Annotated in this window: 41 protein-coding genes, 4 tRNA genes, 6 rRNA genes, 1 other RNA gene and 9 pseudogenes (2 of these 61 cut by a window edge); 40 read left to right on the forward strand and 21 right to left on the reverse strand. The window is 45.2% G+C overall.

The genetic code is table 11. From position 1 onward, the window contains the following. Nucleotides 1-801, reverse strand: the 5' portion of a protein-coding gene (locus GKO28_RS08530; RefSeq protein WP_182075985.1) for a M48 family metallopeptidase. It extends 66 nt beyond the left edge of the window; only the first 801 of its 867 coding nucleotides appear in the window; the start codon lies at nucleotides 799-801; the stop codon falls past the left edge of the window. An 18-nt stretch (nucleotides 802-819) separates the two neighbouring features. After that, entirely contained in the window at nucleotides 820-984 is a 165-nt protein-coding gene (locus tag GKO28_RS08535) for a rubredoxin (RefSeq protein ID WP_203564036.1), read from the reverse strand. Between the two features lie 63 nt (nucleotides 985-1,047). Between GKO28_RS08535 and GKO28_RS08540 the strand changes: the two genes are divergently transcribed. The 3 genes from GKO28_RS08540 (at nucleotide 1,048) to GKO28_RS08550 (ending at nucleotide 3,159) form a co-directional block, all read left to right on the forward strand. Next, complete coding sequence (locus GKO28_RS08540) at nucleotides 1,048-1,923, forward strand: hydroxymethylpyrimidine/phosphomethylpyrimidine kinase (RefSeq protein WP_182077437.1); 876 nt, start codon at nucleotides 1,048-1,050, stop codon at nucleotides 1,921-1,923. Between the two features lie 97 nt (nucleotides 1,924-2,020). Further along, nucleotides 2,021-2,599 (forward strand): chloramphenicol phosphotransferase CPT family protein, encoded by a 579-nt coding sequence (locus tag GKO28_RS08545; RefSeq protein ID WP_182075986.1) that lies wholly within the window; start codon nucleotides 2,021-2,023, stop codon nucleotides 2,597-2,599. Nucleotides 2,600-2,658: 59 nt separating this feature from the next. Next, on the forward strand, nucleotides 2,659-3,159 hold the full coding sequence (locus tag GKO28_RS08550) for a DUF1993 family protein (protein WP_182075987.1): 501 nt from the start codon (nucleotides 2,659-2,661) through the stop codon (nucleotides 3,157-3,159). Between the two features lie 44 nt (nucleotides 3,160-3,203). On the opposite strand, the gene GKO28_RS08555 is transcribed toward GKO28_RS08550, so the two are convergent. The 3 genes and pseudogenes from GKO28_RS08555 to parC form a co-directional block, all read right to left on the reverse strand. Further along, the gene (locus GKO28_RS08555) at nucleotides 3,204-3,380 is read right to left on the reverse strand and encodes a hypothetical protein (RefSeq protein WP_203564037.1); all 177 of its coding nucleotides are present in this window, start codon (nucleotides 3,378-3,380) and stop codon (nucleotides 3,204-3,206) included. 117 nt (nucleotides 3,381-3,497) lie between these two features. Beyond that, on the reverse strand, nucleotides 3,498-4,049 hold the full coding sequence (locus tag GKO28_RS08560) for a D-alanyl-D-alanine carboxypeptidase family protein (RefSeq protein WP_247646442.1): 552 nt from the start codon (nucleotides 4,047-4,049) through the stop codon (nucleotides 3,498-3,500). Next, nucleotides 4,050-6,342 (reverse strand): annotated as a pseudogene (gene parC / locus GKO28_RS08565) (DNA topoisomerase IV subunit A). Nucleotides 6,343-6,577: 235 nt separating this feature from the next. Here parC and GKO28_RS08570 point away from each other — a divergent pair. Continuing rightward, entirely contained in the window at nucleotides 6,578-9,112 is a 2,535-nt protein-coding gene (locus GKO28_RS08570; protein ID WP_182075989.1) for an EAL domain-containing protein, read from the forward strand. 117 nt (nucleotides 9,113-9,229) lie between these two features. Here the strand turns inward: GKO28_RS08570 and GKO28_RS08575 are convergent, their stop codons facing one another. From GKO28_RS08575 to GKO28_RS08590, 4 genes and pseudogenes are all read right to left on the reverse strand, one after another. Then, entirely contained in the window at nucleotides 9,230-10,204 is a 975-nt protein-coding gene (locus tag GKO28_RS08575; protein WP_182075990.1) for a M14 family metallocarboxypeptidase, read from the reverse strand. Nucleotides 10,205-10,366: 162 nt separating this feature from the next. Continuing rightward, nucleotides 10,367-11,571: pseudogene (locus GKO28_RS08580) on the reverse strand (branched-chain amino acid ABC transporter substrate-binding protein). 141 nt (nucleotides 11,572-11,712) lie between these two features. Continuing rightward, on the reverse strand, nucleotides 11,713-12,783 hold the full coding sequence (locus GKO28_RS08585; protein ID WP_182075991.1) for an SGNH/GDSL hydrolase family protein: 1,071 nt from the start codon (nucleotides 12,781-12,783) through the stop codon (nucleotides 11,713-11,715). A 153-nt stretch (nucleotides 12,784-12,936) separates the two neighbouring features. Then, complete coding sequence (locus tag GKO28_RS08590) at nucleotides 12,937-13,770, reverse strand: transporter substrate-binding domain-containing protein (protein ID WP_182075992.1); 834 nt, start codon at nucleotides 13,768-13,770, stop codon at nucleotides 12,937-12,939. A gap of 222 nt (nucleotides 13,771-13,992) precedes the next feature. Here GKO28_RS08590 and GKO28_RS21320 point away from each other — a divergent pair, with 222 nt between their 5' ends. After that, nucleotides 13,993-15,069 carry a methyl-accepting chemotaxis protein gene (locus GKO28_RS21320; protein ID WP_182075993.1) on the forward strand — a complete coding sequence of 359 codons (1,077 nt, stop codon included), beginning with the start codon at nucleotides 13,993-13,995 and terminating at the stop codon, nucleotides 15,067-15,069. Between the two features lie 188 nt (nucleotides 15,070-15,257). Here GKO28_RS21320 and parE read toward each other — a convergent pair. Both parE and GKO28_RS08605 read right to left on the reverse strand, forming a co-directional pair. Beyond that, nucleotides 15,258-17,233 (reverse strand): annotated as a pseudogene (gene parE / locus GKO28_RS08600) (DNA topoisomerase IV subunit B). Between the two features lie 294 nt (nucleotides 17,234-17,527). Further along, nucleotides 17,528-19,023: pseudogene (locus tag GKO28_RS08605) on the reverse strand (YifB family Mg chelatase-like AAA ATPase). A gap of 57 nt (nucleotides 19,024-19,080) precedes the next feature. Between GKO28_RS08605 and GKO28_RS08610 the strand changes: the two are divergent. Genes GKO28_RS08610 through GKO28_RS08620 form a run of 3 tightly spaced genes read left to right on the forward strand, consistent with a single transcriptional unit; the run spans nucleotide 19,081 to nucleotide 21,255 of the window. Further along, the gene (locus GKO28_RS08610) at nucleotides 19,081-20,076 is read left to right on the forward strand and encodes a sensor histidine kinase (RefSeq protein ID WP_182075994.1); all 996 of its coding nucleotides are present in this window, start codon (nucleotides 19,081-19,083) and stop codon (nucleotides 20,074-20,076) included. Between the two features lie 2 nt (nucleotides 20,077-20,078). Next, nucleotides 20,079-20,849 (forward strand): LytTR family DNA-binding domain-containing protein, encoded by a 771-nt coding sequence (locus tag GKO28_RS08615; RefSeq protein ID WP_182075995.1) that lies wholly within the window; start codon nucleotides 20,079-20,081, stop codon nucleotides 20,847-20,849. Then, nucleotides 20,839-21,255 carry a DUF2721 domain-containing protein gene (locus tag GKO28_RS08620; RefSeq protein ID WP_247646443.1) on the forward strand — a complete coding sequence of 139 codons (417 nt, stop codon included), beginning with the start codon at nucleotides 20,839-20,841 and terminating at the stop codon, nucleotides 21,253-21,255. The genes GKO28_RS08615 and GKO28_RS08620 overlap by 11 nt, the downstream gene beginning before the upstream one ends. Nucleotides 21,256-21,284: 29 nt before the next feature. Here the strand turns inward: GKO28_RS08620 and GKO28_RS08625 are convergent, their stop codons facing one another. From GKO28_RS08625 to GKO28_RS08635, 3 genes are all read right to left on the reverse strand, one after another. After that, entirely contained in the window at nucleotides 21,285-21,686 is a 402-nt protein-coding gene (locus GKO28_RS08625; protein WP_173532774.1) for a diacylglycerol kinase, read from the reverse strand. Next, nucleotides 21,670-22,407: a BPSS1780 family membrane protein gene (locus tag GKO28_RS08630; protein ID WP_182075996.1), complete on the reverse strand. Its 738-nt coding sequence runs from the start codon at nucleotides 22,405-22,407 to the stop codon at nucleotides 21,670-21,672. Before GKO28_RS08630 ends, GKO28_RS08625 begins: the two co-directional genes overlap by 17 nt. A gap of 144 nt (nucleotides 22,408-22,551) precedes the next feature. Then, nucleotides 22,552-23,742 (reverse strand): acetate/propionate family kinase, encoded by a 1,191-nt coding sequence (locus tag GKO28_RS08635; RefSeq protein WP_182075997.1) that lies wholly within the window; start codon nucleotides 23,740-23,742, stop codon nucleotides 22,552-22,554. 741 nt (nucleotides 23,743-24,483) lie between these two features. Between GKO28_RS08635 and GKO28_RS08640 the strand changes: the two genes are divergently transcribed. The 24 genes and pseudogenes from GKO28_RS08640 to GKO28_RS08745 form a co-directional block, all read left to right on the forward strand. Then, nucleotides 24,484-24,969 carry a biotin/lipoyl-containing protein gene (locus GKO28_RS08640; RefSeq protein WP_182075998.1) on the forward strand — a complete coding sequence of 162 codons (486 nt, stop codon included), beginning with the start codon at nucleotides 24,484-24,486 and terminating at the stop codon, nucleotides 24,967-24,969. A gap of 457 nt (nucleotides 24,970-25,426) precedes the next feature. Next, the gene (locus tag GKO28_RS08645; RefSeq protein ID WP_203564039.1) at nucleotides 25,427-25,843 is read left to right on the forward strand and encodes a hypothetical protein; all 417 of its coding nucleotides are present in this window, start codon (nucleotides 25,427-25,429) and stop codon (nucleotides 25,841-25,843) included. 7 nt (nucleotides 25,844-25,850) lie between these two features. Continuing rightward, complete coding sequence (locus GKO28_RS08650; RefSeq protein WP_203564040.1) at nucleotides 25,851-26,333, forward strand: hypothetical protein; 483 nt, start codon at nucleotides 25,851-25,853, stop codon at nucleotides 26,331-26,333. 239 nt (nucleotides 26,334-26,572) lie between these two features. Continuing rightward, nucleotides 26,573-26,773, forward strand: a complete 201-nt coding sequence (locus GKO28_RS08655; RefSeq protein ID WP_182075999.1) for a hypothetical protein — start codon at nucleotides 26,573-26,575, stop codon at nucleotides 26,771-26,773. Continuing rightward, nucleotides 26,770-27,066 carry a cell division protein ZapA gene (locus tag GKO28_RS08660; RefSeq protein ID WP_182076000.1) on the forward strand — a complete coding sequence of 99 codons (297 nt, stop codon included), beginning with the start codon at nucleotides 26,770-26,772 and terminating at the stop codon, nucleotides 27,064-27,066. The genes GKO28_RS08655 and GKO28_RS08660 overlap by 4 nt, the downstream gene beginning before the upstream one ends. Before the next feature lie 36 nt (nucleotides 27,067-27,102). Beyond that, a non-coding RNA gene (gene ssrS, locus GKO28_RS08665) (6S RNA) lies at nucleotides 27,103-27,283 on the forward strand. Between the two features lie 9 nt (nucleotides 27,284-27,292). Next, a complete protein-coding gene (locus GKO28_RS08670) occupies nucleotides 27,293-27,886 on the forward strand; it encodes a 5-formyltetrahydrofolate cyclo-ligase (protein WP_182076001.1) in 594 nt (197 codons plus the stop codon). Nucleotides 27,887-27,994: 108 nt separating this feature from the next. Next, the gene (locus GKO28_RS08675; RefSeq protein ID WP_182076002.1) at nucleotides 27,995-28,270 is read left to right on the forward strand and encodes an HPr family phosphocarrier protein; all 276 of its coding nucleotides are present in this window, start codon (nucleotides 27,995-27,997) and stop codon (nucleotides 28,268-28,270) included. A 366-nt stretch (nucleotides 28,271-28,636) separates the two neighbouring features. Continuing rightward, on the forward strand, nucleotides 28,637-29,083 hold the full coding sequence (locus GKO28_RS08680) for a PTS glucose transporter subunit IIA (protein ID WP_203564041.1): 447 nt from the start codon (nucleotides 28,637-28,639) through the stop codon (nucleotides 29,081-29,083). After that, entirely contained in the window at nucleotides 29,070-30,578 is a 1,509-nt protein-coding gene (locus GKO28_RS08685; RefSeq protein ID WP_203564042.1) for an HPr family phosphocarrier protein, read from the forward strand. The genes GKO28_RS08680 and GKO28_RS08685 overlap by 14 nt, the downstream gene beginning before the upstream one ends. An 11-nt stretch (nucleotides 30,579-30,589) precedes the next feature. Beyond that, the gene (locus GKO28_RS21325) at nucleotides 30,590-31,102 is read left to right on the forward strand and encodes a putative PEP-binding protein (RefSeq protein ID WP_203564043.1); all 513 of its coding nucleotides are present in this window, start codon (nucleotides 30,590-30,592) and stop codon (nucleotides 31,100-31,102) included. A 93-nt stretch (nucleotides 31,103-31,195) separates the two neighbouring features. Further along, nucleotides 31,196-31,519, forward strand: a complete 324-nt coding sequence (locus GKO28_RS08695) for a PTS transporter subunit EIIB (protein WP_182076003.1) — start codon at nucleotides 31,196-31,198, stop codon at nucleotides 31,517-31,519. A 259-nt stretch (nucleotides 31,520-31,778) separates the two neighbouring features. Beyond that, nucleotides 31,779-32,441, forward strand: coding sequence for a PTS transporter subunit EIIC (locus tag GKO28_RS21330; protein ID WP_282099261.1), 663 nt, complete (start codon nucleotides 31,779-31,781; stop codon nucleotides 32,439-32,441). After that, the gene (locus GKO28_RS21335; protein ID WP_282099262.1) at nucleotides 32,422-33,507 is read left to right on the forward strand and encodes a glucose PTS transporter subunit EIIB; all 1,086 of its coding nucleotides are present in this window, start codon (nucleotides 32,422-32,424) and stop codon (nucleotides 33,505-33,507) included. The genes GKO28_RS21330 and GKO28_RS21335 overlap by 20 nt, the downstream gene beginning before the upstream one ends. Nucleotides 33,508-33,879: 372 nt before the next feature. Then, complete coding sequence (locus GKO28_RS08705) at nucleotides 33,880-35,241, forward strand: phosphomannomutase/phosphoglucomutase (RefSeq protein WP_182077439.1); 1,362 nt, start codon at nucleotides 33,880-33,882, stop codon at nucleotides 35,239-35,241. Nucleotides 35,242-35,249: 8 nt separating this feature from the next. Next, a complete protein-coding gene (locus GKO28_RS19635; protein WP_307838970.1) occupies nucleotides 35,250-35,609 on the forward strand; it encodes a hypothetical protein in 360 nt (119 codons plus the stop codon). Further along, nucleotides 35,563-36,087 (forward strand): carboxylating nicotinate-nucleotide diphosphorylase, encoded by a 525-nt coding sequence (nadC, locus tag GKO28_RS19640; RefSeq protein ID WP_247646444.1) that lies wholly within the window; start codon nucleotides 35,563-35,565, stop codon nucleotides 36,085-36,087. The genes GKO28_RS19635 and nadC overlap by 47 nt, the downstream gene beginning before the upstream one ends. Nucleotides 36,088-36,238: 151 nt before the next feature. After that, nucleotides 36,239-36,445, forward strand: coding sequence for a hypothetical protein (locus GKO28_RS08715; RefSeq protein ID WP_182076004.1), 207 nt, complete (start codon nucleotides 36,239-36,241; stop codon nucleotides 36,443-36,445). Between the two features lie 40 nt (nucleotides 36,446-36,485). Next, nucleotides 36,486-38,023: ribosomal RNA gene (locus GKO28_RS08720) — 16S ribosomal RNA — on the forward strand. Between the two features lie 128 nt (nucleotides 38,024-38,151). After that, a tRNA-Ile gene (locus tag GKO28_RS08725) sits at nucleotides 38,152-38,228 on the forward strand. Nucleotides 38,229-38,235: 7 nt separating this feature from the next. Further along, nucleotides 38,236-38,311, forward strand: a tRNA-Ala gene (locus tag GKO28_RS08730). A gap of 360 nt (nucleotides 38,312-38,671) precedes the next feature. Next, nucleotides 38,672-41,567 (forward strand): 23S ribosomal RNA (locus GKO28_RS08735). A 255-nt stretch (nucleotides 41,568-41,822) separates the two neighbouring features. Beyond that, nucleotides 41,823-41,936, forward strand: a 5S ribosomal RNA gene (gene rrf, locus GKO28_RS08740). The 16S, 23S and 5S rRNA genes sit together here with 2 tRNA genes alongside, the layout of an rRNA operon. A 158-nt stretch (nucleotides 41,937-42,094) precedes the next feature. Next, nucleotides 42,095-42,217: pseudogene (locus tag GKO28_RS08745) on the forward strand (integrase core domain-containing protein); the annotation flags it as partial. Between the two features lie 109 nt (nucleotides 42,218-42,326). Here the strand turns inward: GKO28_RS08745 and GKO28_RS08750 are convergent. After that, nucleotides 42,327-42,685 (reverse strand): annotated as a pseudogene (locus GKO28_RS08750) (transposase); the annotation flags it as partial. Nucleotides 42,686-42,786: 101 nt separating this feature from the next. Here GKO28_RS08750 and GKO28_RS19645 point away from each other — a divergent pair. Further along, nucleotides 42,787-44,359 (forward strand): annotated as a pseudogene (locus GKO28_RS19645) (IS3 family transposase). Between the two features lie 38 nt (nucleotides 44,360-44,397). Here GKO28_RS19645 and GKO28_RS08760 read toward each other — a convergent pair. From GKO28_RS08760 to GKO28_RS08770, 3 genes and pseudogenes are all read right to left on the reverse strand, one after another. Then, nucleotides 44,398-45,000: pseudogene (locus tag GKO28_RS08760) on the reverse strand (IS66 family transposase zinc-finger binding domain-containing protein); the annotation flags it as partial. Nucleotides 45,001-45,111: 111 nt separating this feature from the next. Beyond that, nucleotides 45,112-45,516, reverse strand: a complete 405-nt coding sequence (tnpB, locus tag GKO28_RS08765) for an IS66 family insertion sequence element accessory protein TnpB (protein ID WP_203564044.1) — start codon at nucleotides 45,514-45,516, stop codon at nucleotides 45,112-45,114. Nucleotides 45,517-45,855: 339 nt separating this feature from the next. Next, nucleotides 45,856-46,111 (reverse strand): annotated as a pseudogene (locus tag GKO28_RS08770) (transposase); the annotation flags it as partial. Nucleotides 46,112-46,537: 426 nt separating this feature from the next. On the opposite strand from GKO28_RS08770, the gene GKO28_RS08775 reads away from it, so the two are divergent. From GKO28_RS08775 to GKO28_RS08805, 7 genes are all read left to right on the forward strand, one after another. After that, nucleotides 46,538-48,070, forward strand: a 16S ribosomal RNA gene (locus GKO28_RS08775). 128 nt (nucleotides 48,071-48,198) lie between these two features. Continuing rightward, a tRNA-Ile gene (locus GKO28_RS08780) sits at nucleotides 48,199-48,275 on the forward strand. A 7-nt stretch (nucleotides 48,276-48,282) separates the two neighbouring features. Beyond that, nucleotides 48,283-48,358, forward strand: a tRNA-Ala gene (locus tag GKO28_RS08785). A gap of 361 nt (nucleotides 48,359-48,719) precedes the next feature. After that, a 23S ribosomal RNA gene (locus GKO28_RS08790) occupies nucleotides 48,720-51,612 on the forward strand. A gap of 255 nt (nucleotides 51,613-51,867) precedes the next feature. Beyond that, nucleotides 51,868-51,981 (forward strand): 5S ribosomal RNA (gene rrf / locus GKO28_RS08795). Between the two features lie 162 nt (nucleotides 51,982-52,143). Next, a complete protein-coding gene (aceK, locus tag GKO28_RS08800) occupies nucleotides 52,144-53,901 on the forward strand; it encodes a bifunctional isocitrate dehydrogenase kinase/phosphatase (RefSeq protein WP_182076006.1) in 1,758 nt (585 codons plus the stop codon). Between the two features lie 129 nt (nucleotides 53,902-54,030). Beyond that, entirely contained in the window at nucleotides 54,031-55,038 is a 1,008-nt protein-coding gene (locus tag GKO28_RS08805; RefSeq protein ID WP_182076007.1) for a succinylglutamate desuccinylase/aspartoacylase family protein, read from the forward strand. A gap of 50 nt (nucleotides 55,039-55,088) precedes the next feature. Here the strand turns inward: GKO28_RS08805 and GKO28_RS08810 are convergent, their stop codons facing one another. The 3 genes from GKO28_RS08810 to GKO28_RS08820 all read right to left on the reverse strand — a co-directional run. Further along, nucleotides 55,089-55,469, reverse strand: coding sequence for a hypothetical protein (locus tag GKO28_RS08810; RefSeq protein WP_182076008.1), 381 nt, complete (start codon nucleotides 55,467-55,469; stop codon nucleotides 55,089-55,091). Between the two features lie 267 nt (nucleotides 55,470-55,736). After that, a complete protein-coding gene (locus GKO28_RS08815) occupies nucleotides 55,737-56,846 on the reverse strand; it encodes a GGDEF domain-containing protein (protein WP_182076009.1) in 1,110 nt (369 codons plus the stop codon). Nucleotides 56,847-56,964: 118 nt separating this feature from the next. After that, a protein-coding gene (locus GKO28_RS08820; protein WP_182076010.1) for a TSUP family transporter crosses the window boundary here: on the reverse strand, nucleotides 56,965-57,671 show its 3' portion. It continues 55 nt past the right edge of the window; only the last 707 of its 762 coding nucleotides appear in the window; its start codon lies beyond the right edge, outside the window — the gene reads right to left on this strand; its stop codon occupies nucleotides 56,965-56,967.

Genomic DNA, 57,671 nt, shown 5'->3' on the forward strand with positions numbered 1-57,671 from the left:
CACCGGGATTTTGGCTTGTAATTCGGCAATCCGCGTATTGCTCGAAGGATGGGTCGACATAAATTCCAGCCCTTTACCTGTGCCTTGCGCGGCCATTTTCTGCCATAAACTCACTGCGGCATTGGGCTGAAACCCGGCACGCGCGGCCAGCTCTAAGCCCATGGCATCAGCTTCGCTTTCATTGGTTCGGCTATTGGGTAATGAGTAACTCACATCCACCAGCGTATTTAAACCGCTGCCAGCAAGATCTTGGTAGGCATCATATTTACCGCCGGTGACGATAGAAAACAGCTGCATACCACCTTGTAAAGCAATGCTTTTGCCGTATTCTTCGCTCATTTTTTCACGGCCATGTTCGCGCAAGGCATGGGCGATTTCGTGGCCCATGATTTGCGCGATTTCATCATCGGTGAGTTTTAAGCGTTCAATAATGCCGGTGTAAAACATGATTTTACCGCCAGACATGCAATAGGCATTGAGCTCAGGGCTTTTTTCTACATTCACTTCCCATTGCCACTGCAAAGCATCGGGACGAAACACCGCCGTTTGCGGAATGAGTCGCTGAGCAATATCGCGCACTCGCCGCACAGTAGGGTCATTACTCGCTAAAAGCTTGCCTTGCGATGCTGATTTTTTAATGGTTTCGGCATAGCTAGCGGCCGACATTTGATCAACTTGCTGACTAGACAGCAGCATGCTTTGTTTACGCGTAGCGCCAACTGCACCAGCGTGGGTGGTACTTACTTGCTGACAGGCCGTTAACATCGAGGCCATGGCTAAACTTAGGATTAAACGTTTCATCGGCCTGCTCCAGCAAAATTAGATTTGCACCATTTCAAAATCATCTTTACGTGCACCGCAATCTGGACAAGTCCAATTCATTGGCACGTCCTCCCACTTCGTTCCCGCTGGAATACCGTCCTCTGGCCGGCCTTCAGCTTCATCGTAAATAAACGCACAGATTAGGCACATATATTTTTTCATTGCGATAAGTCACTCAGAGTGGTTTAGAATTCTAATTTTACCGAACAAAGATAATCTGTGCTTATGAATCCAACGCCACCCACTGTACTAGTTTTTGCTGCGAATGATCCTTCTGGTGGTGCGGGTTTAATGGCCGATGTATTGACCCTTGCCTCGCTGGGTTGCCACACCTTACCAATTATTACCGCCATCACGGTGCAAGACAGCGCTGGCGTGCAAGAATTTCATGCCGTCGATTCTGAAATCGTTGATGAACAAGCGCGCTTTATTTTAGAAGACATCAAAATTGATGTGATTAAAGTCGGCATGGTCGGCAGCGTGGAAAATTTAGCGGTAATTGCTGAAATCGCCTCAGACTATCCGGATATTCCTTTAATTTTAGAGCCGGTATTTAGCATGGGGCGCGGCGAGGAATTATCCAATGAAGAGTTAATTAGTGCGATGCGCGAATTGCTGTTGCCACACACGCATTTGGTAACACCAAACAATACCGAAGCGCGATTACTGGCTTCCGATGATCCCGACGAACAAGAAGAAATGCCACTCGATGCTGCTGCACAACGTATTTTGGAATGTGGTTGCGAGTATGTGTTAATCGCGGGAACGCATGAAAAAACACCAAAAGTGGTCAACACCCTGTATAGCCGCTTAGGCCGAGTGCGTACTGATCAATGGCCACGCTTACCCGGCAGCTACCATGGTGCCGGTGCCACATTGGCCTCAGCGATTGCCGGCGCTCTTGCCAACGGAGCCGAAATCGGTGAAGCGGTAAAAGACGCGCAAGACTTCACTTCGCAAGCGCTATCGGCAGCATTTCGCCCGGGAATGGGGCAATTTGTTCCCGATAGAATGTTCTGGGCGCGCCCTACTGACGAAGAAGCAACCGCTGAAATCGAAGCGGCAATCCGTAAAGAATTAGAGCCACCCACCCAGTCATAGCATGATGTTTCACGTGAAACATCGCGGTATCAACGTGCTCAGCCCGAAATAACATCTCCGTCGCTGGCGCATGTTTATACCGCCTCTTGGATTATTTATGCCACTTCCCCAAGTCATTGTTTTAAACGGCAGCAGCAGCTCTGGTAAAACGGCCGTCGCCAAATTATTACAAGAAATGTTGCCCCAGCAATATCTCAATTTCAGCATCGATAGTGTGCTCTATGCTTTACCAGCCAGCGATTTGCTCAAGATGCAAACCGGCGTTGAAATAACTCGCGCCGGTTACGATTGGCCGAGTTTAGTTCGTGGCTATCATTATTGCTTACCGGCCTTGCTGCAAGCGGGTTGCCGACTATTAGTGGATCATGCTTGGTGTGAGCGCGGCGAGAAGCGCGAGTTGCTCACCGAACTGGCAGGTTATTCAGTGGCTTTAGTTGGCGTGTATTGTAATTCAGAGGTGGCAATGGCACGTGAGCAAGCACGTCAAGATCGGGCGATTGGCTTGGTTGCTTGGCAAAGTGCCCGCGTTCATCAAGATATGCAATACGATTTGAATATTGATACGACAGGTATATCGCCACAAGTTGCAGCTGAAAAGCTATGTAACGACATACTCAAGCATGGTGCATGGACGGGAGCAATCGAAACGCTAGAACACTTGAATATGCTGAACTAAAGCACGATGATAGTAAGGGTCAACTCAGTCTTTCCATTTTACCAACGTAAGGAAGTGCCATGTTCGACTACTACCAGCTCACCGTGCCTGTTTACAATCGTGCACTCAACCAACTCGCTCATCTCTTGGACAAGGCCGCAGAATTTGCTGCACATAAAAAAATCAGTGATGAAACTATGCTCGGCCTGCGTCTTGCACCCGATATGTTTAATCTAACCAAGCAAGTGCAAATCGTTTGTGATAACGCCAAATACTGCATTGCTCGCCTCTCTGGCGTGACCGCTCCGGTGCATGAAGATGATGAAAAAACCTTTGCCGACTTGCAACGGCGGATTGTTGCCACTCAAGAATTTATTGAATCGGTATCAGAACACGATTTTAAAGACGCCGCCGGCAAAACGATTACCTTGTCTTTTTTGCCTGATCATCCAATGAGTGCAGATTTTTATTTGCTCTCGTTTGTGCAGCCGAATTTTTATTTCCACCTGACCACCGCTTATGCCATTTTACGCAGCAATGGCGTCGACATTGGCAAGCAAGACTATATGGGTCAAGTTTAAACATCGCCCACAAAAAAACAGCACGGCTAGCCGTGCTGTTTTTTTTATGCATTTTCTAGCAATGCTAACTGTAGTAATTGCTGACGCAGTGCTTCGATCGATTCAAGACAGCCCGCTTGAGCAATCTCTTGCTCACCCTCTGCGCCGATTTTATATAAACCGTAGCGCAGCAATTGTGGCTGTTGCGTCGTGCTCCAGACGGGGTGAATAGCGTAAGTCATGATCTTCATCACTTTGAGCGCGACGGCAAGAGGCCGTTGATCTATTGCTCTTAGCTTTAATATCGTTGAGATTGAGCAAAACTGAACTACCACTGGTCAGTAAAATGCTGCACCGCATCACTTGGTTGTGTTTTTTTCCTCCCAGCACCAATGCCAAGGCTCATACACATAGCCATAACGATTGTCGCGTGGAAAAGACAAACTAAAACCAAACTCAGCTGCGTGCGAATTTAACCAAGCAAATGCCGGCGTATTTTCAAATTCTTCTGTCACCACAGGGCCACCCGGCGTAAAAATATCCACCGCCCTACCTGTGTGATGCTCGCTACACCCCGGTGGCGCGAGCACCTGTAAGACCTCGTCGATCAGCACGCCAGCAATCAACTTGCTTTGGATTAACTCCACCTGCCGTGTGCTAGCTCGATAGGCCGATGCAATGTGTAAATCAACACCATCTTGCCAAGCCGCCCGCTGCATTCTCTCCCATGCAGCAGCTGCCGCAGGAATCAATTGCCAGACTCGTCCATCGTCACTCACCGCCACATCGATTAATTCTGTGGCCTCGGTAAACAAGGTCAAATGCCGGCTTTGCAATAATTCAAAAGGTATGCCCAGCTCTGCCCAAGCGACGGCTAGCTCTGGCGTCATACCTGATGGATATGCTTTCATTTAAAATCCAGGTAGTTTAAATGCAGTGCTAATCGGCTTGCCTTTTTTGGCACGCTTACCAATATACGGCGCCATTTCGTTCTCATTTAAAATCCACTCTTGCGCCTTACCCGCGCGCCCAGTGTAATTGATGGTTAACGTTAAACCGTCGCAAATGGTAATGGCATTGAGTTGATCTTTTGCATCGAGCGCCATGGTAATCACACCACGGCCACCGCCAGTGAGCTGCTTAAATTCGCTATACGCAAATAAGTGCAATTTACCTGCTGTAGATAAGCAAGCGACTAACGATGTTTCACGTGGAACAAAAGTCGACACCCGCAGCAGCGTCTCACTCTCTTCCAAACTCAAAAATGCTTTACCGGCTTTTTGTCGACTGAGTAAATTATCAAACAAACAGCTAAAGCCATAGCCACTCGAGTTAGCCAACACCACCCAATCGCCTAATTTAGCCGCCAGCATTTGGGTAATCCGCGTTTTAGCCACCAAATCAACCAAAGTGGTGACTGGCACCCCATCACCACGCCCGCCCGGCACCACCGAGGCTTGAATCGAATACACCCGACCATCGCTGCCAAACAGTGCAATCTGATCAATCGTGCGACATTCAATCGCTGCCAATTGGCTGTCACCATCTTTAAAGCTCAGGCTTTGCAAATCAAGGCCATGCCCTTGGCGAGCACGTAACCAGCCTTTTTCTGACAAGATAATCGTGACCGGCTCATCCACTACGGCCACTTCAGCAACCGCGCGTTCGGCGTGTTCAATTAAAGTGCGACGTGGATCGGCGTATTTCTTTTTGTCGGCTTCGATTTCTTTGATAATTTGTTTTTGCATTGCAGCCGGATTAGCCAACAAGTTTTCTAGCTCGGTTTTTTCCGCCCGCAGCGCAGACAATTCTTGCTCAATCTTAATCCCTTCCAGTCGCGCCAATTGGCGCAAGCGAATCTCAAGAATGTCTTCAGCTTGGCGTTCCGACAAATTAAACGCCGCCATCAGCGCTGATTTGGGCTCGTCCGAATGGCGGATGAATGCGAATCACTTCATCAATATTGAGCAGAACCAGCAAGCGCCCTTCCAAAATATGGATGCGATCATCCACTTGGCCCAAACGATGCTGGCAACGACGCGTTACCGTAACAAAGCGAAAATCAATCCACTCGGCGATTAAATCACGTAGCGTTTTTTGCCCAGGTCGACCATCACGGCCAATGGTAACGATATTGATCGATAAACTACTTTCTAACGAGGTATGCGCTAGCAACAAATTCATCAAATCATCAGAGCTTTGCCGTGATGATTTTGGCTCGAATACCAAGCGAACCGATTTATCTTTTCCTGATTCATCGCGAACACGATCCAGCACGCTCAAAATCAATTGCTTAGTTTGCACTTGATCTTGGCTAAGCGCTTTTTTGCCTTTTTTGACTTTGGGATTCGTGAGTTCTTCGATTTCTTCTAATACTTTTTGGCTCGACGTACCTTGTGGTAATTCAGTTACCACCATTTGCCATTGCCCACGCGCCAGATCTTCTTTTTCCCATCGAGCACGGACTTTCAAACTGCCTCGGCCATTTTCATACGCGCTGGCGATGTCTTTATGCGAAGAAATAATCTGCCCGCCACCCGGTAAATCGGGGCCTTGGATATACGTCAGTAACTCAGCAGTCGATAATTTAGGATTACGAATCAGCGCAATACTCGCGTCAGCCACTTCGCCTAAATTATGCGATGGCATTTCAGTGGCCATCCCCACCGCAATGCCCGATGCGCCATTCAGCAGCAACATCGGCAATCGCGCAGGCAATAAAACCGGCTCTTGAAAAGCGCCATCATAATTTGGCGTGAAATCGGTGGTGCCTTTATCCAGCTCACCGAGCAGCAGATCAGCCACTGGCGTTAAACGCGCCTCGGTATAACGATAAGCCGCAGCGCCGTCACCGTCACGTGAACCAAAATTGCCATGACCATCAATCAAGGGATAGCGCAGCGAGAAATCTTGGGCAATACGCACCAAAGCGTCATACGCCGACTGGTCACCGTGGGGATGATATTTACCCAACACATCACCGACAATCCGCGCCGATTTCATCGGTTTGGCCGTCGCCATTAAACCTAGCTCGTGCATCGCGTATAAAATCCGCCGCTGCACGGGTTTTTGGCCATCTTCAATTTGCGGCAAGGCGCGGCTTTTCACCACGCTCATGGCGTATTCAAGATAACTTTTTTCGGCATACAGTCCTAGCTGTACTGATTCACCATCATCAGGTACAGCAGAAACTTGAGTAGCAATAAAACGCGCAGCGCCGCCTTGATTGGGTTTCAAGGGCGTTGTAGGCATTTCTACGGGGTCGAGTAAATCATCAGACATGGATCAGGCCAAAGTGAATCTAGCCTCGTATTCTATCTGCCTGTATGGCTAGGTTCAAAGCGCTAACGACAAACAACAAAAGATATATTGAACTCAGGGTATTTGTAAGAATACTGTTATAGTGTGCAAGGCCCATTTTTATCCGCTCGAGCACGAATTGCAAACCAAGATATCATTACGATTTGCCGTGAGTTTTACCTTTGCCGCCTTACTCATTTTGGCGCTATTGCTCAGTAGTTGGCTGCAATTTCAAAACCAAAATAAGGCCATTGAAAACCTAGCTGAAAAAATTATGGCCGAACAAGCCAATGAAGTACGCCATCAATTGCTGGATTTTTTAACCGCGCCAATTTTAAATAATCAAATTCTCAATAATCTATCTGAAATAAAAACCATCAGTGCCGAAACGGATTTAAGCGCACTAAATCAACCTTTGATTAATACCTATACCCAAGTGCTAGGGAATAAATCGGCACTGAGTCTAATTGGTTTTGGTAGCGTTAGTGGACAATTTATCGCCCTAATGCGAGACCAACAAATCACTCGCCTGCTACTAAAAGATCAAAGAACTCAAAACCAACTTCAGCTATACCCAAATTCCGAAATCAGTGCCGAGAGTCAAACCATCCCCGGCTACGACCCTAGAGAGCGGCCGTGGTATCAAGCAGCGATCCATAGCGGTCAAGCCAGCTGGTCTGATGTCTACGCCACATACAATCGAGAGCAATCGGCCACCTTGTCGTATTCCAGCCCGGTGTATAACCAAGCGAATCAGCTCATCGGGGTGTTAATGAGCGATATTAATATCGATCATTTCAACCAGTTTTTGCTTGAACAAACCCAGCCAGGTCATGGTGCAGTGTTTATCGTTGACCAGCAACAACGCTTAGTGACGCACTCCTCGCCACGTAGCGTAATGACCGCCAATGCAGACCCACAATCTGCCGCACAGCGTACATTTGCCAAAGACAGTGAGCAAGCCCAAATCCGTGCCGCAAGTGCCTTACTCAATCAAGGGCCCAATTTGCGTACACATTTTCAATTACGCGGTGAGCGTATTTATTTTCAATCAATTTCACTGAATAATCAGCCCGGCATTGATTGGCGGATTATTGTTTTAATTCCCGAAAAAGACCTGATTGGCAATCTAAAACAAAATCAACGCAATACCGTGCTGGTCATCTTATTGATTGGGCTGGCAGTGGCCATATTGGCATGGTGGGTATTAGGGCGTATCACTCGGCCGATTATTTCCACCACATTGGCTGCAGAAAAACTCGGACATGCCGATTGGCAAGCCATCCCTAGCTCAGGCATTCAGCTCAAAGAAACTGCCCTACTGACCAAAACCTTTAATGAAATGGCAGGCAAGCTCGCGCTGTCTTTTGAGCAGCTGAATCAACAGATTCGTTTTGACTCAATGACCGGGCTAATGAATCGCAACGGTCTCGCCGTTGCCATCAATGATTGGGCTTATACCCCAAGCCAGTCGCAATTGATGCTACTGATCGGTTTAGACGGCTATCGCGCTATCAACGACAGCGTAGGCCATGCGCTAGGCGATGCCTTATTACAATCAATTTCAGTACGACTCCTGGAGCATCTGCCGCCCAATGCCCTACTTGCTCGCACCGCAGGCGCTGAATTTACCATTTTATTGCCAGAAATCAGTAGCCCAGAAGACGCGACCTATACCACGCTACGTTATTTGGCCTATTTTTCAGAAGCCTTTCAGGCAGAACAATCTTCCGATGAAATCGTCGTCACCGCATCCATTGGTGCCGTGTATGAACGCTTTAAACGCAGTGATTTAACCGATTGGCTACGAAATGCCAGCGTGGCGCTCGGTAAGGCCAAAGCCAAAGGCTTTGGCTCTTATACACTGTTTGAAGCGCAAATGATTGAGCAATCCATCGCCAAAACACGACTGACTTCAGAGCTTAAACTGGCGCTGGAACGGCAAGAATTCCGCGTGTTTTTCCAACCAGTGATCGATTTACAAAATGGCGAAACCATCGGCGCAGAAGCGCTGATTCGTTGGGAAAGCCCGCGCGGTATGATTTCTCCCGGCGTATTTATCCCTGCTGCAGAAGATTCAGGACTGATTTTACAAATTGGAAATTGGGTATTGCGAGAGTCTTGCCTGCAAATTGCCAATCAGCTTAAAGCTGGCTGGCGGGCTGATTTTGACGTGCATGTGAATGTCTCGGTGCGGCAATTAATTCAATCTGATTTTTATGAGCAACTGCAGTTTATTTTGCAAACCACTGGTTTACCGGCACATAATCTCACGCTAGAAATCACTGAATCTTGTTTAGTCACCCAAAGCGAAGTGGTCGCCAAATTAATTCGCCGCGTTCGTGCTCTTGGCGTCGGCATTGCAATTGATGACTTTGGTACCGGCTATTCATCGTTAGCGTATTTGCATCAATTTGATTTTGACTACCTTAAAATCGATCAATCCTTTATCGCCAGAATGCTCGAAAACATTCAAGACGAAGCGATTGTCTCGGCCATCATCAGTATGGCTTCCGGTTTTAAAGTGATTTTAGTCGGTGAAGGCGTAGAGACTGAAGCCCAAGCCAACCGTCTACGCGAGCTAGGCTGCCAGCGAGTTCAGGGTTATTTCTTTGGGCGACCAGCGCCATTAGCGGCATGGACTGACGATATTATTCAACAAAAAGACCAGTAAAAAAATAAAGGTATATTGTCCAATACATTGATTTAAAAGGATTGGACTAATATACCCATGCTGTTTGAATTTCTATATCGCTAATACATTGCGCGAATCATCAGCGCCGACCCCAAGCTATTTATTCCCATGCTGCAAAACATAATCAATCGCGGCGCAGATGGTCGCCACTTGGGCTCGATTACATTGCTCAGCCGTGGCATTGGCGCTATCGGGATACACTTCCGTCGTCGTGACATACATCGCATCGGTCATGCCGCCGCAAAGACCCAAGGCTTTTTTAGCATAATTGATTACGCCCAATTGCTGTAATGGCTCACCAATAATGCAGCCCGCAGCATCGGCGGCGGCAATATGCGTCACTTGGCTAACCGCAGAGATTAATGCCTGTTGAAATTCAGGCTGAGGATTTTCGCTATCGCCAACCAAATAAAAGCCATCCGGAATATCATGATATTCAAAAGCCACACCATCACGAGCGGCTTTAGCCGGACCAAATTCTGAGTTATCAGTATCAGTTGTTTCGTGCAAATCGATATGCAACGCCACTTTTTGGGTTTGTGCGCGAATAAAGGCCATCGCTGCGGCAGATTCTGCTGCTGGGCTATGCTCGACAAAAGCGCGATTCGGATCAATGGCCAGCGGGTTCCAACGATTAATCGTTTCATAAGCCCAAGGGCTGATGCACGGCAGAACTAATAAATTCACCGCAGCATGATAATGGCTCAATTTTTGGGCAATAAATTGCAAAGCCCCTTGCACGCCACTGGTTTCATAACCATGTACACCGCCGGTAACTAAGACTGTTGGCCGATGCGCTTGCCAATCACGGCTACGCACAGCAAATAATGGATACTGCGCCAAACCCTGAGGCTGATAGTCCAACACGGCATATTCCACCAACTCGGCCCAATCGGCCAGTGGCGAATCTCGATCTAATAATAAGGCTGTTAATGGGCTAACCACTTCATTCCAGTAGTTGCGCTTTCTTTGCTGTATCGCCAGCCAATCTGCTTTTTCCTTTGCTTGCCAAGCTATACCCAATGTACCGATCGGATAAATAGGCTGATTTACAGTGCTCGATTTTGTCATGAGGATACGCCTTAAAATTACTCAGTTATTCAACTATACCATCGCAATACCGCGTCGCAAGCGTGCTGGTATGGCGAAAAAAAACCGCAGCAAAAAAATCAAAATAATCCAAACATAAAAAAAGGCGCCCGAAGGCGCCTGATCTTTGTCGCTGTCAGTGGCTTATTTTGCCGCTGCCGCGCCACCAATCACTTCTAGAATTTCCCATTTACCGTTTTTAACGGTGTAAACCGTAATCGCGCCATTATTAATATCACCTTTGGCATCAAACGAAATCGGTCCGGTAACCCCTTCGTATTTCATTGCTGCCAATTTTGGTAGATATTTTGCTGGATCTGCCGAGCCCGCTTCTTGCATCGCTTTCACCATCATATTCACCGAATCGTAGCAATATGGAGAATACAGCTGCACTTCATTGCCAAATTTAGCTTTGAATTTTTCTAAGAATGCCTTGCCGCCTGCCAACTGATCTTTCGGTGTGCCTGGGCTTGTGGCATACATGCCATCCGCATCCACGCCGGCAAGTTTAATAAATTCCGGTGTTTGCGAGCCATCGCCACCCATGATGATGACATTCAAACCCAGCTTTTTAGCTTGTTTTTTCATTGGCGCTGCTTGAGCATCCATGCCGCCGTAAAAAATCAAATCTGGTTTACTGCCTTTAATACTGGTTAATACCGCATTAAAATCAGTTTCTTGGTTATTACTAAATTCACGCTTCACAATTTGCGCACCAGCGGCTTTTGCCGCAATTTCAAATTCATCGGCCAAACCTTGGCCGTATGCTGTGCGATCATCAATGATGGCAATTTTTTTTCGCGCCTAATTGACTCACCGCGTATTGGCCCAGCACCTTACCTTGCTGTGCATCATTGGCCATTACGCGAAATGCCGTTTTAAATCCTTGGTTGGTGTAATTCACCGCAGTGGCCGATGGTGAAATTTGCGCAATTCCCGCATCAGAATAAATTTTAGACGCAGGAATCGTCGTTCCTGAATTCATATGGCCAATGACACCTGCCACATTGGCATCCACAAAACGCTGCGCCACAGTGGTCGCGGTTTTTGGGGTCACCTTGGTCGTCTTCTGAAATCATTTCTAATTTCATTTTTTTGCCGCCAATATCCACCCCACCCGCCGCATTGATTTCATCAATCGCCAGCTTCACGCCGTTTTCATTGTCTTTACCAAAATGCGCAGCTGGGCCAGTCAAAGCCGCTGAATGCCCAATTTTAATCACCGACTGGCTTGGCTGTTCCGCCGCCGCCGGCGTGCTAGCCGCTTCGCTGCCAACAGGCGCTTGTTTACCACACGCAGCCAAACCCATCACGGCCGCAGCAATCAAACTATAAGAAGTGATATTCATTTCAGGACATTCCAAAACAGAGAAAAAGATGGATCGGTATTAATACCAATAATTGTAAGGCTCAACGCATCATGCAGTGCAGTAGCATGCCACAGAGGAATACTAGGGTATTCCTGTAGCTTGTCGTCAGTTCAAATCAATTTATTGAGTCGCAGTAAACCATAATGGTTTGATTTCTCGAATTTTCACTAAGAGTTGCTGCGCAATTTGTTGATGATCTTGTAAATTCGGATGCCACTGACATGCCGTTAACTGCAGAGGATTGACGGCTAAATAATGCACATTTCTGAGCCCAGCCGCCTTTGCTGCCGCCATGACCGCGGGTACTTGGACGCGTAATTGATCATCGGGCCAAACTTTATACGACATCAGCACAATCTGTGGCTGCTGATATTTTGCATTTATTTCAGTGATTAAAGCTTGATATGCCGATTGATAATCAGCAGCCAATTGTTCAGCATTGCGTTTTTCAGTTGAATTAATTGGCGTGGAAAAATCATTTAAGCCCAAGGCTATAACCACAATTTGTGGCTGCCAATCTGTCGTCGTAACCACAGCAGTCGCATCGCTTTGAATTGTCCGTGGATAAAACGTTCGAAAATCTCTATCTGGTAAATGACCATTCCAATTTCGCACCAAACCCATTCCCGACATCGCATTAATTTGCCATTCGGCATCTAATTCGCGTGCCACATTGACTGCAAAACCTTGGCGAATATCGGTATTTGCCGCCAAATCGGCGTCTTTACATTCACGCTGTGTGGATAAACCCGCCAAAGCTGCGGTAAAAGAATCACCAATAAATTCAATTTTGCGCTTCTTCGCCGCTGGCGCAGGCAACCATTGCCCACCCTCTTCTAAGACAAAACCAGCTACTTGGCCAATATAATCCGGCGTTTCATTCCGACGTATTAAATCAATTCGATGCCGAGCTGCCGTTAAATTTTTTAGCCAAATCACTCGTTTACCTGCTGCTGGCGCGATATTTAGCAGGAATTGGCCATCCACTTCGACGGCGTAATAACTACGCTCATCATTTAACGCAATTCCAATGCGCTGCCCAGTAAATTGAGCCGATAACACGCCACCAGGCCATGTTGCTTGATAACTGCCATTCTTGTGCACCCAACGTCCACTCGCCAAAATAGGTTCTGCAGCGAGCGCCGTATTCAGTACCGAAAACAATAATGCCAAAATTCCAATGTATTTCATGATGGGGTACCTGAAAAAAATGGAGTTTACGGCTTAGCTGGCGATTTGGCTGTGTTCAAAACTAATCAAAAGTTTGTCCAAATCAAACCTCAGCGAGATCGATACTTTGTATGTGACCCAAAAAAAGCCCCAATGAATTGGGGCTGTTGTGTTTTATAAAATCTGGAACGTAAAATACTTAAACTGCATTTCTTGATATTGACCTGATTTAATAAGTTGATCTAAAGCTTTATTAAATTTTGCCACCATTTCGTGATCATCTTTGGCCAACGCAATTGCTTCGCCTCGTCCTAAGCGAGGATCGCCCTTAATGATATTACCCACATAATTATAGTCTTTTGCATGGAGTGGATCGCGTAAAAACTCACCAAACACGGCACTATCACCAAACACTAAATCGACTTCATTTTTATTCATCGCCAGCAATAAGGCATCGGCATCAGGATAATGCTTTAATTTCACTTTGCTATTATCAAACTCAGCAGCCAAATAATCAGAAAAAGTTGTATTGGTAACCACGCCAATGGTTTGCCCTGCTAAACGTTCCGGCGTCATCACTGGGAAGATAAATTGACGATTATTTTTGGCCACATATGCAGCAGGAACCCGTGCATAAGGCTGTGTAAACTGAACTAATTTTTCACGCTCATCGGTAATCGACATCGTAGCAATAATCGCATCGGCTTTTTTAGCCTGCACTGCAGGAATTAAATCATCCCATTCATAGCGCTCAATACTGCACTTAACCGCCATTTCTTTACACAGCGCATTAGCCAAATCAATATTAAAACCAACTAATTGCTGATTTTTATCTAAATACTCGAATGGTGGATATTTACCCTCTAAGGCAATACGTAAAAGTGGTTGCGATTCAGCCGCTGCACTGGCGATCTGCGTTGTCGACGTTGCTGTTTTTTTGTGTAACAGCGAAAAATACAACACCGGCGCAGCGATGATTGCAACAGCAATCACAATCCATTTTTTCATGATGATTCATCCATTACTCTGTAAGTCGCAAATCATACGGAGAGCGGATTTGAATCGAATCAGTAGTTTCCCCGCTTGTTTATTATTAAATTTATTTTTAATCAAAAATCACAATCACATCGAGCCACAAAACGTCGCTATTTACCACGTTGTCACCACCACAAAAGCGTCCTAGCAATATTATTGGCTATACTCAGTAACTTAAACATTGTGGAGACTAAAATGTTCTTTACTGATAAAAAATACATTGCCGACTTAAACGAACAAATACGTCAGCTGCAAGCAGAGAATGCACAACTAAAAAAAGAAAACTCAAAGCTAAACAGTGATCAACAATTTCTCTCCAGTTTACAAGTGCAAGATAATGGCGATGGAAAATACTATCAGTCCTTATTCAAGACTATGGATTTATTTGGTGAATCGCTCAGATTAAGTGCGCACTCAATCGGCCATCTTACCGATAAAATGCACGAAGAATTACGCTGCGCCGCTGAATTATCTCGCGTAGCCCAAGACAATAACCAAACAATTAATACGATTGCAAATAGCTTAAATCAACTATCCAGCACCGCAGTACAATCAGTGAGTGACGTCGATAAACTTAATCAGCAATCTGATCAAATTAGCGGCATCGTGCAAATGATCAAAGAAATTGCCGATCAAACCAATCTATTAGCACTCAATGCGGCAATTGAAGCCGCCCGTGCCGGCGAACAAGGTCGTGGTTTTGCGGTGGTTGCTGATGAAGTACGTAAACTCGCAGAACGAACCGGATCGGCCACCAAAGAAATTAGTCAATTGGTGGGCGATATTCGTACTGAAACCCAATCGGTTAAATCCACAATGAACACTCTCGCCGAGCAAACGGCCCAATTTAGTGCTATGGGCAGCAATGCGGCGGATGAAATGAGTTTATTGATTAAAATTTCCGCCGAGATGGAAACACTGGTGGGTAAAAATAGACTCAATACTTTTGTTGAAGTGAGTAAACTCGATCATATTGCATTTAAATTTAAGGTTTACGAAAGCGTGGCCGGTGGTGCAGCCATGCCAAATATCAATGATCCGCATCAATGCCGCTTTGGTCGCTGGTATTACGAAGGAGAAGGCAAAGCGCAGGCGGGCAATCATCCGGCCTATCGTGAATTAGAAGTGCCACATAATGAAATTCATCAAATTGGTAGCCAAGCCTTTAGCGCATGGCAAGCTGGGCAAAAATCACAAGTGATTGAAGCGCTCAATCGGATGGAAAATACCAGTTTAAAAATGATCCATATTTTAGATAAGTTGATAGATTAAGCCGATCTAACATCTTGATGAATTTTTTTACCATGCTATGGTACGCGCGGTATGTTCTGCACAATTTAATGATAACTAGGCTTCTAGTGCGAATAACTCAAGCATAAAAAAAACCCGCAGCTTGCGGGTTTTTTACGTGGTATATAGCCATAAACTAATCATATAAAGGCTTACAGCTTAATACGCTATTATAAATCCGCCTCAACCTCATTCCCGCGTGCTTCGAGCCAAGCACGGCGGCTAGACGCCTCAGATTTACTCATCAACATATTCATCACATCACGCGTGTTGGCAGCCACATCAGCATGAATTGATACCCGCATCACGCGGCGAGTGTCGGGATTCATCGTCGTGTCGAACAATTGCTCGGCATTCATTTCACCCAAGCCTTTGAAACGTGAAATATTCCATGCTGATTCACGTAGTTTTTCGCCTTTGAGCTTATCGAGAATCGCGGTCAATTCACCCTCATCGAGCGCATAAAACTTGCGCGGCGGCTTGTTTTTACCACTGCCACCCACGTCAACGCGGTACAGCGGTGGCTGCGCAACATAGATATGGCCGTTAGCAACTAACTGCGGGAAATGACGATAAAACAAGGTCAATAGCAGCACTTGAATGTGCGATCCATCCACGTCCGCATCGGACATGATGATCACTTTGCCGTAGCGCAGACCACTTAAATCCGCCGCACTATCGAGCGTATGCGGATCAACGCCGATGGCGACGGCCATATCGTGCACTTCGTTATTGCCGAAAATTTGGTCTTTATCGACTTCCCAAGTATTGAGCACCTTACCGCGCAGCGGCAAAATCGCTTGAAAATCTTTGTCGCGACCCATTTTGGCCGAACCACCGGCTGAATCCCCTTCGACGAGGAACAATTCGCAGCGCTCGGTTTCATCCGAGGCACAATCGGTCAATTTTCCCGGTAACACCGCTACGCCAGAGGATTTTTTCTTTTCGACTTTTTGCGCGTTTTTTTGCCGTGATTGCGCGGCGCGAATGGCCAGTTCGGCGAGTTTTTTACCCAAATCAACGTGTTCATTCAGCCATAACTCAAATGGCGAGCGCACCATCGCCGATACCAGTTTGAGACCATCGCGACTGGTGAGTTTGTCTTTGGTTTGACCTTGGAACTGCGGGTCGAGCACTTTGGCGCTTAATACAAATGAGCAGCGACTAAATAAATCTTCCGGCAGTAACTTCACGCCTTTGGGCAGCAAGTTATGAAAATCGATAAACGTTTTGACGACTTGAAATACCCCATCGCGCAGACCAGATTCATGCGTGCCGCCGGCTGGCGTTGGAATCAAATTCACATACGATTCGCGATTCACGCTACCGTCTTCAGTCCACGTTAACGCCCAAGCACAACCTTCCCCGCGCGAGAAAATTTCATCTTCACCTTCAATGTATTTTTCACCCTGCAAAATGGGGATCAGCTGGGTATAACCGGCCACTTGCTCATTTAAATAACCCAATAAACCATCGGGATAACACCAAAACGTTTTTCCAGTAATTCACCATTCGCTTGCTCAATATTGAGCGTAACGATCAGCCCAGGTAAGAGCACGGCTTTGGATTTTAATAAATGCTCAAGATCGGCAACTGGAATGGTTGGGCTATCAAAATATTTAGCATCCGGTTCAACAAAAACCCGAGTGCCGGTGTCTTTTTTTAAGCAGCTACCCGCAACGAGTAATGGCTCGATGACTTCACCACCAGAAAAAACTAACCGATTAATTTGCCCTTCACGGCGAACTTCAACTTCTAATCGTGTCGACAAAGCATTGGTAACCGAAACACCAACGCCATGTAAACCACCCGAGAAGGCATAAGCGCCACCGTCTTTTTTATCAAATTTACCGCCAGCATGCAGCTGAGTAAAAACCACTTGTACCGTTGGTACGCCCTCTTCAGGATGTAAACCAACCGGAATACCCCGGCCATTATCAGCCACGCGCATTGACTGATTGCGATATAAAACCACGTCGATTTGCGTGGCATATCCGCCAAGTGCTTCATCGGCAGCGTTATCAATCACCTCTTGGCAGATATGCAAGGGGTTATCAGTGCGGGTATACATGCCAGGACGGTGGCGGACTGGATCAAGGCCTTTTAAAACCTTAACGGAAGATTCGTCGTATTTAGGAGCTGCCATTGTTTCACGTGAAATCGGTAAAAATGATTGGAGGGAAGTCTAGCAGAGAATGTCCTCAACGACATCGTTTCAAATCCCCAAAGCCACGCTGGCATACTCAAGCCCAGCGCTAATCTTAAACATTGAAAGTCTATTTCAGATTCAACTTATCGCAATGAACGTGTCGATTTGACGCACTCACTTTGCTTGATACTGCTTAACAATATTTGATGAGACACTATCGATGTATAGAACAGCATAAACTTGGGTATATCTATGAAAAACATTATTCACAATGCTTATAGAGCAATACCTTTACTCAATACCCCGACGATATTGGATTGCTTCAGCCAGATGCGGCGTAAAAAAATCGTCTCACTATCGGCTAAATCAGCAATCGTTCGGGCTACGCGCAATACTCGGTGATAAGCCCGCGCCGACCAAGCTAATTTTTGAATCGCATTTTGCAACATGGCCAAACCTGCAGCATCCGTTTGGCAATGTGTCTCCATTGCCGCCCCAAGTAAAGTCGAATTATTATGGCCTTGTCGTGCTAGCTGCCGCGCACGGGCGGCACAAACTCGTTCACGCACTAATAGACTGCCTTCACTTTGCCCTTTAGCCAATAACACCGTATCAGGAATCGCCGGTACTTCGACCACCATATCAATACGATCAAGTAATGGTCCAGAAATGCGGCCTCGATAGCGCAGCACTTGTTCTGGCGTGCAACGACATGCTTTCTTCAGGTGTCCTAAATATCCACAAGGACAGGGATTCATCGCCGCCACCAGTTGAAACCTAGCCGGAAATTCAGCTTGCCGTGCTGCGCGTGAAATATGAATTTTTCCGCTCTCAAGCGGCTCTCGCAAAACCTCTAAAACTTTTCGATCGAATTCGGGTAGTTCATCTAAAAAAAGAACTCCGTGATGCGCCAGTGAGATCTCTCCGGGTTGCGGAATACTGCCACCACCGACTAAAGCAACGCTGGACGCCGTATGATGCGGGCTACGAAAGGGCCGCTGGCCAACACTGCGCAAATCAAGCCCATTTTGTCCTAAAGACTGAATCGCTGCCGCCTCTAGTGCTTCAAATTCCAATAATGGCGGCAATAAGCCCGGTAGCCGCTGTGCCAGCATTGATTTACCCGTCCCTGGTGGGCCAATCAGCAATAATGAGTGATTGCCAGCAGCGGCCACCTCAAGACCACGCCGAGCGGCAGACTGCCCTTTCACATCAGCTAAATCAGGATAAATAGGGCTTTCTCTATCCATTGGCGCTAAAGCTGTAGCCAAAGATTGAGTACCACTCAAATGGTGGCAAACTTCAAGTAAATGCGCAGCAGACAATATCGTTGCATTTTGAATTAATGCAGCTTCATTACTACTACTGGCACTAATAATCAATGTTCGCTGCGCATCACGCGCCGCCATGGCCAATGCTAAGCCACCGCGTACCGAGCGTAATTGCCCAGTTAAACCTAATTCACCGGCAAATTCATAATCCGCTAAATGCTCACAGGGCAATTGCCCGCTCGCAGCTAAAATGCCAACCGCAATTGCTAAATCATAATGCCCTGCCCCTTTGGGTAAATCAGCCGGCGCTAAATTTACGGTAATTCGGCGATTAGGAAATTCAAAACCAGCGACTTGCAAAGCCGCTCGAACTCGTTCTCGAGACTCACGAACTTCAGTATCAGCCAAGCCCACCAAATTAAATGCAGGTAAGCCATTAGCCAGATGAACCTCAACAGTAACTGACTGCGCAGATAAGCCATCTAATGCTCGAGAATACAAAACGGCAAGCGACATGATTGATTCACAAATGCTATGCTAATTTATACAGTGTAAGCAGGAAAATCAGATTTAATGGAACAATCAACGATTTTAATGCCTAATTTCCGAAATTTAGGCGTAGTGTTGCGCGCCCTAGTCTTGGTGCATTTAGGCGTCTTGATTTATGTATTTATTAGTATTAACCGCTGGAATGAATGGATAAACAAACTCACTGAAATTAGTTTGTGGGTTGAGCCCGTCCTCCTTATTTCATTAGCAGGGCTAGCTGTAGTAAGTGCACCACTACAAAAAATGAACTACCAAAATGCAGTGATGAGTGTATTGCTGTGGGTTTTCTGCGTCGCATTTAGCATATCCAATCTATTTCAAAATTTAATCCCGCTTGATCATAGCGTCGTACCTTGGCGCTTTGAGTTTATTACGCTCTGCGTGACTTTTTTGCTTCTACATTATTACCAGCTTTGGATTCGCGCCCTATCGCCGCGCTTGGCTGAGGCCAGACTTGTCGCCTTACAGGCAAGAATAAGACCGCATTTTTTCTTTAATAGTTTGAATGCGGTGCTATCTTTAATACGAAGTCAGCCAAAATTAGCTGAACGGCTGCTTGAGAACCTGTCTGAACTCTTTCGCGTAGCAATGGGTACTGAGACAGGTCTTTCCACAATGGCGCGTGAAGTCGAATTGGCGCAAGGTTATCTTGAAATTGAAAAGGTACGTTTAGGTGATCGATTACACGTTGAATGGCATATCGACAAGATGCCTAAAAAAGCCCTGATCCCACCATTGATTTTGCAACCATTGTTAGAAAACGCGATTTATCATGGTATTGAGCCAAATATCGAACCTGGGATTATTCAATTGAATATATTTCGAGTGCGTGAGGAAGTGCATATCAACATTCGAAATCCTCTTTTAAATAGTACGCCGCTACGACGCGGTAATGGCATGGCACAAGAGAATGTACGCGAGCGTTTACTGCTTTATTATGATGCTGAAGCAAATCTCAGCATCAACACAGGAAACGACTATTATCAAATACATATCATGCTGCCCTATCGGGAGCTTTAACAATGAATACTGCGTTACGACTCTTTCTTGTTGATGACGAACTACCGGCACTCAACCGATTGCAGGACCTGCTAAATGATTGTGCACAAGAATGTCCAAATCAGGTCATTGGCACAGCAACCAATGGTATGAGTGCGCTACCGCAAATTGCAGAGCATGATATTGATGTGGTGATTTTAGATATCCAAATGCCGCAAATGAGTGGAATTGAGGTGGCTAAAAAACTAATGCATTTAGCAAAACCACCAGCTGTTATTTTTGCGACTGCATTTGAAGATTATGGTGTTGCTGCATTTGATGTGCGTGCAGTTGATTACTTACTTAAGCCAATTCGGCAAGATCGTCTACTTACAGCATTAAAACGAGTCGTAGAGCAAAGACAGCAGCATCATATACCAAACAACAATCAAACCATTGAAGGTGCTCGTAGTCATTTTAGTGTGACTGAACGCGGACGAGTTCATTTAATTCCAGTGAGTGAAGCACGCTTTTTAAAGGCCGAACAAAAATACATCACATTACGCACCCGCGACCGTGAATACTTACTTGAAGATTCGTTAACTAAGCTTGAAGATGAATTTGGATCAAAATTTGTCCGAATACATCGCAATTGCTTAGTGTCACGCGATAATATTGCTGGATTCGAACGCGAAGTACAAACAGGGGGCGAGGCGCATTGGGTCGTTATATTACGTGATGTGCCAGAGAGATTACCTGTAAGTCGTCGCCAACAACATATTATTAAAGATTTCAAAAAAGGTCATGATGGATAATTTTAGTATAAATACCCCTTCATTATTATTTCCTGCTATTTCCTTGTTAATGCTGGCGTACACCAATCGATTTTTAGCTATTTCAAGTATTATTCGCCAGCTTTATGATCATCACCGTAGTAATCCGCATGTTAATATTTTGCGTCAGTTAGCTAATCTAAGAAAACGAGTGTGGCTTATTCGTTATATGCAGGCCTTTGGAATTACAAGTTTATTATTGTGTATTATTTCAATGATTTTTATGGCAATCAACTTAGATCAGTTAGCACAAGGATTATTTGTTGCTAGTTTAATATTAATGATAGGGTCATTAATATTATGCTTACAAGAAGTTATGGTATCAGATTCTGCATTAAAAATTTTACTATCTGATATTGAGGATGAAATAAAAAATCCTAAAAAATAACTAAAAAAAACGGGCCTTAGCCCGTTTTTTTATGCTAACAAAGCCAAAATCCACATTGCAGCTAAATTAAATAAACAAACTAATTGTGCTGCACTACCCAAATCCTTAGCCCTTTTTGCTAAATCATGCTTGGCTAAAGAAGTGTGATCTACAGCAGCTTCAATTGCTGAATTTAACAATTCAACAATCATAGTAACTAAATGGCTAGCGACAATAATCGCATGAGCCCAAGCAGGCATAGCGAGAAAAAAAGACAATGGAATACCAACAATCGCTAACAAACTGACTTGGCGAAAAGCAGCTTCATTTATCCAACCTGCTTTTAATCCATCAATTGAATAACCTAATGCATTTAAAACTCGTTTTGCGCCTGTCTTACCTTTAAATGGGCTTTCGCTCACTCTTTTTCTCCCGTTAAGATTCAAATACATCAACATAGCAAATATAACTTGTTAATAAAGCTACTGGTAATGCAAAAATTAAACCTAAAAACATTGGTAGCATTGCTAAAAAAAAAAAAAAAACACCACCAAAAATAGACATAATTAAAATTGGTTGCCAATTACGCCAAAAAGCTAAAAATGATAATTTCATTGCTTCATTAGCTTTCATTCCTTGAAGCATCACTAAAGTCGGCGCATAAAAATAAGCACTATAAACAATTAAAAAAGCAAACAATACAACAATTAACAAAGGCCAAATCACACCGATCTGCTCAATGACTTGAATGTTTTTATCAACAGATAGAAACCCAAAAAAAGATGATATTGCAAGTAACAAAGTCATCAATACCATAACAAATATGGTACCGAACATATATAAAACACCAACTTTCAATAATTCAACGAATCTTAATTTAAATCCAGAAAACAAATCAATTAATTGTGGTATATCTCCAGCTGCTTGTTTTTTTGCCGACCACATAATACCACCTAAAAAAACGGGCCCAAGCAAAGTAGAGATAAATCCACCAATTATAGGTAAGAAAGCAATACCAAAAAATAGCACAACAAAAACGCCACAAATACTTATCCAGATTGTTGGTGCTTGTTTAAACAATTTAAATGCATTCACAATCCAATACCAACCTTGTATGGCTGGTATTTTTTTTGGCTCAATACTTACATCAATTACATTATCTTGTTCTAACATTCTTATTACCTGGTTAAAAAAAGTCTATACCCACATCGTAACTGAAATTAGATCTTTTTTAAGCTTGCATCTTGCCAGATAAAGATGAAGCGCACATGAAAAAGCCGCTGATTTCAGCGGCTTTTTTATTAAAACAGTATGAATTTATGCAATGCACGCCAATGCTTGGCGAGCAATCATCAGTTCTTCATTCGTTGGAATCACATAAACTGCGATTTTACTATCCGCCAAAGAAATGCGACGTGGTTCACTAGAGCGTACCGCATTTGCAGCTTCATCAAGCTCAACGCCTAACCAACGCAATTGATGACAAACAGCTTTACGTGTATTGGCATCATTTTCACCAATACCGGCAGTAAATACTAAAGCATCCATACCACCGATTGCTGCTGCTAACGAAGCTGCTTCACGAACAACACTACTTGCGAAATACTCAACCGCTAATTTTGCACGCGGTGAATCTGAATTTTCTAAATCACGCATATCGCTAGAGAAACCAGACAAACCAAGTAGACCTGATTCTTTGTACAGCAAGGTTTCAATTTGTTTTGCATCCATTTTTAAATGATTCATCAAATGCAATACAACACCAGCATCAATACGGCCACAACGAGTACCCATTGGCAAACCATCTAATGCAGTAAAGCCCATGGTTGTTAATTGGCAGCGACCACCAAGTAAAGCAGCCATTGAAGAACCATTACCTAAGTGAGCAACGACAGTACGACCTTCTGCTGCACGAGTATCAATTTCTGGCAATACGCTGGCGATATATTCATACGATAAACCATGGAAGCCATAACGACGAATGCCTTCTTTTTGCGAGAATTCATACGGTAGTGCAAATAATTGGTTCAATTCTGGCTGCGTAGTATGAAATGCAGTATCAAAGCAGGTTACTTGGGGCACATTTGGTAATAATTCTTCAAGAACACGAATTGGTGTGATGTTATGTGGTTCATGCAAAGGAGCCAAAGGAATCAAAGCTTCTAAACCTGCAATTACTTCAGGCGTTACAAGTTCAGGTTTTGAATAGGTTGTTCCGCCATGAACTACGCGATGGCCAATCACTGCAATTGAACGTCCTTCAATACGCGATTCCAACCAATTGAGCATATAGCGTAAAGCATAATCGTGATTTTTTGGCGCATCACTAGGTAATGTTTCATTGGCTACTTTATTATCAGCGGCATCTTTTGCGCTGAATTTTGGTTCTACATACAAACCTTCCATTTGGCCTTTAAATAAGACAATAGGATCAGCTGCGCTAGTTTCAAATAATGAAAATTTAATACTTGAAGAACCGGCATTGATAACTAAAACTAATTCACTCATTTTTTACTCCAATATTAAAAAAATAACAAAGGGTATTGATCTACATATGTTACTAATCAAGACCTAGAAGGCAATACAGCATTAATTTATTTTTAAAAAATTATCACTATGAAAAAGAGTTAATATTTTAAAATACTATTTAGTCTTAATTTATATTAATTATAAAAAATATCTAATCATAAGTATGCAAACAAGCATTAAATTGCATCATGGTATGATTTATGTATAGTTCATATAAATTCTTACAAACAAAACTACAGTTGCATTGTAATTTGCTTACGTTTTTTTCGTACCTAAAAGTAGTCCTTTTAAAAATATGTAAGGTTTAAGTTATATTTACAACGAACTACAGTCACTTACTTATTATGACGTGTAGTTTGGCAAACACTTGTAGGCTATGCAAAGTAAATTGTGGCATAACATCATTGTTGCCATGGTTTAAAATCAATTCCATCTATTTGATTTCATTATATTTTTTTAATAAACAAGCCTTTTTTTGATCATTAAGTTAGAACTTGATTCATCATTTTAATTAGGTGTTAGCACTACAAACACGTGTATATTTACACGCAATGAAAGTTTAAACCTAGGGAATGTATGTGGTTAGCCTCTAATTTTGATCTTGTTTTTACTGGATTTTTTAACGATGCCAATTGCATAGCGCAAAAATTAACAGCATTATAAACCGTGAGAATTATAATAACTTGGTTAATATCAAGGTCTTGAAGGTCATAGTTAAAAATGAATACTAATTACACTACACATCTTATTTGTGCACCTGAATTATCAGATACTTTTAAAGTAAGCAATATAAATATTAAAGTAGGTGAATTTGTTAGTAAAAATCAATTATTAATATCTTTAAATAAAAACAATGATCATATTTATATTAATGCTATTGAAGATGGCCAAATTAGTTATTTATTTATTAACATTGGCGATGATATTAATAATGGTGATTTACTATTATCAATGGAAGTTGAAGAATTGCCAACTGGGTTTTTAGATGTGGTAGATCAACGCTGTAGTCAAGATTCAGCTGAAGTTGATGTTGCAAATTCATTAATGATAATACCTTCTGCAGCAAAATTAGCTTCTCGATTAGGTGTTGATTTAAGTTTAGTAAATCCAAATTGTATAACTGGTTATATCGGTAATGAAGAAGTTGAATTATTTGTTAAGCATGAATTATTGAAATTACAGCAGTTGAGAAAATTATTAGCATAGTTAGTTTGTTTAAGAATATGCATTTGGTATTGCCGCTTGGATTGATGTTTGTAGCTTAGATATTTTAAGTCATTGATTTTTATAGCTTAATTTTTTAATCTTTCCATATGTTATTGATTTATATATGTTTTTTCATACTATTTGATTTTTAAGTTGATCATGTTTTGAAGCGTTTGTTTTTTATATATATATTGATAAGTAAAAGATAGTAGTAATAGATAAGGATCAAAAAATCTGTGGATAACTCTATAAACCTTTATTTATCAACACTTTAAGTTACCCACATGTGTACTGATAGTCCTTGTTCCTACTGTGGATAATATGTGTTGAGTTTTTGGCTTCATCTGTGGGTAACACTTATCCACATTGATAGCGGACTTCCCCACATTTTAAGTGATTGATTTGTATAGGGTTGTGTGAATAAGCGTATAATCGCGGCTTTTCTTGGGGGTGTTTGATGGCAATTCAGTGGTTTCCGGGTCATATGCATGTGGCGCAGAAGAAAGTGGCAGAGACAATGGCCAAGGTGGATATGGTGATTGAAATCGTGGACGCACGTATGCCCTTGTCCAGTAGTAACCCAATGATTGAGAAGTTGCGTTTGCATCGGCAACGTCCAGCTTTAAAAATTATCAATAAAACAGATTTGGCTGATCCTAAGTTAAGTCAGTTATGGTTGAATTATTTTCGCCTGCAAGCAGGTACTGAAGCCTTGTTGATGGGCGAAGACAACAAGCAAGCCGCAATTAAACAGATCGCCGTCTTGTGTAAAAAATTAGCACCGTTCCGTAATGATGCTGAAAAGCCGTTGCGAGCGATGATTTTGGGGATTCCCAACGTAGGTAAGTCCCACTTTATTAAATACGCTGGCTAAGCGAAAAGTGGCTCGTGTTGCAGATACACCGGGTGTTACTAAGTCTCAGCAGCGGATTGAAACGCTTGATGGGGTTATTTTGTATGACACGCCAGGTTTAATGTGGCCTAAAGTTGAACACGAACCTTCTGGCTTTCGTTTGGCTTTGGGTGGCTCAATTGGTCGCAATGCATATGATGAAATTTTGGTGGCTTATTTTGCGATTGAAACTTTACGCGAGCGCTATCCTAAAGAATTGATGGCACGCTATAAGTTGAGTAGTCTGGATGGTAGTGTGGATGAGTTGTTTAATTTGATTGGTCGTAAACGTGGTGCTTTGATGGCTGGTGGTGTGATTGATGAACAAAAAACAGCGGATTTAATTATCACAGATTATCGTAGCAAAGCGATTGGTCGCATGACTTTAGAAGTACCTGACGATTTTATCGGGGTTGATTTAGGTTCGGGGGATGATCTTCCTGACGTACTTGAAACTGAAGATGACGATTGATTTGTATTCGTTGGCAATGATGTGCTTGTAAAATGTAACATCACATATTGTGTAACTCGGCATGTATTATCTAGATTATGTGTAGGTATATTACTATAGACCTTTGTTTTAATGGGTTTTGTGTGTATACCTATATGTAAGTTTAATGATTTATTGAATTTGTATTGGTATGCATAATCAATATTTTTATATTTTTGTCGCTACATGACGTTAAAATTGCGATTGATAGGAAATCAAAAATGGATGTAGAGCTTGGTCATTTGGAAGGTAAAGTCCTGCAATTAGTGAACTTATGCCGTGAATTACGTACTGAAAATCAAGAACTTAGAGCTAATTTACAATTGGCTAAAGAAGAAAATCAAAGCTTAAATACGAAATTAGTTGGCGCAAAAGACAAAGTAAATGCGATTTTGGCTAAATTACCCGAGGATGGCGTATGACTGATGCCGTGAAGTTGTTGGATATTTCAATCATGGGACGTGAGTTTCGTGTGGCTTGTCCTGCGCATGAAGAAGAAACCTTACTTCAAGCTGTGCAACTTCTCGATGCACGGATGCATGAAATTCGCACTGCTGGTAAGGTCATTGGCATTGAGAAGATTGCAATGATGACGGCTTTAAATATGACGCACGAGTTTTTAACGGCAAAGGTTGAAGGTGGCTTTGACTTTAGTGATTTTCAGCGTAAAATCGGAAGTATCAGTTCAACGATCGACGCAGTTTTACAGGAATAATTTAAGGTATTTCGAACTGCGCCGTGATGCAAGTTAGCTTTCCTGCGGTGTTCGCGACGGTTCTAAATCTTTGAACCGATAAGCTGTATAGCACGTTTGCCAGTCATCTAGACGCCTGTTGTGAGCGTTCCTTGAGAATGCACCTGATGGCATCTGACCGGCAACAACTTGAACCATGGGTTCAAGATGCGAACCGAAACGGCACTGTGGGAAGCCCTCATTTTTTGTGATTACTCAAAAAACTCAATTACGTCGTGATCTTCGGCAACGCCGAACGGCGATATCTAAAATACAGCGACAAGCCGCTGCTTGGGCTGTAACTCATTATCCGCAAATTTTACAAAAACTTCGTCGTGGCAAAAAAATTGCTTTATATGTGCCTGTTGGCAGTGAGTTTTCTGCCTGGCCATTAATTTTTTTAGCACTGCAACGTGGTTGCTTAGTCTATTTACCGGTTGTACCTAAAGTGGGTAGACGATTAAATTTTGTGCGCTTAAATGAAGGTGCTGTTTGGTCTTATGGTGCATTTAATATTCCAACCCCCAGTCATTTTGAGCAATGTTCAAGCCGTGATTTGGATTCTGTTTTTGTTCCTTTGCTTGGTTTTGATTTGCAATTAGCTCGATTAGGGCAAGGTGGTGGTTATTACGATACGACATTTGCATTTCGTCGATTACGAAAAACGTGGCTTAAACCAGCATTAATTGGCCTGGCATATTCATGTCAACAAGTAGAGCGATTGCCCTGTGAGGCTTGGGATTTAAAGTTAGATGCAATTGCAACAGAGCAAGGATGGATTCGTCGCTCGCCTATCAATTGAGAGTAGTGAAATTACTGACATACTTTCGCATTCTACTTGTTTATGATGTCAAGCTTGCTCTATGCTATTTGCATCGCAACGGTTTGAAGTAAATCAAGTGAGGTAATTATGGTTGCTGTAATTTCTTCCCCTGTGCGTATTATGAATGCGGCAGGCCTTCATGCTAGACCTGCTGCGAATATTGTTAATACTGCTAAGCAGTACCAGTCTGAGATTAAGTTGTTATACAAAGGGATTGAAGCTAATGCTAAATCTCTTGTTTCTGTGATGGGCTTGGATGTTTCTAAAGACGATCAGATTCAAATCAAAGCAGATGGATTGGATGCAAATGAAGCAATGCTTGCTGTAAGCACAATGATTGCTTCTGGTTGTGGGGAAGACTAAATCGGTTAAAATTATAAATAGGGTGGCTTAAGCCACCCTATTTGCTTCTGAATAGTAAGTATTCAAAATCATGTTCTATTTCACATGTAAAAAAATGTAATAAAGTAATATTTTAAATTAAATGAACTCTGGAAACTGATTAAGCACAAAACATATGTTTTTTATAAAGTTAAAATGAATAAATATGGTTTAAGCATATCTAGATTTCGATCTGTAAAATTTACATATAAATTGAGCAATATTACGCCCCATGTCAATGGCATTGGCGGTTAAACTAAAAAACAAGAATATGTCAACGCAATAAAAATTAATGCGGGTCAATTTGATTGACCAATTTGACTAAGAATTAAACCAACAGAGGTTGTTATGTCGATAAATCCAGTTTCGCAATTTGTATTGCTGGCCCCACTATCGGGTGTGATGGTGCCTTTGGATACAGTACCTGATCCAGTTTTTGCCCAAAAAATGGTCGGTGATGGTGTTTCAATAGATCCAACCAGTAATATTTTGTTGGCACCGATGACCGGTAAGGTAACGCAGGTTCATTCAGCAAAGCACGCCATTACTTTAGTTGCTGCCAATGGGGTTGAAGTATTAATCCATATTGGTTTAGACACTGTGATGCTCAAAGGCCAAGGCTTTACTGCGAAGGTCAAAGAAGGTGATATCGTCGATGCGGGTCAACCATTAATTGAGTTTGATATGGATGCCGTGGGTCGTAAAGCGTTGTCATTGTTGACGCAAATGGTGATTACCAGTGGCGAAAAAGTAGCGCGCTATACACCCAATACTGGTTTGGTTGATTGCTGGTAAGGACGTTGCTTTAACGCTCGACTTGGCTGAAGGTATTGCTCAAACTTCTGCAACTGCAGATTCATCCGGTGAGGCGTATTCAGATCCAATTCGTACACCTAACCCAACAGGTTTACATGCTCGCCCTGCTGCTGTTTTGGCAAATGCTGCAAAAACATTTAAGTCTGAAGTTAAATTAGTACGTGCTGGCCAAGAGGCGAATGCTAAATCAGTCGTTGCAATCATGGGTCTAGAAGTGCAAAACGGCGATGAGATTCGCGTTCGTGCTATTGGTCCTGATGCATCTGCAGCGATTCAAAAATTAAGCGCGTTGATTATTAGTGGTTGTGGTGAAGACGTCGGTGGCGTAGCACCAAAACATAAACCGGCACCACTGGATACGATTAAAACCACTAAGGCACAACCTAAGTCAGAAGATCCAAACGTGTTGACCGGTGTGTCAGCATCGCCAGGCTTAGCTGTGGGACAAATTTTCCAAGTTAAACAAGTGGATATTGCGGTTGTTGAAGCTGGTGAGTCACCAGAAGTAGAGCGTCGTCGTTTTGACCAAGCGTTGAAAGATGCACATCAACAACTTGAAAATCTAAAGTCTGAAATTAGCGATGAAAGTAAAGCTGAGATTTTTGCTGCTCACCAAGAGTTGCTTGAAGATCCGGATTTATTAGCCATTGCGATTGCTGGTATCACCAACGGCAAGAGTGCTGGTTTTGCGTGGAAAGAAGCCTACAACACTTATTCAGCTAAACTTGCCGCACTAAAAAATGAAGTGTTAGCGGGTCGTGCAAATGATATTCGCGATGTGGGTTTACGCGTATTACGTTTGATTGCGGGTATTGCAGAAACAGCGATGGTCGTTCCAGAAAATGCGATTTTGATCGCAGAAGACCTGACGCCATCAGATACCGCAAGTTTGGATCGTACTCGTGTACTTGGTTTTTGCACTGTCGGTGGCGGGGCAACCAGCCACGTGGCTATTTTGGCTCGATCACTCAATATTCCAGCAATCTGTGGCATTGATGAAGAAGCATTGAATTTAGCCAATGGCATGCCGGTCATTTTGGATGGTAGCCGTGGTACCTTGCGCAAAAACCCATCTGAAGCCGAAGTAAACAATATTCGTGAAAAACAAGCGAAGCAAGCGATTAAACGTGATGCTGAATTAGCGGCAGCATTTGAACCAGCCGTGACGCAAGATGGCATTCATGTGGAAGTGGTGGCGAATATTGGTGGCATTGACGATGCGGTTCAAGGCGTAAAACTGGGTAGTGAAGGGGTCGGTTTGTTACGCAGTGAGTTCTTGTACTTAGAACGTACTGACGCACCGACCGAAGAAGAGCAAAGCCAGATTTATATCGATATCGCCAAAGCACTCGGTAACGATCGTACATTTGTAGTTCGGACTTTGGATGTGGGTGGTGATAAACCATTGGCCTACTTGCCAATGCCAGTCGAAGAAAATCCATTCTTGGGTGTTCGTGGCGTGCGTTATGCTTAGCAGAACCAGAGTTGTTACATACTCAAGTTCGTGCGGTACTACGTTCTGCGCCATTCTCGAAATTAGCCATCATGTTCCCAATGATTACTAGCTTGGAAGAAGTTCGTGAAGTGAAGCGTATTGTTGCTGAAGAAAAAGCGGCTTTAGGCATTACTCAAGACGTTCAAGTCGGCATTATGGTTGAAGTTCCGGCCACTGCCGTTATGGCCGAGCAATTTGCGCGTGAAGTTGATTTCTTCTCGATTGGTACCAACGATTTAACGCAATACACTTTGGCAATGGATCGTGGTCATCCAAAATTAGCCAAGCAAGCCGATGTGATGCATCCAGGCGTATTGAATTTAATCAATATGACGGTAAAAGGTGCACATGCACATGGTAAGTGGGTTGGTGTGTGTGGGGGTATTGCCTCAGACCCTATGGCTATCCCGTTGTTGCTGGGTATAGGTGTGGATGAATTGTCTGCGAGTGTACCGACGATTCCTGCAATTAAAAGCTTTGGTTCGCACTTTAAACAAAGTTGAATGTGAGAAACTCGCTGCAGAAGTTTTACAAATGGGTACCGCTGCTGAAGTTCGGGCTCGTTTGTCGCAACTGGTCGATTAAAGAGGTTTGATATGGTATTGGTCGTTATTGCACTATTAGTGGGAATTGGTATTGGTTGGGCATTGAAGGGTCGGCAAGTGCCTGTGGCACCTGCATCGGTTGAAAAGCCGGTTGTTATTGAAGTATTGCCTTCATCGTCAGCTGAATTACTCAATCCAGAGTGGTATGCCGCCTTAGGTGGTAAAGCGAATGTGCGCTTAGCTGAATCAATTGCAACTACACGTATCCGTGTTGAATTGCTAGATGCCGCTTTGTTAAATGAAGCCGTATTAAAAGATTTAGGTGTTGCTGCCGTTGCCAAAATTGATGCACATACAGTGCATTTAATTAAGTAAATCGCTTTTAAATAAAGACAAAAATCCACCGGCAGATCGGTGGATTTTTTTTATCAAGATTGACGTTAATAGATGAATTTTACTTGCAGTGCTTTACATTAAAAATGATGATGGATTATTTTTTATTGATAAGGTATATCCCTGTAAGGTCATCGCTGCATAGTCAATGTTTAATTTTTGTAACAGAATCTAAAGTGAGTTCGATAAACCGGCGATTGCATGACAAATAAGAAACAGCAATGGCCTTTGGAGAAAAATAATGTTTAAGAATGCATTTGCAGTCTTACAAAAAATTGGTAAAGCATTGATGCTACCGGTGGCAGTATTACCTGTGGCTGGTTTATTACTTGGGATTGGTGCATCTAATTTTCCATTTATCCCAGAAATTGTTTCGCAAATTATGGCGCAAAGTGGTGGCGCAATTTTTGGTCATCTACCACTGATTTTTGCGATTGGTGTTGCATTGGGTTTGTCAGACAATGATGGTGTAGCTGGTATTGCTGCGACTGTCGGGTTTGTTGTGATGATTGCAACGATGGGTGTTATGGCGCCGATCATCATGGGTGTTGAGCCAGCGATGGTGATGGGCATGAAATCCATGGAGACTGGCGTTTTTGGTGGGATTATTATTGGTGCTGTTGCGGCAACATTATTTAATAAATACTACCGGATTGAATTACCACCGTATCTTGGATTTTTCTCGGGTAAGCGTTTTGTTCCGATTGTGACCGGGATCGCGGCTATTTTTGTTGGTGTCGTTCTATCCTTTATTTGGCCTCCAGTACAAGGCGCAATTAATAGCTTCTCGCATTGGGCTGCGGTATCTGATACGCGTACTGCTGCGACGGTGTATGGTTTTGTTGAGCGGATGTTGATTCCATTTGGTCTGCATCATATTTGGAATGTGCCGTTTTTTCTTTGAAATGGGTGAATTCACCGATGCTGCTGGTAAAGTGGTACATGGTGATATCAATCGTTTCTTTGCCGGTGATCGTACTGCGGGTATTTTGTCTGGCGCATTCTTGTTCAAAATGTTTGGTTTGCCTGCTGCAGCCATTGCAATTTGGCATACTGCGAAACCTGAAAATCGGGTGATGGTGGGTGGGATTATGATTTCAGCTGCGCTGACTTCATTCCTTACCGGGATTACCGAGCCGATTGAATTTGCCTTTATGTTTGCAGCCCCTGTGCTGTATGTCATTCATGCGGTATTGGCGGCGTCGACACAATTTGTTGCCAATACTTTTGGCATGCATTTGGGCTTTACTTTCTCGCAAGGCGGCATTGATTTCTTGATGTTTAACGTGTTTGGTAAAAACGCGCAAAACTGGTGGTATGTACTGTTCTTTGGGCCAATGTATGCGGCCTTGTATTACTTTACTTTCCGTTACGCCATTCTCAAGTGGAATATGAAAACCCCAGGTCGTGAAGATGTGGCGGTTGATGGTGTTCAACACCAAGCCAGTGGCCAAGGTATGGCGCATGATTTGGTGGTTGCATTTGGTGGTGCTGCGAATATTGAAAGCTTAGATGCATGTATTACACGTTTGCGGATCTCTGTTCGCGATGCGGCTAAAGTCAATCAAGCTTCATTAAAAGCATTGGGTGCCGCTGGGGTCATGCAAGTTGGCAATAATATGCAGGCTATTTTTGGTACCCGTTCAGAAAATCTTAAAACCGATATGACTGAGTATTTGAAGGCTGGCGGAACAGGTGTAGCAGCGCCTGCAGCGGTTGTACCAGCAGTTAGTGTGGCAGCAAGTACGATTCGTAATCCAGCATTATTGGCAGCTTTAGGTGGTCAAGATAATATTAGCGAAACAGCGCCAATTGCAGCTACGCGGATTCGGGTGCAATTAAAGGACGCCAAACAATTTAATGAAGCGGCTGTTTTAGCATCGGGTGTTTCTGCGGTGGCAAAGCTTGATGGCAATGTATTTCATTTGATTGTGGGTGATTCGTCGCAGCTACTTGCATCGACTGTTTAATTTAAAACCAACGTTAAAAAGCCCATCATGTGTTGATGGGCTTTTTTGTAATCAGTCTGATTTTTTGCTTTGCGCTCATTTTATGTTTTACGCGTTTGCGTGAGGATCATATGCCTATTTTATTGGTCATTACCTGCTGAGCATTGAATGACGATTGATGTTGATTGCATAATTTAGGGTGGAGGTTAAACAAAAAGCAAAATATTGCGTTAATTTGATCTGCGAATAACAGCGCACTTGCATGGCTTTAAGCATGTAGATCATGATTGGCAAATAGCGAGTCGCTTGCTTCTACTCAAGCTGATGGCATCCCCGATTTTTCAGGTATCTAAATGCACTTTTTCAATTTCATCTACCGACTGCATGATTAAAATGACTTCAATACCCAGTAGTTTATTTAAAGCTTATGATATTCGGGGCCAGATTCATTTATTAACCCCTGATTTTGCGTATTGGGTGGGGCGAGCTTGCGGTGCTGTGGCTCGCGAGCAAGGCATTGTAAAAATAGCCCTCGGTTTTGATGGGCGTTTATCCAGTCCTGCCCTCGCAATAGCGTTGGCAAAAGGATTGCTTGAGGCCGGTATTACCGTATTAGATCTCGGTATGTCCTGTACGCCGCTATTGTATTATGCGGCCCGCCATCAAGCTGCAGGTTCGGGAATTATGATCACGGGTAGTCATAACCCGCCAGATTATAACGGCATTAAAATTATGCTGGCCGGTGTAACGATTGCAGGTGATGCGTTGCAAGCGCTGCGGCAAAGAATGATTGCGCAGCAATTACCATTTCAGAATGGTGGTTCAATCCAGATGCTCGATGTCGTTGCTGATTATGTGGCAGCGCTGGAACAGCAATTGCCGTTGGCAAAACCATTAAAAATTGTAATTGATTGTGGTAACGGTTCACCGGGTGCATTAGCACCTACTTTGTATCGACAATTGTCGTGCGAAGTGATTGAGCTTTATTGTGAAGTGGATGGACGGTTCCCTAATCATCACCCAGACCCCCAAGTCGCAGAGAATCTTCGTGAGCTCCAAGCTACTGTACTGGCGGAACACGCCGATGTCGGTTTAGCGTTTGATGGGGATGGCGATCGTTTGGGGGTGGTGACGCGAACCGGAAAAATAATTCCCGGTGATCAATTACTGATGCTATTTGCCACTGCCGAGTTAGCCAAACAGGCTGGCCATGTTCTCTTTGATATCAAATCAAGCCGAGCGGTCGCCCAATGGGTTAGTCAGTTGGGCGGCTCCTCAGAGGCGATACCAACCGGGCATTCGTATATGAAGCGTCGTTTGCGAGAAACGGGGGCAGTTGTTGCAGGGGAATTGTCTGGGCACTTTGCATTTGCAGCTTGGCAAGTTGATGATGCTTTGTATGCCGGTGCTAAGCTATTGCAACAAATTGCCGCTGGTGTTGATTTAGATGCTGAGCTAGCACGGTTTCCAATTTCTGTGTCATCGCCAGAGCTGCAGGTTCCATTAACGGGCTCTGGCCATGCTTTGGTTGATGAAATCCGTCAGCGGGCTATTTTTCCCAGTGCCAATCAAGTGCTCTGTATTGATGGGTTACGCATTGAATATACCGATGGTTTTGGATTAATTCGCGCATCAAACACCACGCCAGTCTTAACGTTACGCATTGAAGCCGATAACATGCATGCCTTGCAGCGGATTCGGCAAGAACTTGCCAACGCGATTGCACCGCTCCCTTTTCCAGAAATTGAAGAATAATGATGAATGTGAAACTCCCCCCCCAATATCTGATCGCAGCCAATGTGGCGAATGCCTTAGCCGAAGACATTGGTGATTGCGACTGGACAGTTCAATTGATTCCTATCGAACAACAAGGTATTGCACGCATTGTGGTGCGAGAGGCCGCCATCATTTGTGGGCAAGCGTGGTTTAATGAAGTCTTTCATCAAGTCGATGCCAACATTCAAATTGAGTGGAAAGTAGTAGAAGGGGAGTATGTCGCAGCAGAGCAAATTATTTGTGAGTTACAAGGTAATACCCGTTCATTACTGACTGCAGAGCGTTCGGCACTTAATTTTTTTGCAGACACTATCAGCTGTTGCAACAGAAACACATCGCTACGTTGAAGCAGTACAAGGCACCATCGCTAAAGTTCACGACACCCGCAAAACCATTCCAGGGCTACGTCGAGCACAAAAATATGCCGTTACAGTGGGTGGCGGAGAAAATCAACGCATTGGTTTGTACGATGGCATCTTAATTAAAGAGAATCACATTTTAGCGGCAGGCAATATCGCGAATGCAATTGAGATGGCTCGCACCATTGCACCTGCGCACGTGAGTATTCAAATTGAAGTTGAAAATCTCGCGGAACTTGAACAAGCCATTACCGCTGGTGCTGTTTCTATCCTATTAGACAATATGAGTCTCGAAGAAATGAGCGCCGCAGTACAACTTGCAAAAGGGCGAGCCATACTAGAAGCCTCTGGCGGGGTCGATCTCACTCAAATTCGGGCGATTGCAGAAACCGGCGTTGATCGAATTTCGATAGGAAAGCTCACCAAAGATATAAAAGCGATCGATTTATCAATGCGATTGGCATAATCCAGATAAAAAAAAAACGCTAACTCAGAAATAAACGAATTAAATAGCATTTCATTTTTAAAGATAATTGCAGATTAATTAAAAAATTAGATCTATTTAAATTCAACAACTTAGCGTCTTTATCCTGTTTTGTTTAACGCAAGGTGTTGACGTGATCGCAGGGCTGCCGTATATTTCGGCCTCTCTGCTGCTGACACAGCAAACGAAACAAGCGGTTTTCCAGCTGATTTCGGTGTCTAAGCCACTGATCTTTAACAAAATACAGCCGATGAGTGTGAGTGCTTGGTTTGCCAGTCAAACAAGTGCTTACACTCAAGATTTAAAAGAAATCTTGGTTTTTAACCAAGTGTTTCTTTGAGTAATGAGTACTAAGCCAAGTATGTAAATTCAGCTAGATTAAACGAAAGAGTTTGATCCTGGCTCAGATTGAACGCTGGCGGCATGCTTTACACATGCAAGTCGAACGGTAACAGGGTGCTTGCACCGCTGACGAGTGGCGAACGGGTGAGTAATACATCGGAATGTACCCAGTAATGGGGGATAACGCTTCGAAAGGAGTGCTAATACCGCATACGCCCTGAGGGGGAAAGTGGGGGACCGCAAGGCCTCACGTTATTGGAGCAGCCGATGGCTGATTAGCTAGTTGGTAGGGTAAAGGCCTACCAAGGCAACGATCAGTAGCGGGTCTTAGAGGACGATCCGCCACACTGGAACTGAGACACGGTCCAGACTCCTACGGGAGGCAGCAGTGGGGAATCTTGGACAATGGGCGAAAGCCTGATCCAGCAATGCCGCGTGCGTGAAGAAGGCCTTCGGGTTGTAAAGCGCTTTTGTCGGGGAGGAAATCCTAGTGGTTAATAACTACTGGGGATGACAGTACCCGAAGAATAAGGACCGGCTAACTACGTGCCAGCAGCAGCCGCGGTAATACGTAGGGTCCAAGCGTTAATCGGAATTACTGGGCGTAAAGCGTCCGCAGGTGGCTTGATAAGATAGACGTGAAATCCCTGGGCTCAACCTAGGAATTGCGTTTATGACTGTCTCGCTAGAGTATGGGAGAGGGGGGTGGAATTCCACGTGTAGCAGTGAAATGCGTAGAGATGTGGAGGAACACCGATGGCGAAGGCAACCCCCTGGCCTAATACTGACACTCATGGACGAAAGCGTGGGGAGCAAACAGGATTAGATACCCTGGTAGTCCACGCCCTAAACGATGTCTACTAGTTGTTGGGCTTTTCGGAGCTTAGTAACGCAGCTAACGCGTGAAGTAGACCGCCTGGGGAGTACGGTCGCAAGACTAAAACTCAAAGGAATTGACGGGGGCCCGCACAAGCGGTGGATGATGTGGATTAATTCGATGCAACGCGAAAAACCTTACCTGGTCTTGACATGTACGGAATCCTTTAGAGATAGAGGAGTGCCTTCGGGAACCGTAACACAGGTGCTGCATGGCTGTCGTCAGCTCGTGTCGTGAGATGTTGGGTTAAGTCCCCGCAACGAGCGCAACCCTTGCCATTAGTTGCTAACATTCAGTTGAGCACTTTAATGGGACTGCCGGTGACAAACCGGAGGAAGGTGGGGATGACGTCAAGTCCTCATGGCCCTTATGACCAGGGCTTCACACGTCATACAATGGTCGGTACAGAGGGTCGCCAACCCGCGAGGGGGAGCTAATCTCACAAAACCGATCGTAGTCCGGATTGCACTCTGCAACTCGAGTGCATGAAGTCGGAATCGCTAGTAATCGCGGATCAGCATGTCGCGGTGAATACGTTCCCGGGCCTTGTACACACCGCCCGTCACACCATGGGAGTGGGTTTTACCAGAAGTAGCTAGGATAACCTTCGGGAGTCCGGTTACCACGGTAGGATTCATGACTGGGGTGAAGTCGTAACAAGGTAGCCGTAGGGGAACCTGCGGCTGGATCACCTCCTTTCAAGAGAAAGATTGGTAGATTAAGTACTCACACTCATCGGCTGTAGATTTGAAGAATGTCGGCTTGACGACATGAAGAAGTACTAAGCAATTAGATACTTTGACATTGAGTTGGTTTGACGACGATATGGGTCAGTAGCTCAGTTGGTTAGAGCACCGTGTTGATAACGCGGGGGTCATAGGTTCGATTCCTATCTGACCCACCAGTATCACGGGGGTTTAGCTCATCTGGTAGAGCACCTGCTTTGCAAGCAGGGGGTGAACGGTTCGAGTCCGTTAACCTCCACCATTGTCTGCTGTAGAAAATAGAATTCTATGTATTGCACGTTGTTGTGTGCAGTGTATTTTATTCTGGTTTCTAAAATTAGAATGATTATTCATTTAATGATTAATTAAATATCGCTCTTTAACAAAATAGAAGAAGTAATTAATTCCAATAAACATTGTAATGGAATTTGATTTGAGAATAACTGCTTGCAGTTGTTGTTGAGTTTAGTTTCAAAGTAAAAATATTGGGTTGATTGTATCTGTTCAGTTGTGCTGGTCTCATGCCAGTGGAACTGAACCGCAAGTGAAATGAGAACTCACTTGCAAGTCGCAAATACGATTTCATTAATCTGAGATACGTTTTACGTGTTTGAGGTTATAGGATCAAGCGAATAAGTGCATCTGGTGGATGCCTTGGCGATGATAGGCGACGAAGGACGTGATAGCCTGCGATAAGCGTGGGGGAGCTGGCAAAGTGCTTTGATCCCACGATTTCCGAATGGGGAAACCCGGCCCTTTTGGGTCATCCTAGACTGAATACATAGGTCTAGCGAAGCGAACCCGGTGAACTGAAACATCTAAGTAACCGGAGGAAAAGAAATCAACCGAGATTCCCAAAGTAGTGGCGAGCGAAATGGGAAGAGCCTGTACGTGATAGCAGTAGACTTAATAGAATGGAATGGAAAGTCCAACCATAGTGGGTGATAGTCCCGTATATGAAAAGTCAATTGTGGTACTAAGCGTACGAGAAGTAGGGCGGGACACGAGAAATCCTGTTTGAAGATGGGGGGACCATCCTCCAAGGCTAAATACTCATCATCGACCGATAGTGAACCAGTACCGTGAGGGAAAGGCGAAAAGAACCCCGGGAGGGGAGTGAAATAGAACCTGAAACCGGATGCATACAAACAGTGGGAGCCCTTGAAAAATGGGGTGACTGCGTACCTTTTGTATAATGGGTCAGCGACTTACGTTCAGTAGCGAGCTTAACCGAATAGGGGAGGCGTAGGGAAACCGAGTCCGAATAGGGCGCATAGTTGCTGGGCGTAGACCCGAAACCAAGTGATCTATCCATGGCCAGGATGAAGGTGCGGTAACACGCACTGGAGGTCCGAACCCACTAACGTTGCAAAGTTAGGGGATGAGCTGTGGATAGGGGTGAAAGGCTAAACAAACTTGGAAATAGCTGGTTCTCCTCGAAAACTATTTAGGTAGTGCCTCATGTATCACTGACGGGGGTAAAGCACTGTTATGGCTAGGGGGTCATCGCGACTTACCAAACCATGGCAAAACTCTGAATACCGTCAAGTGCGAGCATGGGAGACAGACCTGGGGTGCTAACGTCCTGGGTCAAGAGGGAAACAACCCAGACCGCCGTCTAAGGTCCCAAATGATCAATTAAGTGGAAAACGAGGTGGGAAGGCACAGACAGCCAGGATGTTGGCTTAGAAGCAGCCATCATTTAAAGAAAGCGTAATAGCTCACTGGTCGAGTCGTCCTGCGCGGAAGATGTAACGGGGCTCAAATTGATAACCGAAGACGCGGATATGACCATTTATGGCATATGGTAGAGGAGCGTTCTGTAAGCCTGTGAAGGTGTCTTGAGAAGGATGCTGGAGGTATCAGAAGTGCGAATGCTGACATGAGTAGCGATAAAGGGAGTGAAAAGCTCCCTCACCGAAAACCCAAGGTTTCCTGCGCAACGTTCATCGGCGCAGGGTGAGTCGGCCCCTAAGGCGAGGCAGAAATGCGTAGTCGATGGGAAACAGGTTAATATTCCTGTACTTGATATAAGTGCGATGTGGGGACGGAGAAGGTTAGGTTAGCCAACTGTTGGAATAGTTGGTTTAAGTGTGTAGGCGGGTGTCTTAGGCAAATCCGGGACGCTGTTAACGCTGAGGCATGATGACGATTCACTTAGGTGATGAAGTAACTGATACCCTGCTTCCAAGAAAAGCCACTAAGCTTCAGCTTATATTGAACCGTACCGCAAACCGACACAGGTGGGTAGGAAGAGTATTCTAAGGTGCTTGAGAGAACTCGGGAGAAGGAACTCGGCAAATTAACACCGTAACTTCGGGAGAAGGTGTGCCTTATAGGTGAAGAACCTTGCGTTTGGAGCTATATAAGGCCGCAGAGAAATGGGGGCTGCGACTGTTTATCAAAAAAACACAGCACTCTGCCAACACGAAAGTGGATGTATAGGGTGTGACGCCTGCCCGGTGCTGGAAGGTTAATTGATGGGGTGCAAGCTCTTGATCGAAGCCCCAGTAAACGGCGGCCGTAACTATAACGGTCCTAAGGTAGCGAAATTCCTTGTCGGGTAAGTTCCGACCCGCACGAATGGCGTAACGATGGCCCTACTGTCTCCTCCCGAGACTCAGCGAAGTTGAAGTGTTTGTGAAGATGCAATCTCCCCGCTGCTAGACGGAAAGACCCCGTGAACCTTTACTGTAGCTTTGCATTGGACTTTGAAGTGGTTTGTGTAGGATAGGTGGGAGGCTTTGAAGCTGAGACGCTAGTTTCAGTGGAGCCGTCCTTGAAATACCACCCTGACCCCTTTGAGGTTCTAACCTTGGTCCGTTATCCGGATCGGGGACCGTGCATGGTAGGCAGTTTGACTGGGGCGGTCTCCTCCCAAATTGTAACGGAGGAGCTCGAAGGTCGCCTAGGTACGGTCGGACATCGTACTGATAGTGTAATGGCAAAAGGCGGCTTAACTGCGAGACCGACAAGTCGAGCAGGTGCGAAAGCAGGACATAGTGATCCGGTGGTTCTGTATGGAAGGGCCATCGCTCAACGGATAAAAGGTACTCCGGGGATAACAGGCTGATTCCGCCCAAGAGTTCACATCGACGGCGGAGTTTGGCACCTCGATGTCGGCTCATCACATCCTGGGGCTGTAGCCGGTCCCAAGGGTATGGCTGTTCGCCATTTAAAGTGGTACGTGAGCTGGGTTCAAAACGTCGTGAGACAGTTTGGTCCCTATCTGCAGTGGGCGTTGGAAATTTGAGAGGGGCTGCTCCTAGTACGAGAGGACCGGAGTGGACTGACCTCTGGTGTACCGGTTGTCACGCCAGTGGCATTGCCGGGTAGCTAAGTCGGGAAGAGATAAGCGCTGAAAGCATCTAAGCGCGAAACTTGCCTCAAGATGAGATTTCCCTAGGGTTTTAAATCCTCTAAAGAGTCGTTCGAGACCAGGACGTTGATAGGTTGGGTGTGGAAGCGCAGTAATGCGTTAAGCTAACCAATACTAATTGCTCGTGAGGCTTGATCCTATAACCTGAAGCGCGTAGTGCGACGAAGGATATAATCGACCCAAATACGTAGGAATGTACGTAAGTGCATGAATACGAAGACAAATACTGAAACAGTGTGGTTGGAAAGTGTAGTATAATTACTTCTTCTATTGATTTTACGAGTTAGCGTTGTAGGCGGTTGTGAGATGAGGAAATAAGATTCCAAGTCAAGAGCAGAAGCTGAATGCGATAACTCTCGTGTGACTCGAAAGAGTTGCACCAGACAGTTTAATGTCTGGCGACCATAGCGAGGTGGTCCCACTCCTTCCCATCCCGAACAGGACAGTGAAACACCTCAGCGCCGATGATAGTGCGGATTGCCCGTGTGAAAGTAGGTCATTGCCAGACTTCCCTATAGAGAAGCCCGATTCGAAAGAGTCGGGCTTTTTGCTGTGCGTTAAATTAATAATGTATGCGTCTGGCGTGACAACCTATTCTTCAGTGTTGATTTGGATTAGCCGCGCAACGGCAGTAATTCATCAATCCGACTATTCGGCCGGATCGCGTTTTCGAGTTTTGCGGAAGTGCAAGAAGTGGCCACGCAATGGCTTTGGAGCTACAACAACGAGCGTCCGCACATGGGTTTGGGCGGCATCACCCCGAAACAAAAACGGGCATTACATGCCTGACCTCTACTTTTAAGTGAGCTTAAAAATGGGGGGATTACCATTGCAGTTCGGATTGACTGTTTAGGGCGCGGCTTTATGCGCGTTGGCCTGCGGTTTGATCTTTGGCCTATTCTTCGATGGCGTACAGGCGCGCAATACGTTGCAAGGCTTCTGCGCCACCGGATGCCCGCCCGCAGCATGCAGCTCGAAGAATTTACGTCGAGCGTGTGACCAGCGGCCGATTTCTCGCACGCCATTCGCGAACAATGCTTTGTAGCCACTGTAGTCATCGACCATCAGTGAGCCGCGCCAATCCTGCAAATAATTGGTGGCGTGTTGCCCACTACGGCTGATTTGATAGTCAAACACCACCATGGGTGGACTGCCGCTTAAAGTATTGCTGCGATACGTCCATAAATACGCGCGTTTGGTTTTACCTTTACTCGGATCCAGCTGCTGTACCGGCGTTTCATCGGCATGCAGGCTGGTTTACTGGCGCAGTTTCTCGCACAGTCGATCCGCTAGCCCCCTATGTCAGACTAGTTGTCGCCTCTGAATTTTCATTGGCTTGAAAAAACAGAGGCTTCAACATGCAAAAAATCACGTATTCTGACGACTTTAAACAGCAGGCTTTGAGCAAAGTTTATCAACGCCAAGGTCGCACGATTGAATCGGTAGCTCAGGAACTTAATCTTTCTAAATTTACCCTGAAGGGCTGGATGGCTGCCGCTAAGAAAACACAAATTCCAACGCCGATTGAGCGCGCGAAACGACCTGAAGATTGGTCGATTGAGGAACGCCTTTTGGCTCTGCAACAGAGTCATGGCTTACCTGAAATTGAGCTCAATGCGTGGTGCCGTCAGCAGGGTTTGTTTCCCCATCATTTAAGTCAGTGGCGAGCGGAATTTTGTACTCCGCCAGCCATTCAAAACAGTAAAGTCGATGTTCAGTCGATGCGTGAGCTGAAGAAAGCCAATCAACAGTTGCAGCGTGAATTGAACCGCAAAGACAAGGCATTGGCGGAGGCTGCGGCGCTGCTGATTTTGCAAAAAAAGTTCAATGCCTACCTGGAGGGCGCGGACGAATGACGGCGCTGGCCGAGCGCCAGCTTTGCCTTGATTTGCTGCAAGAGGCCATTTTGGCAGGGGCTCGACAGACGTTGGCTTGCGCTATTCTCGGCTTCAATATCCGCACGATTCAGCGCTGGACTGACGGTGATACGGTGATGATTGATCAGCGTCCATTGCAGAAGACAGTGCCCGTCCACAAGTTGACTTTAGCCGAGCGAGCGACTGTTTTGGCGGTGGCTAATTCCGCCGAATTTGCGCATTTACCACCGAGCCAGATAGTCCCTCGATTAGCCGATCAGCAACGTATATTGCTTCAGAATCAACGTTCTATCGGGTGCTGCGCGCAGCGGATCAACTCCAACATCGTCGCGCCGAGCGTCCGGCGCAAGTGCGCAGTAAACCGAAGGCCTTGTGCGCCATCGCACCGAATCAATTGTATAGCTGGGACATCACTTACTTGGCGAGCACGATTCAGGGAAAGTATTTTTACCTGTATATATTTCTCGATATATTCAGCCGAAAAATCATCGGCTGGCAGGTATACGCAGAAGAAAGCAGTCAAAACGCCAGCGACATGATGCAAGACATTTGCCGACGTGAACGCATCGCGCGCGACCAGGTGATATTGCACTCGGATAATGGCAGTTCAATGAAGGGTTCGACGATGCTGGCGACGCTGCAAAATTTATGGGTTGCGGCATCATTTAGTCGACCGGCAGTGAGCAATGACAACCCGTACTCCGAGTCGTTATTTAAAACGCTGAAATACCGCCCGATGCAGTTGCCCAAGCCATTTGAAGATTTACTGGCGGCACGGCAATGGGCGACGCAAGTGGTGCATTGGTACAACGAAGAGCATCGTCATAGCAGCATAAAATACGTCACGCCGACCGAGCGCCATGCTGGCGAAGATCAGGCGTTGTTGGCGCAACGAATTGCCGTTTATGAAGCGGCGCGAGCTAAGAATCCACGGCGGTGGTCAAGCAAAACGCGCAACTGGGAAAGGACGAAAATTGTGCATTTGAATCCAGAAAAGCTATCCGATACAGAGGTCTTACTTGTAAGGGAAAAAATGGCGCAAAAGATGGCATAGGATTTAACGATTGAGGCGACAACTAGTTTGACAATTACCGCTAGCGGTTGCAGCGCTACGCCAATCCGGCCGATCCATTCACTCAAGGTGCTGCGCGCCAGAATAACTTGTTGGCGCGCAGCAATTTGTTCGACGCGATAGAGCGGTAAATGATCGAGGTATTTGCTGATCGCCACCCATGCTAATAAGCCAGGCGTCGCCATCCCGCCATCAATGACGGCAGCGAGAACCGGTGCTGCGATAATGGTTTCGCACTGCCGGCAGGCATATTGCGGGCGAATATGGCGCACCACAAAGAAACGTACCGGTTCGATGTCCAGCTGTTCGCTAACGTCTTCAGCTATCTTGACCTGCTTCGATTGGCATTGCCCACAGGTGCATTGATCAGGTTCGTGACGTACCTCGACGCGTTCCTGATGTTCGAGGAGTGGCTGACGACCCGCACGTGGACGTGGTTTGAGACGGGAAACGGGCGCATCTTCGCGGACAGGGGCTTCGTCGAGTTCTGCGGCAATCGCCGCCAAATCCTGTTCGCCATCATCGTCGAACAATTGTTTTTGCTCGATCGTGAGCGCTTCGCTTTTAACGCCGAATTTGATGCGCTTTAAATGCGCCTGCTCCAGAATAAGCTTCTGGTTCTTTAGTTCCAGTGTTTGAATTTGAGCTTGCAGTTGCGCAACTAATGCCTGAGCTTCCACCCGAGAGGCGGATTGCTAGCAACGGTCGGAAGGCATGGCACGAGTGTCATGCCGCTATTTTACTGGGGTTGAGCGATAGCAGCTAGACTTGCTAGCGCACAGTCGTTGCCAATCAACACCATTAATCAGCCAGAGCCATTGCGCCTTTGGCGTGGTAAAGGTCACTTCATCCAACGTCGGCCAATGGAAACGCCCAGTATATAAGCGGCGTTGGCACAACCAAACGCCATTGCCATCCCAGATCAATAGTTTCAGGCGTGAATAACTTCGATTAGTAAATCCATTGGCAGTGCCATCGCAAGGAGAACGGTCGAGGGGTTGCTGCACCCGCAAGGAAAGTCGTTCGATGCTCCAGCGTATATCGACGGGAGTGACTAACAAAAAGACTTGCTCAGGCTGAATCATCGCAACACAGCCTGAATCAGAGCGAGACAGTTTTGCGCCTGATCGGCCGGCCATTTAATGCTTAAATCGCGTTGACCTTGACGACAGTGCAAACGAATTGGCGCGGAGCTTGGCGCAGGCTGATCTGCGATTTGGATGGGCATAAAGGATAATGAAGGCGAAGTAGGTGGTGCGTTAAGGGAGGTTGTTAACATCGAAGTATTGTGGCTTAATGATTTCGGACACCAACTTAGGTGGTAATCTCACCACCGTTAACGAGGTGTTTCATGAGCAAAGTTCGCAAAACATTTACCCCTGAATTCAAAATAGAAGCCGCTAATTTCGTTCTCCAGCAAGGTTATTCAATCACTCAGACTTGTCAGCCGTTGAGGATTGTTCTTTCACCATTTACAGCGCCATCGCGCGTCGTCTAGATGGCTTTACCACTTTTTTCGAGCGATTCGCGAACGATTTCTGCGTTCAGTCGTTCCTCGGCAGGCATTTTTTTTTGAGGTGGCGGTTTTCGTCTTCGAGTTCTTTGAGGCTTGCCGCGTCCATGCTGCCAAATTTCGCATGCGATTTGTAAAAGGTTGCTGAACTAAAGCGATGCTCGCTGCACGCTTTGCCACTGGGGGCCGCCGCCTTTGGATTGCTTAAGAAAAACGATAATTTCTCTTGGATTTAAAGGAAAAACGGCGAAATAAGCATTTGGCGCTATATATATCCGTAATCGAGGCTTGGCATCGTTCTGTTTTTTACGCGGCAGCAGAATTAATGTTGAAATTAGATCGTATGTAATTCAACAACTTAGCACCTTTGTGTGGTTTTCTTTGCAACTAGGTGTTGACGGACTTTAGGTGGGTGGGTATAGTTCGGCCTCTCTGCTGCTGACACAGCAAACGAAACAAGCGGTTTTCCAGCTGGTTTCGGTGTCTAAGCCACTGATCTTTAACAAAATACAGCCGATGAGTGTGAGTGCTTGGTTTGCCAGTCAAACAAGTGCTTACACTCAAGATTTAAAAGAAATCTTGGTTTTTAACCAAGTGTTTCTTTGAGTAAATGAGTACTAAGCCAAGTATGTAAATTCAGCTAGATTAAACGAAAGAGTTTGATCCTGGCTCAGATTGAACGCTGGCGGCATGCTTTACACATGCAAGTCGAACGGTAACAGGGTGCTTGCACCGCTGACGAGTGGCGAACGGGTGAGTAATACATCGGAATGTACCCAGTAATGGGGGATAACGCTTCGAAAGGAGTGCTAATACCGCATACGCCCTGAGGGGGAAAGTGGGGGACCGCAAGGCCTCACGTTATTGGAGCAGCCGATGGCTGATTAGCTAGTTGGTAGGGTAAAGGCCTACCAAGGCAACGATCAGTAGCGGGTCTTAGAGGACGATCCGCCACACTGGAACTGAGACACGGTCCAGACTCCTACGGGAGGCAGCAGTGGGGAATCTTGGACAATGGGCGAAAGCCTGATCCAGCAATGCCGCGTGCGTGAAGAAGGCCTTCGGGTTGTAAAGCGCTTTTGTCGGGGAGGAAATCCTAGTGGTTAATAACTACTGGGGATGACAGTACCCGAAGAATAAGGACCGGCTAACTACGTGCCAGCAGCCGCGGTAATACGTAGGTCCAAGCGTTAATCGGAATTACTGGGCGTAAAGCGTCCGCAGGTGGCTTGATAAGATAGACGTGAAATCCCTGGGCTCAACCTAGGAATTGCGTTTATGACTGTCTCGCTAGAGTATGGGAGAGGGGGGTGGAATTCCACGTGTAGCAGTGAAATGCGTAGAGATGTGGAGGAACACCGATGGCGAAGGCAACCCCCTGGCCTAATACTGACACTCATGGACGAAAGCGTGGGGAGCAAACAGGATTAGATACCCTGGTAGTCCACGCCCTAAACGATGTCTACTAGTTGTTGGGCTTTTCGGAGCTTAGTAACGCAGCTAACGCGTGAAGTAGACCGCCTGGGGAGTACGGTCGCAAGACTAAAACTCAAAGGAATTGACGGGGGCCCGCACAAGCGGTGGATGATGTGGATTAATTCGATGCAACGCGAAAAACCTTACCTGGTCTTGACATGTACGGAATCCTTTAGAGATAGAGGAGTGCCTTCGGGAACCGTAACACAGGTGCTGCATGGCTGTCGTCAGCTCGTGTCGTGAGATGTTGGGTTAAGTCCCGCAACGAGCGCAACCCTTGCCATTAGTTGCTAACATTCAGTTGAGCACTTTAATGGGACTGCCGGTGACAAACCGGAGGAAGGTGGGGATGACGTCAAGTCCTCATGGCCCTTATGACCAGGGCTTCACACGTCATACAATGGTCGGTACAGAGGGTCGCCAACCCGCGAGGGGGAGCTAATCTCACAAAACCGATCGTAGTCCGGATTGCACTCTGCAACTCGAGTGCATGAAGTCGGAATCGCTAGTAATCGCGGATCAGCATGTCGCGGTGAATACGTTCCCGGGCCTTGTACACACCGCCCGTCACACCATGGGAGTGGGTTTTACCAGAAGTAGCTAGGATAACCTTCGGGAGTCCGGTTACCACGGTAGGATTCATGACTGGGGTGAAGTCGTAACAAGGTAGCCGTAGGGGAACCTGCGGCTGGATCACCTCCTTTCAAGAGAAAGATTGGTAGATTAAGTACTCACACTCATCGGCTGTAGATTTGAAGAATGTCGGCTTGACGACATGAAGAAGTACTAAGCAATTAGATACTTTGACATTGAGTTGGTTTGACGACGATATGGGTCAGTAGCTCAGTTGGTTAGAGCACCGTGTTGATAACGCGGGGGTCATAGGTTCGATTCCTATCTGACCCACCAGTATCACGGGGGTTTAGCTCATCTGGTAGAGCACCTGCTTTGCAAGCAGGGGGTGAACGGTTCGAGTCCGTTAACCTCCACCATTGTCTGCTGTAGAAAATAGAATTCTATGTATTGCACGTTGTTGTGTGCAGTGTATTTTATTCTGGTTTCTAAAATTAGAATGATTATTCATTTAATGATTAATTAAATATCGCTCTTTAACAAAATAGAAGAAGTAATTAATTCCAATAAACATTGTAATGGAATTTGATTTGAGAATAACTGCTTGCAGTTGTTGTTGAGTTTAGTTCAAAAAGTAAAAATATTGGGTTGATTGTATCTGTTCAGTTGTGCTGGTCTCATGCCAGTGGAACTGAACCGCAAGTGAAATGAGAACTCACTTGCAAGTCGCAAATACGATTTCATTAATCTGAGATACGTTTTACGTGTTTGAGGTTATAGGATCAAGCGAATAAGTGCATCTGGTGGATGCCTTGGCGATGATAGGCGACGAAGGACGTGATAGCCTGCGATAAGCGTGGGGGAGCTGGCAAAGTGCTTTGATCCCACGATTTCCGAATGGGGAAACCCGGCCCTTTTGGGTCATCCTAGACTGAATACATAGGTCTAGCGAAGCGAACCCGGTGAACTGAAACATCTAAGTAACCGGAGGAAAAGAAATCAACCGAGATTCCCAAAGTAGTGGCGAGCGAAATGGGAAGAGCCTGTACGTGATAGCAGTAGACTTAATAGAATGGAATGGAAAGTCCAACCATAGTGGGTGATAGTCCCGTATATGAAAAGTCAATTGTGGTACTAAGCGTACGAGAAGTAGGGCGGGACACGAGAAATCCTGTTTGAAGATGGGGGGACCATCCTCCAAGGCTAAATACTCATCATCGACCGATAGTGAACCAGTACCGTGAGGGAAAGGCGAAAAGAACCCCGGGAGGGGAGTGAAATAGAACCTGAAACCGGATGCATACAAACAGTGGGAGCCCTTGAAAAATGGGGTGACTGCGTACCTTTTGTATAATGGGTCAGCGACTTACGTTCAGTAGCGAGCTTAACCGAATAGGGGAGGCGTAGGGAAACCGAGTCCGAATAGGGCGCATAGTTGCTGGGCGTAGACCCGAAACCAAGTGATCTATCCATGGCCAGGATGAAGGTGCGGTAACACGCACTGGAGGTCCGAACCCACTAACGTTGCAAAGTTAGGGGATGAGCTGTGGATAGGGGTGAAAGGCTAAACAAACTTGGAAATAGCTGGTTCTCCTCGAAAACTATTTAGGTAGTGCCTCATGTATCACTGACGGGGGTAAAGCACTGTTATGGCTAGGGGGTCATCGCGACTTACCAAACCATGGCAAACTCTGAATACCGTCAAGTGCGAGCATGGGAGACAGACCTGGGGTGCTAACGTCCTGGGTCAAGAGGGAAACAACCCAGACCGCCGTCTAAGGTCCCAAATGATCAATTAAGTGGAAAACGAGGTGGGAAGGCACAGACAGCCAGGATGTTGGCTTAGAAGCAGCCATCATTTAAAGAAAGCGTAATAGCTCACTGGTCGAGTCGTCCTGCGCGGAAGATGTAACGGGGCTCAAATTGATAACCGAAGACGCGGATATGACCATTTATGGCATATGGTAGAGGAGCGTTCTGTAAGCCTGTGAAGGTGTCTTGAGAAGGATGCTGGAGGTATCAGAAGTGCGAATGCTGACATGAGTAGCGATAAAGGGAGTGAAAAGCTCCCTCACCGAAAACCCAAGGTTTCCTGCGCAACGTTCATCGGCGCAGGGTGAGTCGGCCCCTAAGGCGAGGCAGAAATGCGTAGTCGATGGGAAACAGGTTAATATTCCTGTACTTGATATAAGTGCGATGTGGGGACGGAGAAGGTTAGGTTAGCCAACTGTTGGAATAGTTGGTTTAAGTGTGTAGGCGGGTGTCTTAGGCAAATCCGGGACGCTGTTAACGCTGAGGCATGATGACGATTCACTTAGGTGATGAAGTAACTGATACCCTGCTTCCAAGAAAAGCCACTAAGCTTCAGCTTATATTGAACCGTACCGCAAACCGACACAGGTGGGTAGGAAGAGTATTCTAAGGTGCTTGAGAGAACTCGGGAGAAGGAACTCGGCAAATTAACACCGTAACTTCGGGAGAAGGTGTGCCTTATAGGTGAAGAACCTTGCGTTTGGAGCTATATAAGGCCGCAGAGAAATGGGGGCTGCGACTGTTTATCAAAAACACAGCACTCTGCCAACACGAAAGTGGATGTATAGGGTGTGACGCCTGCCCGGTGCTGGAAGGTTAATTGATGGGGTGCAAGCTCTTGATCGAAGCCCCAGTAAACGGCGGCCGTAACTATAACGGTCCTAAGGTAGCGAAATTCCTTGTCGGGTAAGTTCCGACCCGCACGAATGGCGTAACGATGGCCCTACTGTCTCCTCCCGAGACTCAGCGAAGTTGAAGTGTTTGTGAAGATGCAATCTCCCCGCTGCTAGACGGAAAGACCCCGTGAACCTTTACTGTAGCTTTGCATTGGACTTTGAAGTGGTTTGTGTAGGATAGGTGGGAGGCTTTGAAGCTGAGACGCTAGTTTCAGTGGAGCCGTCCTTGAAATACCACCCTGACCCCTTTGAGGTTCTAACCTTGGTCCGTTATCCGGATCGGGGACCGTGCATGGTAGGCAGTTTGACTGGGGCGGTCTCCTCCCAAATTGTAACGGAGGAGCTCGAAGGTCGCCTAGGTACGGTCGGACATCGTACTGATAGTGTAATGGCAAAAGGCGGCTTAACTGCGAGACCGACAAGTCGAGCAGGTGCGAAAGCAGGACATAGTGATCCGGTGGTTCTGTATGGAAGGGCCATCGCTCAACGGATAAAAGGTACTCCGGGGATAACAGGCTGATTCCGCCCAAGAGTTCACATCGACGGCGGAGTTTGGCACCTCGATGTCGGCTCATCACATCCTGGGGCTGTAGCCGGTCCCAAGGGTATGGCTGTTCGCCATTTAAAGTGGTACGTGAGCTGGGTTCAAAACGTCGTGAGACAGTTTGGTCCCTATCTGCAGTGGGCGTTGGAAATTTGAGAGGGGCTGCTCCTAGTACGAGAGGACCGGAGTGGACTGACCTCTGGTGTACCGGTTGTCACGCCAGTGGCATTGCCGGGTAGCTAAGTCGGGAAGAGATAAGCGCTGAAAGCATCTAAGCGCGAAACTTGCCTCAAGATGAGATTTCCCTAGGGTTTTAAATCCTCTAAAGAGTCGTTCGAGACCAGGACGTTGATAGGTTGGGTGTGGAAGCGCAGTAATGCGTTAAGCTAACCAATACTAATTGCTCGTGAGGCTTGATCCTATAACCTGAAGCGCGTAGTGCGACGAAGGATATAATCGACCCAAATACGTAGGAATGTACGTAAGTGCATGAATACGAAGACAAATACTGAAACAGTGTGGTTGGAAAGTGTAGTATAATTACTTCTTCTATTGATTTTACGAGTTAGCGTTGTAGGCGGTTGTGAGATGAGGAAATAAGATTCCAAGTCAAGAGCAGAAGCTGAATGCGATAACTCTCGTGTGACTCGAAAGAGTTGCACCAGACAGTTTAATGTCTGGCGACCATAGCGAGGTGGTCCCACTCCTTCCCATCCCGAACAGGACAGTGAAACACCTCAGCGCCGATGATAGTGCGGATTGCCCGTGTGAAAGTAGGTCATTGCCAGACTTCCCTATAGAGAAGCCCGATTCGAAAGAGTCGGGCTTTTTGCTGCGCGTCGTTTCTGGGTTTGAGACGTATATGCAACGTATATTTCTAACTTAGTATTTTGTTGCGCCGCAATAATTTAAATTGGCTAGAATGAATTAATTACTTCATTTTGGACTCATTATGAATGTTGCTGTTTCTCCTTTATCGAGCGTTGATATTTTACGTGCGGCAGCAATTGCTCAGGCATTGCTTGATGGTTTTAATCATCACTATGCGCTGTTTCGTGAAGCCAGTTGTATGGCCAAAATTAATTTTGAGGCTGGTGATGTCATCGCACAAAGAAATAGTGTGCGCAATCGAATTACTTTTTATGATGCTCGTGTATTAGAAAGCGTTTCACGCTTGAAGCAAGAATTTGCCGCTGAAGGTTTGCCGGATTTGATGTGGTCTGCGGTGAAGCAGCAATATATTGCTTTGCTGCTTAATCATCAACAGATAGAACTTGCGGAAACATTTTTTAATTCAGTGTGTTGCCGTATTTTGCACCGTACATATTTTCATAATGATTTTATTTTTTATCGCCCAGCAGTTTCAACTGAGTATATTGAAGAGTCTGAGGCGACCTATCGTAGTTATTATGTGAATGATTTAGGATTAGTACCTACATTCAAAAAAATACTGTTAGATTTTTCTTGGAATTTATCATTTGTTGATTTGAATCGCGATGTAATGCGGATTTTATCGACATTACGCCATCATTTAGCGAAAAAGCTATCCCCAGAATTTAATTCACATATTGAAGTTTTAGCCTCTCCTTTCTATCGCAGCAAAGCGGCATATATTATCGGCAAAGCAACACATGGTGAGTTAGAAATCCCATTTGCGATTCCTTTGTACCGAAATCAAGATAGCCAGCTTTATATTGATGCCGCTCTGTTTGAGATGGTGCATATTCGCCAATTATTTTCATTATCGCGGGCTTATTTCTTGGTCGATATGGAGGTGCCGTCGGCCTACGTGCAATTTTTGCATGATTTAATTCCAGGCAAATCGCGTGCTGAGTTGTACACCATGCTGGGATTGGGCAAGCAAGGTAAAACCATGTTTTATCGCGAATTAATCTATCATTTACGCCACTCTTCGGATCCATTTGTGAGTGCGCCAGGAACAAAAGGGATGGTGATGATTGTCTTTACCTTACCGTCATTTCCTTTTGTATTTAAAATTATTAAAGACGTATTTACGCCGCCAAAAGAAGTGGATCGGGCCACGGTGCGAATGAAATATCTATTGGTTAAGCAGCATGACCGTGTTGGCCGTATGGCGGATTCGCTAGAGTTTTCTGATGTTGCGTTGCCGCGTTCGCGTTTTGATCCGGAGCTGCTGGCTGAAATGCGTTTATTAGCACCATCGATCGTAGAAGAAGATGGAGATTCAGTGGTGTTTCGGCATATGTATATTGAGTGCCGAATGAAACCGCTTAATTTATATATTGAGCATCGCAAAGATCAAGAGGTTGAAGCCGTTATTCGCGATTATGGTAATGCCTTGCGTGAGTTGGCTATTGCCAATATTTTCCCGGGGGATATGTTATTTAAGAATTTCGGTGTAACTCGCGCCGGGCGTGTGGTGTTTTATGATTATGATGAAATCGAATACATGACGGATTGCGATTTTCGGCGAATTCCACCGCCACCAACGCCAGAGTTTGAAATGAGTGGTGAAACTTGGTTTAGCGGTAATAAAAATGAGGTGTATCCAGAAGAGTTTGGTAGTTTCTTATTGGCGCGACCGGATGTGAAGCAGGCATTTAACAAATATCATGCTGATCTATTAGCGCCCAAGTTTTGGCAAGATACCAAAATGCGCATTAAAAATGGCATTGTGGAGGACTTTTTCCCTTACCCACAAGCATTACGTTTTTCGCAGGATGAATAAAATCTACTTTGTATTTCAGCCTCTTCTTTGAAGAGGCTTTTTTTATTTATATTTTTAGTTTCGATGATATACAGCAAGATTGATTCGGCTGATAATTCGGGCACGATTTGTTTTTGTTCTGAGGTTTATATGACGAGTGCTGCGGATTTATTGCCTTATCAACGCCTTCATTTGAAGTCGTTTACTTATTCTGCTTTGGATGCCGGTCCAAGCTTAATCGTACTTGGGGCGGTGCATGGCAATGAAGATTGCGGTACTAAAGCAATCGCTCGCGTGATGGCTGAGCTCGATTCTGGCACTTTGCATTTGCTGCGTGGTCGAATTACGTTTGTACCCATTACTAACCCGCTGGCATTTGAAAAACAGCAGCGCAATGGCGATCGAAATTTGAATCGTAATTTGCGGGTAACAGATGAGCCATTAGATTTTGAAGATCGCATCGCCAATGCCCTTTGCCCATTGCTCGCCGATCATGATGTTTTGCTCGATTTGCATTCAACAAACAATCCTGGTGAAGCATTTATCATGCTCGGGCCTGAAAATAATCAGGGTGATTTGCAACCATTTTCCCATGCTGAGCAAGAAGAAGCATTAGCAGTTCGCTTGGGGCCGCATCGGATTGTTGAAGGCTGGTTGTGTACTTATGCCGAAGGGGTTAAGCATCGATTGGCGTATACGCCGCAATGCGAGCGCTCGCATTTACTCAATACCGACCCGAGCTATGGGGTTGGTACTACCGAATATATGCGTGCTCATGGTGGTTATTCGCTGACTTTAGAATGTGGACAACATGCTGATATCAGCTCGCCTGAAGTGGCCTATCAGGGGATACGCAATGCCATTGCGTGCTTGCAATTAGCGGATGTACATGCCGCGCCAGTGCAAACAGATATTGAATTTTTAAAAATTAGTCGTGTGATCGATCGTCATCATGCCGATGATGTTTTTGTGAAAACTTGGTCTAGTTTTGATCCGGTTCAGGCTGGTGAAGTGATTGGGGTACGCCATGATGGTCAGCAGGAACTCGCGCCGTGTGATGGTTTTGTGTTGTTTCCCAATCCGAGTGCGGTTCCGGGTAATGAATGGTTTTATTTTGCCCAGTTAAGTGAGCGTCAACTGAGCGCGTTGAAAGAATAAAACTAGGTATGTACTGCTAGACCATAATTTATATGGTCTAGCACTTAATACTATGGATGAATTAATGGGCTCACCATTTTTGGCTTCGCGGCTAAAATGGCTTCATGCACGGCATCATCTTGTAAACCATGCCAAAACACATGTGCGGCAACGGCATGGCTATGATCATTGATTTGTTGCCATGCGCGAACGGCATCACTGGCAAATTCAAATAAAATAATTGATTTATGGGCTTCAATGGCCTGTGCCTCAATATTCATTCCAATGTCGCTTAAATAATCGAGCAAGGCATTCCGCGACTTCGTGGTGCGTTCATCGGTGGTATCGTAAGTTAAAAAAATCACTGCTTGTGCCATATCGGTGGTGGCTAAGCGAATAAAATCCACTCGCGATAAAATATTGACTTTGCCTTTGGTTTGAATCGCTTGCATGATGTGCTCCTGATCAATTTATCCGTTTTTTTCTGCCGTGTGCAGGGCTGAGTGTGTCATTGATGTTACGATTAAAGCACCCAAGTTATCCCTGAGCGGGTTTGTGGATAATTATGTGATTAAGTTGTTAGTTTCTCGGTTTAATTCAGTATAGTTATTATATTTAACCATGTATTTACATATAAGCCATGTATTTGTTGGTGTTTGGTAATATACCTGCTAGTTACGGCTTTTTGATAGCTTGTGCATAAAATTGTGGGTAAGCTGTTATTTTGTTGTTGATTCATTGCTTAAGCTCTGAGCGAGTCGTTTAGATTCTTTATAAAGATTTTTCATGGCGTACATTTGTTGATCGGCTTTTTCGATCAGCTCAATGGCTGAAATATAGTGCTCTGGTCCAGTTGCAGCACAGCCAATACTGAGTGATACGCAATCTTCAGATCGATACATTTCTTCAAATAATCGGCGTAAATAGACCGCTTCGGCTTCAACTTTATTGCAGCGACTCATCAAGATACAAAACTCATCGCCACCATAGCGAAAACAATAATCATCGCTACGAGAAATTTGCTTAATCGATTGGGCAACGTAGCGTAAAACTTGATCGCCTTTGGTGTGGCCATGATGATCATTAATTTGTTTGAAATCATTCACGTCGATATAGACCACCGCCACCGATTCTGCGCGTCGTTCAGCGGCGCGTAGCATCCGGGTCAGCGTTTCATGCAGATCACGGACATTGAGCAGCCCAGTTAATGGGTCGGTGCGAATTAATTCTTCAAGTTGTTGGGTGCGTTCTCGCACTTTGTCTTCGAGTGAACGAGCGTAGTCTTCCGATTTATTTTTTGAGCTTTCGATTTCGACGACCAAGCTGCGGATATAAGTTTCAAACACCAAGGTGATGTCAAACATAAATAGCTTTTCAAGTGCCAAGCCAATTTTATTACGCTCGGCCTCATGCTCAATGGGCGCGGTAAAAATAAGCTGCAGTAAGAGCTGCTTGAGCGTATGGATTCCGGATAGATAGAGCTTGGGTTCAACGCCGATGCGTTTATGCACCAGACCAATGCGTAAACGATTGTTAACGTAATCTAAGTCATATACGCCGCTGAATAAATCCAGAATGTATTTTCTTTGTGCTTCGCGCAAACGATCTAGTGTGTCAAGATCACCAATCAGCAGCGCGATTTCTGGGATGCTCGTTTGTAATTCGTAAAATTGATTAACGAGCGTATCAAGATTGGCAACAACGTTGGCCTTAAAGTTAATCAATAAGGTGATGTCTTCGCCACTGAGGCTAACCAATGTTTTGCGGTGACTGATATCAAACTCGGTGATTCTCATTTGTTCGAGTAAGGTTTGATCGGTTTGCCGCATATTTGAATCCCAAGCAAAGGGGTGATTGCTTGAGTATAGACACCAGCTCAAAAATCGCTTTCAAATCAACCGTGTTTTAGTTTTAGTATTTGAAAGCGTAGCCATAATTATTTAACAGCTAGTGATATTGTTGCCAGATTAGCTTCGCCAGTAGGCTGACGGCTAAAATTAAAAATAAGCGTCGGATCCACGCATTGCCACCGCGAAATGCCAAATAACTACCTACTTGTGCACCAGCAATATTGGCGATGGCCATGGGGATGGCATAGCTAAATAGCACCAGTTTGGCGGGAATAAAGAACAATAAAGCGGCGATATTAGTCGCTAAATTAACGATTTTGGCGCTGGCGCTGGCGCGTAAAAAATCGAAATGGAAAAAGCGCACAAATAAAAACATCAAAAATGAGCCGGTTCCTGGGCCCAACAAACCATCGTAAAAACCAATTGCTGCGCCCATCACCATCCCGAGGATTAAATCGCGACGGGTTAAAATTCGGCCGGCATCTTCCTCGCCAAAGTTTGGTTTGCGCCAAGTGTAGATCAGCATGATGGCCAGCAAGACAATCACCAGCGGCCGAATAATATCGGCGGGCAAGTAATGGGTGATTCGGGCACCGGCTAAAGAGCCAATAAAAGCGGTCGCTGCCGCAGGCAGAATCACCTTCCAGGGTATACGTATGCGGCGTACATAACTAAAAGCAGCTGAAGCAGTACCCCATACGGCGGTAAATTTATTGCTACCAAGTAAGGCCGCAGGTAGTTCTTTGGGCAGGGCGGTGAGTAAGCTGGGTAATAAAATCAAACCACCGCCGCCGACCGCCGCAT

It is taken from the genome of Deefgea sp. CFH1-16 (assembly GCF_016881365.1).
In the GTDB taxonomy this organism is placed as follows: Bacteria; Pseudomonadota; Gammaproteobacteria; order Burkholderiales; family Chitinibacteraceae; genus Deefgea.

Bases quoted from the DNA above. Each gene is read 5' to 3' on its own strand.
- GKO28_RS08535 (WP_203564036.1), bottom strand. From the start codon at position 984: ATGAAAAAATATATGTGCCTAATCTGTGCGTTTATTTACGATGAAGCT.
- GKO28_RS08540 (WP_182077437.1), top strand. From the start codon at position 1,048: ATGAATCCAACGCCACCCACTGTACTAGTTTTTGCTGCGAATGATCCT.
- GKO28_RS08545 (WP_182075986.1), top strand. From the start codon at position 2,021: ATGCCACTTCCCCAAGTCATTGTTTTAAACGGCAGCAGCAGCTCTGGT.
- GKO28_RS08550 (WP_182075987.1), top strand. From the start codon at position 2,659: ATGTTCGACTACTACCAGCTCACCGTGCCTGTTTACAATCGTGCACTC.
- GKO28_RS08555 (WP_203564037.1), bottom strand. From the start codon at position 3,380: ATGACTTACGCTATTCACCCCGTCTGGAGCACGACGCAACAGCCACAA.
- GKO28_RS08560 (WP_247646442.1), bottom strand. From the start codon at position 4,049: ATGAAAGCATATCCATCAGGTATGACGCCAGAGCTAGCCGTCGCTTGG.
- GKO28_RS08575 (WP_182075990.1), bottom strand. From the start codon at position 10,204: ATGACAAAATCGAGCACTGTAAATCAGCCTATTTATCCGATCGGTACA.
- GKO28_RS08585 (WP_182075991.1), bottom strand. From the start codon at position 12,783: ATGAAATACATTGGAATTTTGGCATTATTGTTTTCGGTACTGAATACG.
- GKO28_RS08590 (WP_182075992.1), bottom strand. From the start codon at position 13,770: ATGAAAAAATGGATTGTGATTGCTGTTGCAATCATCGCTGCGCCGGTG.
- GKO28_RS21320 (WP_182075993.1), top strand. From the start codon at position 13,993: ATGTTCTTTACTGATAAAAAATACATTGCCGACTTAAACGAACAAATA.
- GKO28_RS08610 (WP_182075994.1), top strand. From the start codon at position 19,081: ATGGAACAATCAACGATTTTAATGCCTAATTTCCGAAATTTAGGCGTA.
- GKO28_RS08615 (WP_182075995.1), top strand. From the start codon at position 20,079: ATGAATACTGCGTTACGACTCTTTCTTGTTGATGACGAACTACCGGCA.
- GKO28_RS08620 (WP_247646443.1), top strand. From the start codon at position 20,839: ATGATGGATAATTTTAGTATAAATACCCCTTCATTATTATTTCCTGCT.
- GKO28_RS08625 (WP_173532774.1), bottom strand. From the start codon at position 21,686: ATGTATTTGAATCTTAACGGGAGAAAAAGAGTGAGCGAAAGCCCATTT.
- GKO28_RS08630 (WP_182075996.1), bottom strand. From the start codon at position 22,407: ATGTTAGAACAAGATAATGTAATTGATGTAAGTATTGAGCCAAAAAAA.
- GKO28_RS08635 (WP_182075997.1), bottom strand. From the start codon at position 23,742: ATGAGTGAATTAGTTTTAGTTATCAATGCCGGTTCTTCAAGTATTAAA.
- GKO28_RS08640 (WP_182075998.1), top strand. From the start codon at position 24,484: ATGAATACTAATTACACTACACATCTTATTTGTGCACCTGAATTATCA.
- GKO28_RS08645 (WP_203564039.1), top strand. From the start codon at position 25,427: ATGGCAATTCAGTGGTTTCCGGGTCATATGCATGTGGCGCAGAAGAAA.
- GKO28_RS08655 (WP_182075999.1), top strand. From the start codon at position 26,573: ATGGATGTAGAGCTTGGTCATTTGGAAGGTAAAGTCCTGCAATTAGTG.
- GKO28_RS08660 (WP_182076000.1), top strand. From the start codon at position 26,770: ATGACTGATGCCGTGAAGTTGTTGGATATTTCAATCATGGGACGTGAG.
- GKO28_RS08675 (WP_182076002.1), top strand. From the start codon at position 27,995: ATGGTTGCTGTAATTTCTTCCCCTGTGCGTATTATGAATGCGGCAGGC.
- GKO28_RS08680 (WP_203564041.1), top strand. From the start codon at position 28,637: ATGTCGATAAATCCAGTTTCGCAATTTGTATTGCTGGCCCCACTATCG.
- GKO28_RS08695 (WP_182076003.1), top strand. From the start codon at position 31,196: ATGGTATTGGTCGTTATTGCACTATTAGTGGGAATTGGTATTGGTTGG.
- GKO28_RS21330 (WP_282099261.1), top strand. From the start codon at position 31,779: ATGTTTAAGAATGCATTTGCAGTCTTACAAAAAATTGGTAAAGCATTG.
- GKO28_RS21335 (WP_282099262.1), top strand. From the start codon at position 32,422: ATGTGCCGTTTTTTCTTTGAAATGGGTGAATTCACCGATGCTGCTGGT.
- GKO28_RS08705 (WP_182077439.1), top strand. From the start codon at position 33,880: ATGACTTCAATACCCAGTAGTTTATTTAAAGCTTATGATATTCGGGGC.
- tnpB (WP_203564044.1), bottom strand. From the start codon at position 45,516: ATGGCCGGCCGATCAGGCGCAAAACTGTCTCGCTCTGATTCAGGCTGT.
- aceK (WP_182076006.1), top strand. From the start codon at position 52,144: ATGAATGTTGCTGTTTCTCCTTTATCGAGCGTTGATATTTTACGTGCG.
- GKO28_RS08805 (WP_182076007.1), top strand. From the start codon at position 54,031: ATGACGAGTGCTGCGGATTTATTGCCTTATCAACGCCTTCATTTGAAG.
- GKO28_RS08810 (WP_182076008.1), bottom strand. From the start codon at position 55,469: ATGCAAGCGATTCAAACCAAAGGCAAAGTCAATATTTTATCGCGAGTG.
- GKO28_RS08815 (WP_182076009.1), bottom strand. From the start codon at position 56,846: ATGCGGCAAACCGATCAAACCTTACTCGAACAAATGAGAATCACCGAG.